At 62.6% G+C, this 55,973-nt stretch carries 60 protein-coding genes, 4 tRNA genes and 1 rRNA gene (1 of these 65 running past the window's edge); 5 read left to right on the top strand and 60 right to left on the bottom strand.

The window, feature by feature from the left end:
* The 4 genes in view from pilQ to FOZ70_RS32990 are tightly spaced (each overlapping or abutting the next) and all read right to left on the bottom strand, a layout consistent with a single transcriptional unit that may run on beyond the window.
* A protein-coding gene (pilQ, locus tag FOZ70_RS33005) for a type IV pilus secretin PilQ (protein ID WP_219707590.1) crosses the window boundary here: on the bottom strand, positions 1-1,480 show its 5' portion. Its footprint begins 164 nt before the window's first position; only the first 1,480 of its 1,644 coding nucleotides appear in the window; the start codon lies at positions 1,478-1,480; the stop codon falls past the left edge of the window.
* Entirely contained in the window at positions 1,477-2,343 is an 867-nt protein-coding gene (locus FOZ70_RS33000) for a pilus assembly protein (RefSeq protein WP_219707589.1), read from the bottom strand. Before FOZ70_RS33000 ends, pilQ begins: the two co-directional genes overlap by 4 nt.
* Positions 2,340-2,948, bottom strand: a complete 609-nt coding sequence (locus FOZ70_RS32995; protein WP_219707588.1) for a fimbrial protein — start codon at positions 2,946-2,948, stop codon at positions 2,340-2,342. Before FOZ70_RS32995 ends, FOZ70_RS33000 begins: the two co-directional genes overlap by 4 nt.
* The gene (locus FOZ70_RS32990; protein ID WP_219707592.1) at positions 2,945-3,865 is read right to left on the bottom strand and encodes a competence protein ComA; all 921 of its coding nucleotides are present in this window, start codon (positions 3,863-3,865) and stop codon (positions 2,945-2,947) included. Before FOZ70_RS32990 ends, FOZ70_RS32995 begins: the two co-directional genes overlap by 4 nt.
* Before the next feature lie 219 nt (positions 3,866-4,084).
* Here FOZ70_RS32990 and FOZ70_RS32985 point away from each other — a divergent pair, with 219 nt between their 5' ends.
* Positions 4,085-6,478 (top strand): penicillin-binding protein 1A, encoded by a 2,394-nt coding sequence (locus FOZ70_RS32985; protein WP_048025740.1) that lies wholly within the window; start codon positions 4,085-4,087, stop codon positions 6,476-6,478.
* 78 nt (positions 6,479-6,556) lie between these two features.
* Here FOZ70_RS32985 and cyaY read toward each other — a convergent pair whose 3' ends face one another.
* On the bottom strand, positions 6,557-6,883 hold the full coding sequence (gene cyaY / locus FOZ70_RS32980; RefSeq protein WP_021161744.1) for an iron donor protein CyaY: 327 nt from the start codon (positions 6,881-6,883) through the stop codon (positions 6,557-6,559).
* Between the two features lie 36 nt (positions 6,884-6,919).
* Here cyaY and FOZ70_RS32975 point away from each other — a divergent pair, with 36 nt between their 5' ends.
* Positions 6,920-7,198, top strand: coding sequence for a lipoprotein (locus FOZ70_RS32975; protein WP_060130758.1), 279 nt, complete (start codon positions 6,920-6,922; stop codon positions 7,196-7,198).
* A gap of 76 nt (positions 7,199-7,274) precedes the next feature.
* On the opposite strand, the gene msrQ is transcribed toward FOZ70_RS32975, so the two are convergent.
* From msrQ to FOZ70_RS32950, 5 genes are all read right to left on the bottom strand, one after another.
* A complete protein-coding gene (msrQ, locus tag FOZ70_RS32970; RefSeq protein WP_059555033.1) occupies positions 7,275-7,961 on the bottom strand; it encodes a protein-methionine-sulfoxide reductase heme-binding subunit MsrQ in 687 nt (228 codons plus the stop codon).
* 20 nt (positions 7,962-7,981) lie between these two features.
* Positions 7,982-8,977 (bottom strand): protein-methionine-sulfoxide reductase catalytic subunit MsrP, encoded by a 996-nt coding sequence (gene msrP / locus FOZ70_RS32965; protein ID WP_219707587.1) that lies wholly within the window; start codon positions 8,975-8,977, stop codon positions 7,982-7,984.
* 158 nt (positions 8,978-9,135) lie between these two features.
* Positions 9,136-10,326, bottom strand: coding sequence for a c-type cytochrome biogenesis protein CcsB (ccsB, locus tag FOZ70_RS32960; protein WP_021161740.1), 1,191 nt, complete (start codon positions 10,324-10,326; stop codon positions 9,136-9,138).
* 4 nt (positions 10,327-10,330) lie between these two features.
* A complete protein-coding gene (locus FOZ70_RS32955) occupies positions 10,331-12,547 on the bottom strand; it encodes a cytochrome c biogenesis protein ResB (protein WP_021161739.1) in 2,217 nt (738 codons plus the stop codon).
* A 122-nt stretch (positions 12,548-12,669) separates the two neighbouring features.
* Positions 12,670-13,323 (bottom strand): c-type cytochrome, encoded by a 654-nt coding sequence (locus FOZ70_RS32950; protein WP_027788576.1) that lies wholly within the window; start codon positions 13,321-13,323, stop codon positions 12,670-12,672.
* Positions 13,324-13,537: 214 nt separating this feature from the next.
* Between FOZ70_RS32950 and yihA the strand changes: the two genes are divergently transcribed.
* Both yihA and hemB read left to right on the top strand, forming a co-directional pair.
* Positions 13,538-14,197: a ribosome biogenesis GTP-binding protein YihA/YsxC gene (gene yihA, locus FOZ70_RS32945; protein WP_021161737.1), complete on the top strand. Its 660-nt coding sequence runs from the start codon at positions 13,538-13,540 to the stop codon at positions 14,195-14,197.
* Between the two features lie 253 nt (positions 14,198-14,450).
* Complete coding sequence (hemB, locus tag FOZ70_RS32940; protein ID WP_021161736.1) at positions 14,451-15,449, top strand: porphobilinogen synthase; 999 nt, start codon at positions 14,451-14,453, stop codon at positions 15,447-15,449.
* 95 nt (positions 15,450-15,544) lie between these two features.
* Here the strand turns inward: hemB and dsbD are convergent, their stop codons facing one another.
* From dsbD to FOZ70_RS32695, 49 genes are all read right to left on the bottom strand, one after another.
* Positions 15,545-17,395: a protein-disulfide reductase DsbD gene (dsbD, locus tag FOZ70_RS32935; protein WP_219707586.1), complete on the bottom strand. Its 1,851-nt coding sequence runs from the start codon at positions 17,393-17,395 to the stop codon at positions 15,545-15,547.
* The gene (gene cutA, locus FOZ70_RS32930) at positions 17,388-17,714 is read right to left on the bottom strand and encodes a divalent-cation tolerance protein CutA (RefSeq protein WP_021161734.1); all 327 of its coding nucleotides are present in this window, start codon (positions 17,712-17,714) and stop codon (positions 17,388-17,390) included. The genes dsbD and cutA overlap by 8 nt, the downstream gene beginning before the upstream one ends.
* Before the next feature lie 208 nt (positions 17,715-17,922).
* Positions 17,923-18,318 carry a 50S ribosomal protein L17 gene (gene rplQ, locus FOZ70_RS32925; protein WP_006477175.1) on the bottom strand — a complete coding sequence of 132 codons (396 nt, stop codon included), beginning with the start codon at positions 18,316-18,318 and terminating at the stop codon, positions 17,923-17,925.
* 148 nt (positions 18,319-18,466) lie between these two features.
* Positions 18,467-19,444 (bottom strand): DNA-directed RNA polymerase subunit alpha, encoded by a 978-nt coding sequence (rpoA, locus tag FOZ70_RS32920; protein ID WP_006477176.1) that lies wholly within the window; start codon positions 19,442-19,444, stop codon positions 18,467-18,469.
* A gap of 124 nt (positions 19,445-19,568) precedes the next feature.
* On the bottom strand, positions 19,569-20,192 hold the full coding sequence (gene rpsD, locus FOZ70_RS32915) for a 30S ribosomal protein S4 (RefSeq protein WP_021161733.1): 624 nt from the start codon (positions 20,190-20,192) through the stop codon (positions 19,569-19,571).
* A gap of 154 nt (positions 20,193-20,346) precedes the next feature.
* Positions 20,347-20,748, bottom strand: a complete 402-nt coding sequence (gene rpsK / locus FOZ70_RS32910; RefSeq protein WP_004197937.1) for a 30S ribosomal protein S11 — start codon at positions 20,746-20,748, stop codon at positions 20,347-20,349.
* Positions 20,749-20,776: 28 nt separating this feature from the next.
* The gene (gene rpsM, locus FOZ70_RS32905) at positions 20,777-21,142 is read right to left on the bottom strand and encodes a 30S ribosomal protein S13 (protein WP_006400641.1); all 366 of its coding nucleotides are present in this window, start codon (positions 21,140-21,142) and stop codon (positions 20,777-20,779) included.
* Positions 21,143-21,180: 38 nt separating this feature from the next.
* Complete coding sequence (rpmJ, locus tag FOZ70_RS32900) at positions 21,181-21,297, bottom strand: 50S ribosomal protein L36 (RefSeq protein ID WP_004199844.1); 117 nt, start codon at positions 21,295-21,297, stop codon at positions 21,181-21,183.
* 20 nt (positions 21,298-21,317) lie between these two features.
* Positions 21,318-21,536 (bottom strand): translation initiation factor IF-1, encoded by a 219-nt coding sequence (infA, locus tag FOZ70_RS32895; RefSeq protein WP_004521905.1) that lies wholly within the window; start codon positions 21,534-21,536, stop codon positions 21,318-21,320.
* Between the two features lie 8 nt (positions 21,537-21,544).
* Positions 21,545-22,894 carry a preprotein translocase subunit SecY gene (gene secY, locus FOZ70_RS32890; RefSeq protein ID WP_006482915.1) on the bottom strand — a complete coding sequence of 450 codons (1,350 nt, stop codon included), beginning with the start codon at positions 22,892-22,894 and terminating at the stop codon, positions 21,545-21,547.
* 41 nt (positions 22,895-22,935) lie between these two features.
* Positions 22,936-23,370 (bottom strand): 50S ribosomal protein L15, encoded by a 435-nt coding sequence (rplO, locus tag FOZ70_RS32885; protein ID WP_006482880.1) that lies wholly within the window; start codon positions 23,368-23,370, stop codon positions 22,936-22,938.
* 26 nt (positions 23,371-23,396) lie between these two features.
* Complete coding sequence (rpmD, locus tag FOZ70_RS32880; RefSeq protein WP_006400644.1) at positions 23,397-23,579, bottom strand: 50S ribosomal protein L30; 183 nt, start codon at positions 23,577-23,579, stop codon at positions 23,397-23,399.
* A 15-nt stretch (positions 23,580-23,594) separates the two neighbouring features.
* The gene (rpsE, locus tag FOZ70_RS32875) at positions 23,595-24,113 is read right to left on the bottom strand and encodes a 30S ribosomal protein S5 (RefSeq protein ID WP_006482895.1); all 519 of its coding nucleotides are present in this window, start codon (positions 24,111-24,113) and stop codon (positions 23,595-23,597) included.
* A gap of 14 nt (positions 24,114-24,127) precedes the next feature.
* A complete protein-coding gene (gene rplR / locus FOZ70_RS32870; protein WP_006477183.1) occupies positions 24,128-24,493 on the bottom strand; it encodes a 50S ribosomal protein L18 in 366 nt (121 codons plus the stop codon).
* A 12-nt stretch (positions 24,494-24,505) separates the two neighbouring features.
* Positions 24,506-25,036, bottom strand: a complete 531-nt coding sequence (gene rplF / locus FOZ70_RS32865; RefSeq protein ID WP_006758786.1) for a 50S ribosomal protein L6 — start codon at positions 25,034-25,036, stop codon at positions 24,506-24,508.
* Positions 25,037-25,054: 18 nt separating this feature from the next.
* Positions 25,055-25,450 carry a 30S ribosomal protein S8 gene (gene rpsH / locus FOZ70_RS32860; protein ID WP_006477185.1) on the bottom strand — a complete coding sequence of 132 codons (396 nt, stop codon included), beginning with the start codon at positions 25,448-25,450 and terminating at the stop codon, positions 25,055-25,057.
* Positions 25,451-25,464: 14 nt separating this feature from the next.
* Complete coding sequence (rpsN, locus tag FOZ70_RS32855) at positions 25,465-25,770, bottom strand: 30S ribosomal protein S14 (RefSeq protein ID WP_011350676.1); 306 nt, start codon at positions 25,768-25,770, stop codon at positions 25,465-25,467.
* A gap of 7 nt (positions 25,771-25,777) precedes the next feature.
* Positions 25,778-26,317, bottom strand: a complete 540-nt coding sequence (gene rplE, locus FOZ70_RS32850) for a 50S ribosomal protein L5 (RefSeq protein WP_006482882.1) — start codon at positions 26,315-26,317, stop codon at positions 25,778-25,780.
* Between the two features lie 16 nt (positions 26,318-26,333).
* Complete coding sequence (gene rplX / locus FOZ70_RS32845; protein ID WP_006477187.1) at positions 26,334-26,642, bottom strand: 50S ribosomal protein L24; 309 nt, start codon at positions 26,640-26,642, stop codon at positions 26,334-26,336.
* Between the two features lie 9 nt (positions 26,643-26,651).
* A complete protein-coding gene (gene rplN / locus FOZ70_RS32840; protein ID WP_006482918.1) occupies positions 26,652-27,020 on the bottom strand; it encodes a 50S ribosomal protein L14 in 369 nt (122 codons plus the stop codon).
* Between the two features lie 309 nt (positions 27,021-27,329).
* The gene (gene rpsQ / locus FOZ70_RS32835; RefSeq protein WP_006477189.1) at positions 27,330-27,602 is read right to left on the bottom strand and encodes a 30S ribosomal protein S17; all 273 of its coding nucleotides are present in this window, start codon (positions 27,600-27,602) and stop codon (positions 27,330-27,332) included.
* Positions 27,599-27,793 (bottom strand): 50S ribosomal protein L29, encoded by a 195-nt coding sequence (rpmC, locus tag FOZ70_RS32830; protein ID WP_006400652.1) that lies wholly within the window; start codon positions 27,791-27,793, stop codon positions 27,599-27,601. Before rpmC ends, rpsQ begins: the two co-directional genes overlap by 4 nt.
* A 9-nt stretch (positions 27,794-27,802) precedes the next feature.
* Complete coding sequence (rplP, locus tag FOZ70_RS32825; RefSeq protein WP_006482873.1) at positions 27,803-28,219, bottom strand: 50S ribosomal protein L16; 417 nt, start codon at positions 28,217-28,219, stop codon at positions 27,803-27,805.
* 2 nt (positions 28,220-28,221) lie between these two features.
* Positions 28,222-29,022 (bottom strand): 30S ribosomal protein S3, encoded by an 801-nt coding sequence (gene rpsC / locus FOZ70_RS32820; RefSeq protein ID WP_006482899.1) that lies wholly within the window; start codon positions 29,020-29,022, stop codon positions 28,222-28,224.
* Positions 29,023-29,033: 11 nt separating this feature from the next.
* Entirely contained in the window at positions 29,034-29,363 is a 330-nt protein-coding gene (gene rplV, locus FOZ70_RS32815) for a 50S ribosomal protein L22 (protein ID WP_004199272.1), read from the bottom strand.
* Between the two features lie 12 nt (positions 29,364-29,375).
* On the bottom strand, positions 29,376-29,651 hold the full coding sequence (gene rpsS, locus FOZ70_RS32810) for a 30S ribosomal protein S19 (protein ID WP_004199273.1): 276 nt from the start codon (positions 29,649-29,651) through the stop codon (positions 29,376-29,378).
* A gap of 10 nt (positions 29,652-29,661) precedes the next feature.
* Positions 29,662-30,489 (bottom strand): 50S ribosomal protein L2, encoded by an 828-nt coding sequence (rplB, locus tag FOZ70_RS32805; protein ID WP_006482900.1) that lies wholly within the window; start codon positions 30,487-30,489, stop codon positions 29,662-29,664.
* Between the two features lie 2 nt (positions 30,490-30,491).
* On the bottom strand, positions 30,492-30,806 hold the full coding sequence (rplW, locus tag FOZ70_RS32800) for a 50S ribosomal protein L23 (RefSeq protein ID WP_004199275.1): 315 nt from the start codon (positions 30,804-30,806) through the stop codon (positions 30,492-30,494).
* Positions 30,803-31,423: a 50S ribosomal protein L4 gene (rplD, locus tag FOZ70_RS32795; RefSeq protein ID WP_006477192.1), complete on the bottom strand. Its 621-nt coding sequence runs from the start codon at positions 31,421-31,423 to the stop codon at positions 30,803-30,805. Before rplD ends, rplW begins: the two co-directional genes overlap by 4 nt.
* Complete coding sequence (rplC, locus tag FOZ70_RS32790; RefSeq protein ID WP_006482922.1) at positions 31,423-32,073, bottom strand: 50S ribosomal protein L3; 651 nt, start codon at positions 32,071-32,073, stop codon at positions 31,423-31,425. The genes rplD and rplC overlap by 1 nt, the downstream gene beginning before the upstream one ends.
* 178 nt (positions 32,074-32,251) lie before the next feature.
* Positions 32,252-32,563, bottom strand: coding sequence for a 30S ribosomal protein S10 (gene rpsJ, locus FOZ70_RS32785; RefSeq protein WP_004199280.1), 312 nt, complete (start codon positions 32,561-32,563; stop codon positions 32,252-32,254).
* A gap of 285 nt (positions 32,564-32,848) precedes the next feature.
* Positions 32,849-34,039 carry an elongation factor Tu gene (gene tuf, locus FOZ70_RS32780; RefSeq protein ID WP_057056448.1) on the bottom strand — a complete coding sequence of 397 codons (1,191 nt, stop codon included), beginning with the start codon at positions 34,037-34,039 and terminating at the stop codon, positions 32,849-32,851.
* 39 nt (positions 34,040-34,078) lie between these two features.
* A complete protein-coding gene (fusA, locus tag FOZ70_RS32775) occupies positions 34,079-36,181 on the bottom strand; it encodes an elongation factor G (RefSeq protein WP_021161762.1) in 2,103 nt (700 codons plus the stop codon).
* A gap of 123 nt (positions 36,182-36,304) precedes the next feature.
* A complete protein-coding gene (gene rpsG, locus FOZ70_RS32770) occupies positions 36,305-36,775 on the bottom strand; it encodes a 30S ribosomal protein S7 (protein WP_006477195.1) in 471 nt (156 codons plus the stop codon).
* Between the two features lie 172 nt (positions 36,776-36,947).
* Entirely contained in the window at positions 36,948-37,328 is a 381-nt protein-coding gene (gene rpsL / locus FOZ70_RS32765) for a 30S ribosomal protein S12 (RefSeq protein WP_006400662.1), read from the bottom strand.
* A gap of 227 nt (positions 37,329-37,555) precedes the next feature.
* A complete protein-coding gene (recQ, locus tag FOZ70_RS32760) occupies positions 37,556-39,403 on the bottom strand; it encodes a DNA helicase RecQ (RefSeq protein ID WP_021161761.1) in 1,848 nt (615 codons plus the stop codon).
* A 317-nt stretch (positions 39,404-39,720) separates the two neighbouring features.
* A complete protein-coding gene (gene rpoC / locus FOZ70_RS32755; RefSeq protein WP_021161759.1) occupies positions 39,721-43,968 on the bottom strand; it encodes a DNA-directed RNA polymerase subunit beta' in 4,248 nt (1,415 codons plus the stop codon).
* Positions 43,969-43,989: 21 nt separating this feature from the next.
* A complete protein-coding gene (gene rpoB / locus FOZ70_RS32750) occupies positions 43,990-48,096 on the bottom strand; it encodes a DNA-directed RNA polymerase subunit beta (protein WP_027788581.1) in 4,107 nt (1,368 codons plus the stop codon).
* Positions 48,097-48,473: 377 nt separating this feature from the next.
* The gene (gene rplL / locus FOZ70_RS32745; RefSeq protein WP_021161757.1) at positions 48,474-48,848 is read right to left on the bottom strand and encodes a 50S ribosomal protein L7/L12; all 375 of its coding nucleotides are present in this window, start codon (positions 48,846-48,848) and stop codon (positions 48,474-48,476) included.
* A 63-nt stretch (positions 48,849-48,911) separates the two neighbouring features.
* On the bottom strand, positions 48,912-49,409 hold the full coding sequence (gene rplJ / locus FOZ70_RS32740) for a 50S ribosomal protein L10 (RefSeq protein WP_021161756.1): 498 nt from the start codon (positions 49,407-49,409) through the stop codon (positions 48,912-48,914).
* 309 nt (positions 49,410-49,718) lie between these two features.
* Positions 49,719-50,417, bottom strand: coding sequence for a 50S ribosomal protein L1 (gene rplA, locus FOZ70_RS32735; protein WP_006482906.1), 699 nt, complete (start codon positions 50,415-50,417; stop codon positions 49,719-49,721).
* A complete protein-coding gene (gene rplK / locus FOZ70_RS32730; protein ID WP_006477201.1) occupies positions 50,418-50,849 on the bottom strand; it encodes a 50S ribosomal protein L11 in 432 nt (143 codons plus the stop codon).
* A 141-nt stretch (positions 50,850-50,990) separates the two neighbouring features.
* The gene (gene nusG, locus FOZ70_RS32725) at positions 50,991-51,548 is read right to left on the bottom strand and encodes a transcription termination/antitermination protein NusG (RefSeq protein ID WP_006400672.1); all 558 of its coding nucleotides are present in this window, start codon (positions 51,546-51,548) and stop codon (positions 50,991-50,993) included.
* 1 nt (position 51,549) lies between these two features.
* Positions 51,550-51,930 (bottom strand): preprotein translocase subunit SecE, encoded by a 381-nt coding sequence (gene secE, locus FOZ70_RS32720; protein ID WP_006482892.1) that lies wholly within the window; start codon positions 51,928-51,930, stop codon positions 51,550-51,552.
* A 43-nt stretch (positions 51,931-51,973) separates the two neighbouring features.
* Positions 51,974-52,049, bottom strand: a tRNA-Trp gene (locus FOZ70_RS32715).
* A 59-nt stretch (positions 52,050-52,108) separates the two neighbouring features.
* A complete protein-coding gene (gene tuf, locus FOZ70_RS32710) occupies positions 52,109-53,299 on the bottom strand; it encodes an elongation factor Tu (protein WP_006482910.1) in 1,191 nt (396 codons plus the stop codon).
* 69 nt (positions 53,300-53,368) lie between these two features.
* Positions 53,369-53,443 (bottom strand) — tRNA-Thr (locus FOZ70_RS32705).
* A gap of 24 nt (positions 53,444-53,467) precedes the next feature.
* Positions 53,468-53,541 (bottom strand) — tRNA-Gly (locus FOZ70_RS32700).
* 43 nt (positions 53,542-53,584) lie between these two features.
* Positions 53,585-53,670 (bottom strand) — tRNA-Tyr (locus FOZ70_RS32695).
* A gap of 687 nt (positions 53,671-54,357) precedes the next feature.
* On the opposite strand from FOZ70_RS32695, the gene FOZ70_RS32690 reads away from it, so the two are divergent.
* Positions 54,358-54,615, top strand: a complete 258-nt coding sequence (locus FOZ70_RS32690; RefSeq protein ID WP_111999004.1) for a hypothetical protein — start codon at positions 54,358-54,360, stop codon at positions 54,613-54,615.
* Between the two features lie 1,208 nt (positions 54,616-55,823).
* On the opposite strand, the gene rrf is transcribed toward FOZ70_RS32690, so the two are convergent.
* Positions 55,824-55,936 (bottom strand): 5S ribosomal RNA (gene rrf, locus FOZ70_RS32685).
* Positions 55,937-55,973 lie beyond the last annotated feature (37 nt).

Here is a 55,973-nt window from a genome sequence, read left to right as displayed (position 1 = left end):
GGAAAAGCGCGCCCAGAAACGGTATTTTGCCCAAGAGCGGCACGCGCGTCACATCGTTCCGGTTCAGTTGCTCGTAGATCCCGCCGATCGCGACCGTCCCGCCGTTCTCGACCTCGACGCGCGTCTGTACGTGCTTCGTATGAATCGCCGGGCCGGCCGCCGTCGGCTCGCCGACGCTGTCCTTCGTCACGTCCAGGTCGAGCACGACGCGCCCGTCCGGCGTGATCTGCGGCTCGACCTCGAGCTTGAGCGTCGCCCGGCGGAACTGCACGCCGCTCACGCCATTGCCCACCTTCGCCTGGTACGGCAGCTCCGAACCCTGTTCGACGATCGCCTTGACGCGATCGGCGGTCACCACGCGCGGGCTCGAAACGATCTGGCCCCGCCCCTGTGCCTCGAGCGCGCTCAGTTCGACGTCGAGCACACGGCTGAGCGGCGCGGCAAACAGCGTGAAGCCGGCGGTCGCCGCTTCGAAGCCGCCGAGCGGCCGCCCAGCAAGGTCGAGCCCGTTGCGCGCGCCGGTCGTGAACGAGGCGCTTTCGCTCGCACTCTCGCCCGACGGCGGCCGCGCCTGCGCCCTCAGCGCGACACGTGCGCCCAGATTGCGCGAAAAGCCTTGCTCGCCCTCGACGATGCGGGCCTCGATCCGGACCTGCCGCGACGGCCGGTCGATCGCCTCGATCAGGCTCGCGACCTGGTCGAGGCGCGGCGCGAGATCGGTGACGAACAGCAGGTTCGTCCGCGGATCCGCCGCCGCGGCGCCGCGCTTCGACAGCAGGCGCTGGCCGGTCGCGCCGGCCAGCAGCCGTTGCACGTCCTGCGCGCGTGGATAGCGCAGCGCGAACGTCCGGCTCGCAAGCGGCTCCAGATCCGCGGCCCGCGCGTGCATTTCGAAGCGCTCGCGTTCGCGCGCCGCCAGCTCGGCCGCCGGCGTGACCCATATCACGTTACCCCGCCGCGACATCGCGAGCCCGTGCGTGTCGAGCAGCGTGTCGAAGGCGTCGCGCCAGCGGACATTGTTCAGACGTAACGTGACGGTGCCGCGCACCTGCTCGCCGACGACGATATTGAGCCCGGTGAACCGCGCGAACGCGTCGAATGCGGCCGCAAGCCCCGCTCCCTGCAGATTCAGCGAAATCCGCCGTGCGTCGTCCGCATCGCCTGGTTGCCGCGCCGCGGCGTCGCCCATCCGGGCCGGCGGCGCCAACGGGATCGGCGGCCCCTCCAGCCCGGGTGCCGGGGCGGCGGCCTCCGCCTGAAGCGCCGTGCGAGCCGCCTGGTCGAACGGCGGCAGGCCGGCCTCCGCAGATGCTGGGCCGTCCGCCCCGTCCACCGCGCGTTGGGGCAACGGCAAGCCCGGCACCTGCATCTCCGTCGAAGGTACAGGCCAGACGGCCGGCAGCGGCGGCAACGAGGCGCTTGCACCGGCCGCCGTCAATCCGGCCCAGACGGCGAGCACCCGACATCCCTGCTTCATCATGGGCGCCTCCCGTCGTCCAGGGCGACTCGGTACGCGCCATCCGCCGTCGCGAGCGTCACGGCGACGGGATCGACTCGCACCACCCGCGCGGCCCCGAGGGCTTCGCCGGGCACCAAGGCCGCGAATGCGCCGTCACCGTCGTCGAACAACGCGAGACCGGCATGCCTGTCGCGAATCGTGCCGGCCAGGCGGGCAGCCGCCCCCTCCGTTTCAGGCGAGCCGGCCTCGCCGAACGGATCGGCGCCGGGCGCGTCGGCCAGAACCGGCGTCTCCCCGCCCTTGGACGTCGTCGCCGGTAACCCCGGAAACACGTCGACCGCCATTTCCACACGCGCGGCCTCCCTTCCTCGTTCGACACGCAGCGTGGTCGGCACCGCCAGCACCGGGAAACGCGCCAGCCATCCGACCGTCTGCAGCAACGCGCGAAACCCGCCGTCCGCGACGATGCGCACCGAGCGCTGCCCTTCCGGCACCGCCCCCTCGGCGCGCAGCGGTTCGATCGATACGCCGCGCAGCCCGCTCGACGCGGCGCGATCGGCCAGCTCCAGCATCAACGCGGCCCATTCCGGCTCACGCGATGAGCGATCGCCGTCGGCCGCCGCCGGATGCGCGTCGTGTTGCCGTGCAGCGGCCACGAGAACACGCTGCGCGTCGGCCTCTCGTTTCTGCGCCGCCGCCAGCAACGCGCGGCTGTGCGCGAGCCCGCTCCAGTCCGCGGCATTCGCCAGATGAATGCCGCCCGTCAGCACGGCCGCGAACGCGAGCACGCAGCCTGCGACATGCGCAGTCGCCGGCGACACGCGCCGCACGCCGCTTCGCCATCCGCCGCGATGCGGTGCGGGCCGATCCGCGAGCGCCGTCATGCGCCGCCTCCCGATGCTTTCCGGGACGGCATCGCGTCGTGCCAGCGCAACTGGACCGAGAACCGGAACGGAATCCCGCCGGCGGCGACCGGTGCATCCGGGGCTGGCTTCAATGCATCGATATCGATCCGCCAGCCACGCTGCTCGCGCGCCATACCCGCGAGCCATCGTGCGGCCGCCCGATAGCTCACGGCGCGGACATCGAGCACGGCACCCGCCGACGTCGTGCGCAGCGCATCGAGCCGAACCGTGCCGTCGTGCACCTGCGCCAGGGTCGCCAGCAGCCCCGCGACGTGCCGGTAAGGTGCGGCACGCGCGGCCGCCTGCGCGTCACGCTGCGCGACGACGGCCGCCGCATTGGCGGCGCGCGTCGCGGCACCCACCTGTGGCTGCAACTGCAGCAGCCGCGCCTCCACGATTGCGCGCTCCGCATCCACACGCCACCGCGCCCCGCTGGCGGCGCCCGTCCACAGGCCGGCGCCGAGTACGCCGAGCAGAATCGCCGTACCGCACTGCGCGGCCCGACGACGTCGCAACGCCCGAGCCAGCCGCTCACGGTACGGCAACAGGTTGAAGCCGCCCGGCTCCGCACGGAGGGCCGTCATTCCCACACTCCGCGCAATGCCAGCCCGAATGCAACAGCCAATGCCGGGCCGCCCGACATGCCGGTGGACAGGCACGATTGCGCGCTCCAGCCCGTGCAGTCGAACGGCACCGCAACCGCGCCGACCACGTCGCCGATCTCGGCGACGGACGTATCGAAGCGGGCAATACAGCGCTCGTCCCCGGCCACGAGGACACAGCACACGGCCCCGAGCGCGCGCCGGCGCAATGCATCGGAAAACGCCCCCGGCGCCGCGCCGGACAGCGTCAGCACCGGTACGGCCGACGAACCGTCGATTCGCCAGCCTCGCACGCCCGAGTCATGGAACCAGAGCGCCGCGCAGGGGCCCGCCTGCGCGTCGAGTTCGCATTGCGCCGCATAGCGCAACGCACGCAGCGCCGCGGCCGACTCGCCGTCGACCACCGTCAGATCGACACCGGCCTGCGCGGCCACATCGACCCGCCGTTCGAGCAGCGCCAGCGAGGCCACGGCAACCTCGATCTCCCCCGCACCGCCGTCCTGCCGCCAGTCGAATGCGAGACTGTCCGGCGCAAGCCCCGAAATGCGTTCGGCCGCCTGCCGCGCGGCGTCCTCGACGTCGTCCCGCCCGGCCAGGTCCAGCATCGCGGTGCGCATCTCGTCATCGTGCAACGCCATCACGCCGCGCGCGCCGCACCGCACGTCGGCCGCCGACAGTCTCGACACGGCCGCGGCCAGCGCCCGCGCGACCGCCGCCCAACGCGCATCCTCCGGCCCGCCCGCCAACCCGACCGGCTCCCGCTCCAGCCCCTCGACGCACACCTCGGCGCCCCGGCCACGCCGGCTCAGCACGACCACCCTCACCTCGTCCGCACCGACGTCGATTCCCGTCGACCGGTGCCCACCCTGCGCAAACCGCGCCCGCCATCTTCCCGCCATCCCAGCCTCCCGAGCTCGTCGCGGCCCACGCCGCGTTTCCGAGACTGATTCTGCAAAACGGCGCGTCGGGCCGACAGTCGGCCTAACGGCCAGCATCCGCTCGCGACGGCCGCGCGCGGGCTATGCTGGAAGTGCGCCGGCCAGCGGCTTCAGGGCGGGCGGCCCCCGCGTCAGGACCGGTCTTACCGGGCAGCTATAATCGCGGGACTGTTTTCCGGTATGCCTATGCAATCCACGACTCCTACGTCCCCGCCTCCCGCCCCGGAGCCGAAGAAGCGGCCCTGGTGGCAAAAAGTCCTGCTCGGATTCGCCACGATGTGCGTGGCGCTCGTCGTGGCCGGCGGCCTCGTGCTCGGCTACGCGCTCGTCGTCGCGTGGCCGAACATGCCGTCGCTCGACGCGCTGACCGACTATCGCCCGAAGGTGCCGCTGCGCATCTATACGTCCGATCACGTGCTGATCGGCGAATTCGGCGAAGAACGCCGCGACGTCGTCCATTTCAAGGACGTGCCCGACTCGCTGAAGAAGGCGATCCTCGCGATCGAGGACGCGCGGTTCTACGATCACGGCGGGGTCGACCTCACCGGCATCGTGCGCGCCGGCTTCGTCGCGCTGACGAACGGCCATGCGTCGCAGGGGGCGAGCACGATCACGATGCAGGTTGCGCGCAACTTCTTCCTGTCGAGCGAGAAGACCTACACGCGCAAGATCTACGAGATGCTGCTCGCGTACCGGATCGAGCGTGCGCTGACGAAGGATCAGATTCTCGAGGTCTACATGAATCAGATCTATCTCGGCCAGCGCGCATACGGCTTCGCGAGCGCCGCGCGGGTCTACTTCGGCAAGGACCTGAAGGACATCACGCTCGCGGAAGCGGCGATGCTCGCGGGGCTGCCGAAGGCGCCGTCCGCGTACAACCCGGTCGTGAACCCGAAGCGCGCGAAGGTGCGCCAGGAATACATCCTGCAACGGATGCTCGAGCTGAACTTCATCTCGCGCGAGCAGTACGACGAGGCCGTCGCACAGCCGCTCGTCGTCAAGGGTCCGGGCCGCGATTTCAGCGTGCACGCCGAGTACGTCGCGGAAATGGTCCGACAAATGATGTACGCGCAATACCACGAGGAAACCTACACGCGCGGCTTCAATGTCGTCACGACGATCGACTCCGCGGATCAGCAGGTCGCCTATACCGCGCTGCGCAAGGGCATCATGGATTACGAACGCCGGCACGGCTATCGGGGGCCGGAAGGCTTCATCGAGCTGCCGGCCGGCGCCGACGACCGCGAACAGGCGATCGACGATGCGCTGCTCGAACACCCCGACAACGGCGAACTGATTGCAGCGGTCGTCACGGCCGCAAACCCGCGCCAGATCACGGTCGCGTTCATCGACGGCAGCAACGCGACGATCGAAGGCGACAACCTGCGCTTCGCGTCGGGCGCGCTGTCGGCCAACGCGCAGCCGAATCGCCGTATCCGCCCGGGCGCGATCGTCCGCGTCGTGAAGAACGACGCCGGCAAATGGTCGATCACGCAGTTGCCGCAGGTCGAGGGGGCGTTCCTGTCGATCGTCCCGCAGGACGGCGCGATCCGCTCGCTCGTCGGCGGCTTCGACTACAACAAGAACAAGTTCAACCACGTCACGCAGGCGTGGCGGCAGCCGGGTTCGTCGTTCAAGCCGTTCATCTATTCGGCGTCGCTCGACAAGGGCCTCGGGCCGGCGACGGTGATCAACGACGGTCCGCTGTATTTCAGCGCGGCCGAAACGGGCGGCCAGCCGTGGGAGCCGAAGAACTACGGCGGCGGCTTCGAAGGCCCGATGTCGATGCGCACCGCGCTGCAGCGTTCGCGCAACCTCGTGTCGATCCGGATCCTGAACCACATCGGCACGAAGTACGCGCAGCAGTACATCACGCGCTTCGGCTTCGACGCGGAACGCCATCCGGCGTACCTGCCGATGGCACTCGGCGCGGGCCAGGTCACGCCGCTGCAGATGGCGGGCGCGTATTCGGTATTCGCGAACGGCGGCTACCGCGTCAATCCGTACCTGATCGCCGAAGTCACTGATCCGAGCGGCGCGATCGTCGTGCGCGCGCAGCCGCTCGTCGCCGAACAGAATGCGCCGCGCGCCATCGACGCGCGTAACGCGTACGTGATGAACAGCCTGCTGCAGAGCGTCGCGCAACGCGGCACGGGTGCACGGACCAACGTGCTGAAGCGCACCGACCTCGCGGGCAAGACCGGCACGACGAACGACTCGCACGACGCGTGGTTCGCCGGCTACCAGCACACGCTCGCCGCGATCGCGTGGATCGGCTACGACAATCCGCGCAGCCTCGGCGATCGCGAAACGGGCGGCGGCCTCTCGCTGCCCGTCTGGATCGACTACATGGGTGCCGCGCTGAAGGGTGTGCCCGAGTTCAAGCCGACGATGCCGGACGGCGTCGAATCGCTCGGCGGCGAGCTGTACTTCACCGAGTTCGCACCGGGTCACGGCTTCGTGTCGACGGTCGGCGTGCCGCAGGCACCGGCCGCGCAAAACGTCGACGCGACCGTGCCGCACGTCGACGAGCAGGAAAAGCAGGACATCATGAACCTGTTCCAGGCGCACTGACCGTCGGCCCGGACATGAAAAAAGCGCCCCGCGGGGCGCTTTTTTCGTTGGGTCACGCGTCGGGGCGGGCCCCGATCGTCATGCACTGAACGTGATCGGCAGGCCGGCCTGCTGCGTCGCGTATTCGGTGAGCGCCGAGAAGAACTCGGTGCCCGTGCGCGTATCGCGCCATGCGCCGTCGATGAACCGGTAATGGAAACCGCCGGCCTTCGCGGCAATCCACACCTCCTTCATCGGCGGCTGCAGGTTGACGATGATCTTCGAGCCGTTCTCGAACGTCAGCGTCAGGACGCTGCCGTTGCGCTCCAGATCGATGTCGTGATCGCCGTCGTTGGCGTCGTCGACGGTACGCTCGACGGCCGCCAGCACGGCCTCGGCACGGGTCAGGTATTCGGTATCGGACATGCTAAACTCTATCGGTTCAATTGTTCAGGGACGATCATGCGAGTCGTTTTCCGGATGAGCGCGATTGTAGCGGCTTTGGCGATTCTTGCCGGCTGCGGTCAAAGCGGCGCGCTCTATCTGCCCACCGTGCCTCCGCTGCCCAAGCCACTCCAGCAGCAGGACACACCGCCGTCGGACGTGAAGCCGACCGATGAAAACGCGTCGTCCGACAGTGTGCCCGATTCGTCCGGCACGCCGCTCATGCTGTCGCCCGAATTGTCGAGCGGGACATCCGCCACGGCTGCACCGGCATCGAGCCCGGCTGTCGCGAAGTAACGACGCGCCGCCTGCGCAGGCTCGCGAAACGAGGCGATGACTTCCCGGTCATCGCCTTTTGTTTTTGGCTGCGCCATCACGCGCGCACGCGCCGCCATCCCCATGCAACCAGCCGCCAGCCGAGCAGCGCGACGACGATCGCCGCATACAGCTTCGGCTGCGCGAGATCGTGCTTGCCGGCCCTCATCCACCAGAAGTGCAGCACACCGAACAGCGCGATCGCGTAGATCGCGCTGTGCAGCGTCGCCCAGTGGCGGCCGAGCCGGCGCACCATCGCGCGCGGCGACGTTGCCGCGAGGGGAATCAGCAGCACGAACGCGGCGAAACCGACCGTGATGAACGGGCGCTTGCCGACGTCCTTCAGGATCGCGACGACGTCGAACCACTTGTCGAACCACAGGTAAGTCGTGAAGTGCAGCGTCGCGTAGAAGAACGCGAACAGCCCGATCATCCGGCGAAAGCGCAGCAGCGTGGCGAACCCCGTCATGCGCCGAAGCGGCGTGACGGCGAGCGTGACGCACAGCATCACGAGCGTCCAGAGGCCCGTCGAGCGCGTGATGAACTCGATCGGATTCGCGCCGAGCCGGTCGGTCAGCCCGAACAGCACGAGACGCGTGAGCGGATAAAGGCCCGCCGCGAATACCAGCACCTTGGCCGGTGCGAGCCAGCGCGGCGCGGCAGGGCGAGTCGCACCGGCCCGCACGGCACGTGCAGCCGGGCCGGCGCCCGCTGCACGCGCGGGCGTCAGCGTCGAAGGAGGCATGTCGTTTCTCACCTTCGCCCTCAGAAATTCTTCTTCAGGTCCATGCCCTGATACATCGACGCGACCAGGTCGCCGTAGCCGTTGAACATCAGCGTCTTGCGCTTCGGCGTGAAAAAGCCGTCCTCGCCGATGCGCCGCTCGGTCGCCTGGCTCCAGCGTGGATGATCGACGTTCGGGTTCACGTTCGAATAAAAACCGTACTCGTTCGACGCATACGTGTTCCAGCTCGTCTTCGGCTGCTTGTCGACGAAGCGAATCTTCACAAGCGACTTCGCACTCTTGAAGCCGTACTTCCACGGCACGACGATACGCACCGGCGCGCCGTTCTGGTTCGGCAGCACCTGTCCGTAGACGCCCATCGTCAGCAGCGTCAGCGGATTCATCGCCTCGTCCATCCGCAGCCCTTCCGAGTATGGCCAGTCGAGCACGGGTGTCGACAGGCCGGGCATCTGCGACGGGTCGGCCAGTGTGATGAACTGCACGTATTTCGCATTGCCGGTCGGCTGCACCCGCTTGATCAGCTCGGACAGCGGCACGCCGATCCACGGGATCACCATCGACCATCCCTCGACGCAGCGCAACCGGTACACGCGCTCCTCGAGCGGCGCGAGCTTCAGCAGTTCGTCGAGATCGAACACCTTCGGATGCAACACCTCGCCCTCGACGCTCACACGCCACGGGCGCGGCCGCAGCGTGCCCGCATTCTGCGCGGGGTCGCTCTTGTCGGTGCCGAATTCGTAGAAGTTGTTGTAGGACGTGATGTCCTTGAACGGCGTCACCTTGTCGGCCGCGACGAACTTCGGGTTCGTTTTCGCCGCGAGCTTCGCCGCCCGCGCGTCGGGCGACGCATAGGCGGCAAATGCCGCGCCGCTGCCGCCGAGCAGCCCGCCCGCCGCCGCGAGGCCGGCCGCCTGCAACACGCGCCGCCGGTTCTCGAAGAGCGCGCGCGGCGTGATTTCGCCGGGCGCGATATCGCCACCGGTCAGTACGTTCAGCAAAGGGCGTTTGATCCACATCGTGCTGCTCCTCCTGCCTGCGCCGCGCGCAGCTTCATGGGCGTTCGACCGGCCTCATCTTGCGCCGTTCGATGGCCGGACCGCCCGTCCGTTACAAAAGAAAACCGCCGGGCACGCAGTGCACCGGCGGTCTCATAGTCGGACGAGCAGCGGGAATCTTACAGCTTGCCGTAGCTGTGCAGCCCGGACAGGAACATGTTGACGCCGAGGAACGCGAAGGTCGTCACGAGCAGGCCCGTCAGCGCCCACCATGCGGCCACCGTCCCGCGCAGGCCCTTCATCAGGCGCATGTGCAGCCACGCCGCATAGTTGAGCCACACGATCAGCGCCCAGGTTTCCTTCGGGTCCCAGCTCCAGTAGCCGCCCCATGCCTCGGCCGCCCACAGCGCGCCGAGGATCGTCGCGATCGTGAAGAACGCGAAACCGACCGCGATCGACTTGTACATCACGTCGTCGAGCACGTCGAGCGTCGGCAGGCGATCGGCGAGCACACCGCGCTCCTTCATCAGGTACGCGACCGACACCATCGCCGACAGCGCGAAGCTGCCGTAGCCGATGAAGTTCGCCGGCACGTGGATCTTCATCCACCAGCTCTGCAGCGCCGGCACGAGCGGCTGGATCTGCTGCGCATCGCGCGCGACCGAATACCACATCAGGAAGCCCACCGCCGCGCTGATCACCAGCAGCACGAACGCGCCGAGCGAACGCGTCCCGTAGTGGCCTTCGTAATACAGATAGAGCAGCGCGGTGATCAGGCTGAACAGCACGAACACTTCATAGAGGTTCGACACCGGAATGTGCCCGACATCCGCACCGATCAGGTAGGACTCGTACCAGCGCACCATCAGGCCGGTGAAGCCCATCAGCACGGCAACCCACGTGAGCTTCTGGCCGATCGCGGAGCCCGATTCCGAACGCGCGAGCAGGCCGATCCAGTAGAAGATCGTCGCGAGCACGAACAGCGCGCTCATCCACAGGATGGCCGACTGGCTCGACAGGAAGTACTTGAGGAGGAACGCCGAATCGGCGCGCGCGAGATCGCCCTGGTAGATCTGGATCGACAGCAGCGCCAGCACGGCGATCGACGCCATCATCAGCCGCGCGGGCTTCCAGCGCCAGCCGAGCGCGATGAGCGCCGGCACGGTGCCGATCATCACCGCCTTGTCGTAGTAATCCATGTGCGCGTTGTAGTGCACGAGCGCATAGCCCGCGCCCACCACGAGCGCCAGTGCGAACAGCCAGTCGAGCAACGACAGGCGCGCGAGGAACGGACGATCGTCGAACAGCGGTGCCGTGACCGGCGCCTGGGCCGACGCCCGATGGGAAGAGGAAACTTGCGTGAGATCCATGATGTTACCGGGTGGAATTCTCGGAATCGGAACCGCCGCCGGCAGGCGAGCGGGCCGTCGATGCCGCACCGGCCGGCGCGGCATCGCGAGGTGCGGCGTGCAAGGCGGCACCGGCCGCGTCGCGCGTCTGCACGTATTCTTTCTCGAAATCGAAGGTCTTGCGGGCCGTGGACATTGCCATCACCACATCGACGCCCGAACCGGCGTCCTTCAGCCAGAACCAGAGGCGCCGCTCGCGCACGTAGAACATCGAGAAGATGCCGGCGACCAGCAGCAGGCTGCCAAGATACACCAGATTCTTGCCGGGTGCGCGCGTCAACTGAAATACCGAAGCTTGCACCTGCTTGAATGAGTCAAGCTGCAAATAGACCGGCGATCCATACAAAAAGCTGTCGGATAGCGCGTTGATCGCGTTCTGTACGAAACGGATCGTGTCGGTGCCCTGCTGTGCCGCCGGCTCCCCCGCACGCTCGCGCGCGATCTGCCAGACCTCCCACATCGAGCCTTCGAGCATCCGCAGCAGCAGGCTCGCGGCCTTCTCCTGCTCGGCCTTGGGCACCGAGCGATCGATGAACGTCGCCACGGCCTGGAAGCCGCCGATCGGCTGGCCGTCGGCGCCGCGGCCGACGCTGTCGTCGCTCGCCGCAAACAGGGTCAGCACCTTCAACGCACTGTCCTGCAGGCGGCCGCGCAGCGATGCGTCGGTGCCCGGCAGCGAACGCTGCGCGAAGCGCGCGGCGGCTTCGGCGCGCACGGAGGGATCCTCGAGCGCGGCGCGCAGGTGCATCCATTCGCCGATCGAATCCTGGCTGTCGGCCGGAATCCGCATGTAGCGGAACGGGTCGTTCGGGCTCGTGCGCACGCCGGCGAGGAACACGCGCTCGCCGTTCATGTCGACGGGCAGCATGTAGTTGTTGAATTCGCGCGCCTGGCCGTCCTTGCCGCGAATCTTGTACTGCACGGACGGGCCGATGTTGTGGAGCTGCGTCGGCTTCGACGTCTTCGCGCCGGAGCCGAGCCGTTCGTCGAACACTTCCTTCAGCGAGCTCGTCGTCGCCACACCACGCACGTCCGGCTTGCCGTTCGCGTCGGCCATGTTCTCGACGTTGATCGCGCGGAAATCGGCGAACTCGATCGTGTCGCCGTCGGCGCCCGGCATCTGCAGCGGCGCCGAACTGCCGATCGTGCCCTGCACGGGGAAGGTCTTCGCGTTGCCGCCCGTCATCGGATAGGCCGTCATCTGCATCTGCGAGCCGCCGTCCTGGAAGCTCGACTGGTAGATCGACACACCCTTGTACGTGAACGGCTTGTTGACCTCGACGCGCGCCGGGATTTTCCGGCCGGTCTCGCGATCGATCACGACGATGTCGCTCGCGAACAGTTTCGGCATGCCCGTCGTGTAGTAGTCGACGATGAACTTGTTGAGCTGGATCGAGAACGGCAGGTCCTGGATCAGCGAGCCGCTCGGCTGGTTCAGGATCGCGGTCGACACGAACTGGCCCTCGGGCACCCACGCGTAGCCGCGGAACGTCGGGTTCGACGCGGACAGGCGGTGGTCGGGCGAGATTTCGCTGATCGTCGCGCTCGTGTTGACCGGGCTCTTGCCGAACATCCACATCTGGAATTTGATCGGCAGATTGCTGTCGAGCAGGCCGCCGATACAGATCACGACGATCGCGAGGTGCGCGGAAATGTAGCCCCACTTGGTCATCGCGCCGCGCTTCGCGGAGATCAGCGTCGCGCCGTCGTTTTCACGCACGACGTGCTTGTAGCCGGCCTTGGTGACGAAGGTGGCGAGCGTTGCCGCGACGGTCGCGCGCGTGCCGGACGCCGTGTACTCGGCCTTGTGGTGGAAAGCCCGCAGGCTGCCTTCGCGAACCTTGTCCTTCCAGCTCTTTGCATCGGCGAGCATCTTCGGTGCGTTGCGGATCACGCACAGCGAGATCGACACGACGAGGAAGATCAGGATCAGCATGAACCACCACGCGCTGTACACGTTGTACAGGCCGAGCGAGCGGAAGATGTCCGCCCAGAACGGCCCGAACTGGTTCACGTAATTCGGATACGGATCGTCCTGGGTCAGGACCGTGCCGATGATGCTCGCAATCGACAGCACCACCAGCAACGCAATCGCGAAGCGCATCGAGCTCAGCAGCTCGACCGCGCGCTTCGACGCACCCTGACCCGACTTCGACTGCAACCCCGACGTGGTAACGCTCATTCAAACTCCGACTGACAACAAAAAAGGGCAAGGCGGCCGCGACTGCGCGGCGCCCCACCCTTTTCTTGTTCTGACTCCGGCCGCCCTTCGGGCGCCCGGTCATTTCATTCGCGGCTGACCGCTCAACGCAGGCCCGCGATGTAATCCGCGACGGCCTTGATCTCGTTGTCCGACAGCCGCGTCGCGATCTGATGCATCGCCTCGTTGTTGTTGCGCGCGCCGGCACCCTGCTGGAACGCGGTCAACTGCGCGACCGTGTAATCGGCCCACTGCCCCGACAGACGCGGATACTGGACCGGGAGACCCTGCCCTGTCGGCCCGTGGCAGCTCGCGCAGGCGGGTACGCCCTTCTCCGCGATGCCGCCGCGATAGATCTTCTGGCCGATCGGCACAGTCGCCGCATCGCGTGCGGTGCCGAGCTTCGTCGTCTGCGACCCGTAGTACGCGGCGACGTTGCGCATGTCGTCCGCGCTCAGCGCGCTCGCGAATCCGACCATCACCGCGTTGGTCCGCACCGGCCCCTTCGCGCCCGGCTGCGTCTTGAAGTCGTTCAACTGCTTGACCAGATATTCGGGATGCTGGCCGGCAAGCTTCGGGAAACTGCCCGACGCGCTATTGCCATCGGCACCGTGACACGATGCGCACACCTGCCCGGCAATCGCCTTGCCGCGGTCGAGATCCGGCTTTGCCGCCTCCGCCGCGTTTGCCTCCGCCACGAAACCTACGAACCCTGCTGCAACCTGAAGCACCATCAGAGACTTGCACAGTCGATTCATTCGCACACCCTGTTTCGTCTTGTGGGAATTTGAGGTTCTGCAAAAAACGACGGCGTTCAGTCTACCGCAGAAGCCACATAAAAGCGCGAGGCAGGCGCCCGGTGGCCTTCGGCAAAACCGCCGTATTGTACAATATCGCGTTGAAAGCTCCCGCGCCTATCGGGGCTACCCCGCCTCCACCAAGCGGCTCGCGCCGCCCGTCCTTCCGGTTCCCATGGCCTTTCTGCTCCATCAAGCCCGCTTCTACACGACCGTCAACCATCTGCGCGACCTGCCGCCGACGGTCCAGCCGGAAATCGCGTTCGCGGGCCGCTCGAATGCCGGCAAGTCGACGGCGATCAACGTGCTGTGCAACCAGAAGCGGCTGGCCTTCGCGTCGAAGACGCCCGGCCGCACGCAGCATATCAACTACTTCTCCGTCGGCCCGGCCGCCGAGCCCGTCGCGAATCTCGTCGACCTGCCCGGCTACGGCTACGCGGAAGTGCCCGGCGCCGCCAAGGCCCACTGGGAAATGCTGCTGTCGTCCTACCTGGCAACCCGCTCGCAGCTTTGCGGCCTGATTCTGATGATGGATTCGCGCCGCCCGCTCACCGACCTCGATCGCCGCATGATCGAGTGGTTCGTACCGACCGGCAAGCCGATCCACACGCTGCTGACGAAGTGCGACAAATTGACGCGGCAAGAAAGCATCAATGCGCTGCGGACCACGCAAAAGGGGCTCGATGCGTATCGTGACCAGGGCGTCCAGGGCAAGCTGACGGTCCAGCTGTTCTCTGCGATGAAGCGCACGGGGCTCGACGAGGCGCACGAACTGATTGAGAGCTGGGTGCGGCCGTCCGCCGCCGACGAAAAAAGCGAGCCTGTAGCACAATGATCGGGCAACGCGCGGCCGGGATCGGCGGCGCGCACCTGACGGCGCCTGCGGATTCGGCCGGCTCATAAAAAAACCCGCCGTTGAACGGCGGGTCAAACAGCCTAATCGAAAAACGACAGGCACCCGCTCAGGGAGGAGAAGCGGGGAGCTGCACGCGACGCGTGCCGCTCGATCGCTATCATATACCAACGCTCCCGAAAATGACCGAAGGGTTCCGTAAGGTCCTTCTTGCCCTGATTTCTACCCAATCGCCATGAGCTTTCATCCGCTTCATCGTCCGCGCCGGATGCGCCGCGACGACTTCTCCCGGCGCCTGATGCGCGAAAACCGCCTGACCACCGACGACCTGATCTATCCGGTATTCGTCGTCGAAGGCACCAACGAACGGCAGCCGGTGCCGTCGATGCCCGGCGTCGAACGCGTGTCCGTCGATCTGCTGATGCATGTCGCCGAGCAATGCGTCGAACTCGGCGTGCCTGTGCTGTCGCTGTTCCCGGCCATCGAGCCGTCGGTGAAAACGCCTGACGGCCGCGAGGCAGCCAACCCGGAAGGCCTGATCCCGCGCGCGGTGCGCGAGCTGAAGAAGCGCTTCCCCGAACTCGGCGTGCTGACCGACGTCGCACTCGATCCGTACACGAGCCACGGCCAGGACGGCGTGCTCGACGAGAACGGCTACGTGATCAACGACGACACGATCGAGATCCTGATCGATCAGGCACGCGCACAGGCGGAAGCCGGCGTCGACATCGTCGCGCCGTCGGACATGATGGACGGCCGCATCGGCGCAATCCGCGAGATGCTGGAAAGCGACGGCCATATCCATACGCGCATCATGGCCTATTCGGCCAAGTTCGCATCGGCGTTCTATGGCCCGTTCCGCGACGCGGTCGGCTCGGCGTCCAACCTGGGCAAGGGCAACAAGATGACCTACCAGATGGATCCGGCGAACAGCGACGAAGCGTTGCGCGAAGTGCGCCTCGACATCGACGAAGGCGCCGACATGGTGATGGTCAAGCCCGGCATGCCGTATCTCGACATCGTGCGCCGGGTGAAGGACGAGTTCCGCTTCCCGACCTACGTGTACCAGGTGAGCGGCGAATACGCGATGCTGAAGGCCGCCGCGATGAACGGGTGGCTCGACCACGACAAGGTCGTGCTCGAATCGCTGCTCGCGTTCAAGCGTGCGGGCGCCGACGGCGTGCTCACGTACTTCGCACTCGACGCCGCACGCCTCCTGAAAGCGCAGCGCTGAGCCACGCGCCGGCAGCGCCACGAAAAACGGCGGGACACTTCGGTGTCCCGCCGTTTTCGTTTGCAGTCGGTGTACAAGCCACCGACAAGCGTGCGCTACACCGTTGGTACCGCCGCGCGATCGAGACTGCGCAGAAACGTCTCGGCCGCCTGATAGCCGACCACACGGCCGATTTCGTTGCCGTTGCGATCGAAGAAGATGATGCCCGGCGGCCCGAACAGGTTGAAGCGCTTGAGCAGCGCCTGGTCGTCCGGATTGTTCGCGGTGACGTCCGCACGTACCAGGTGAAGCTGCGCGAGCCGCGCCTGCACGCGTGAATCCGTGAACGTCAGATGCTCCATCTCCTTGCAGCTCACGCACCAGTCGGCGTAGAAGTCGAGCATCACGGGCTGGCCCGACGTCTTCAGCAGCGCGTCGAGTTCGCCGCTGGAGCGCACCGACGCGAACGCCGGCCCCTGCTGCCCGGCAGCCGCGCCGGCTGCCGACACATCGCCCGACGCGACCGTGCGCGCAGCAAGGACAGCCAGCGGTTTCACGGGGTCGTTGGAGCCCGCTGCAAGACCGACCAGCAGCGTCGCCGCCCAGATCGCGAGCGCGGCGCCGAGGCCACGGCCGAGGCGGCGCCAGATCGACGCGGCGCCGGCATGCGGCGTGAACAGGCCAAGTGCCGCAGCCGCGATGAGCAGCCACAACGCGGCGAGCACCATCTTCAGGCCGCCGGCCAGCACCGGCCACACGATCCACAGCGCGGCCGCGAGCAGCACGATGCCGAAGAACACCTTCACGCCGTCCATCCATGCACCTGCGCGCGGCAGCACCGTACCCGCACCGATGCCGACCACGAGCAACGGCACGCCGAGCCCCAACCCCATCGCGAACAGCGCGGCACCGCCGAGCAGTGCATTGCCCGTGTGTGCGATGAAAGCGAGCACCGCGAACAGCGGCGCCGTCATGCATGCGCCGACCACCAGCGCGGACAACGCGCCCATCGCGGCAACCGCAACGAAGTGACCGCCCTGTCGCGCGCTCGACACTTCGGCTGCACCGTTCTGCCAGCGCGCGGGCAGCGCGATGTCCTTGCCCGAAATCAGCGACACCGCGAACGCGGTGAGCAGCACGCCGAACGTGCCGAGCACCCACGGGTTCTGCAGCCACGCGCCGAGGCTCTGGCCGATCAGCGCCGCGGCGATGCCCAGCACCGTATAGACGAGCGCCATACCGACCACGTACGTCAGCGACAGCGCAAAGCCGCGCGCATGCGTCGCGCGCGTGCCCTGGCCGATGATGATCGCCGACACAATCGGGATCATCGGGTACGAACACGGCAGGAGGCTCAGCACGACGCCCGCGACGAAATACAGCGCGACGATCGTGAAGAAGCCGTGCCCCTCGAGCAGCGACTGCGCGAAATCGGCGCTCGTGACCTTGTCGAACCAACTGCCCTCGGCAGCCGCATCGCCGGAAGACGAGGCCGCACCCAGCGCGGAGCCGTCGACCTTCACGACGTGCTCGGCGGGCGGATAGCAGATCCCTTCGTCGGCGCAGCCCTGCGACGTCACCGCGAGCTCGAACGGCCCCTGCGCCTGCTTGACGGGCACGTGAACGACGACTTCGTCGCGGTAGGTCTCGACATTCTTCTGGAACGTCTGGTCGAACTTCACATGGCCGGCGGGGAACTGCGGCTCGCCGAGCGTCGCCTGCCCGCTCTTCACCGCGAACGCGAACCGCTCGCGGTACAGGTAATAGCCGTTGGCGACCTTGAAGCGGACGTCCACCTGCCCCGGCGATTCGCTCGCGCTGAACTTGAACGCCACCGACGGATCGAGGAAATCGTCGGCCGCGCGCGCGACCGACAGGCCGCCGCCCAGCACGAGCATGAACGACAACAGGACTGCGAGGAACCGCAGCGCGCGCACGCGCACGGAAAGCGCCATACCGTTAAACATGAAATAGACGTTGAGTTTCGCTGGTCACCCACTGGCCGTAAGCGGCCGAGGCCGTCGCCTGCCACGAGACGATTTCCGGCGTCTCGTATGGATGATGCGCGAGAATAAATCGCTCCAGTTCGAGCGCCCGCACGGGGCTCGTCTTGAACAGCAACTGGATCTCGTCGGCCGTTTCGACCTTGCCCTGCCAGTGATAGCGCGACCTGATCGCACCGAGCTCCGACACACACGCGGCAAGCCGCGCATCGAGCGCACCGGCGGAAAGCGCTTCGGCGGTCGCGGCATCGGGCACCGTCGTCAGCATCAGCACCACTATCATCCGCGCCCTCCTGGCTGGTCTATCGGCACCTGACTCCTGCCGACGCACATTGCCCACCCGGGAGCGCACCGGCTGCCCCGTATCGTAGCGCAGCCCGCGCAACGCTGCCGGCACCACCCTGCGACAATCGATCGCAGCCGCCGCTTCAAAAACAAAAAGGGCCAAGCAATTGCTCGGCCCCTTTCAGATACTGCTGCGTACCGGAAGCTTATTCAGCTTCTTGCACGTTTTCCGTTTCGTCGACTTCCGGACGATCGAGCAGTTCGACCAGTGCCATCGGTGCGTTGTCGCCCACGCGGAAGCCGAACTTCAGCACGCGCAGGTAGCCGCCCGGACGGTTCGCGAAACGCGGACCGAGCACGTCGAACAGCTTCGCCACCGAGTCACGATCGCGCAGGCGGTTGAACGCCAGGCGACGGTTTGCCAGCGACGGCTTCTTGCCGAGCGTGATCAGCGGCTCGACGACTTTACGGAGTTCCTTCGCCTTCGGCAGCGTCGTCTTGATGACTTCGTGCTCGATCAGCGAGTTGGACATGTTACGGAGCATAGCCAGACGGTGGCTGCTCGTGCGGTTCAGTTTCCGCAGACCATGACGATGGCGCATTTCAGTTTCCTTGATTCAAAGTTTTGATCCAGCTCTTCTATCGCACCTCGATGGGTGCACGGGCCGGTAACGAAAAAAGCAAGATGCGGATTTTAAAGGAAAATCCGCATCTTTGCCAACTACAGCAACAGCAGCGCTACAAGCGGGCTTACTTGTCGAGACCAGCCGGCGGCCAGTTTTCGAGCTTCATGCCCAGCGTGAGACCGCGCGAAGCGAGCACTTCCTTGATCTCGTTGAGCGACTTGCGACCGAGGTTCGGCGTCTTCAGCAGCTCGTTTTCCGTGCGCTGGATGAGATCGCCGATGTAGTAGATGTTCTCGGCCTTCAGGCAGTTCGCCGAACGAACCGTCAGCTCGAGATCGTCCACCGGACGCAGGAGGATCGGATCGATCTGCGGTGCACGCGACGGCGCTTCGGCTGCCGTTTCCGTGCCTTCCAGCGCCGCGAACACGGACAGCTGGTCGACCAGGATGCGGGCCGATTGACGGATCGCTTCTTCCGGCGTGATCACACCGCTCGTTTCGATGTTCATCACGAGCTTGTCGAGGTCGGTACGCTGCTCGACACGTGCGCTTTCGACCGCATAGCTCACGCGGCGAACCGGCGAGAACGATGCGTCGAGGACGATGCGGCCGATGATCTTGGCCGTGTCTTCGCCGTAGCGACGGACGTTGCCGGGCACATAGCCGCGACCCTTTTCGATCTTGATCTGAACGTCGAGCTTGCCACCCTTCGACAGGTGCGCAATCACGTGATTCGGGTTGATGACTTCGCAGTCATGAGCCAGCTCGATATCGCCGGCCGTGACAACGCCTTCACCTTCCTTGCGCAGCGTAACCGTCACTTCGTCACGGTTATGCAGCTTGAACACCACGCCCTTCAGGTTCAGCAGCAGGTTGACGACGTCTTCCTGCACGCCATCCAGCGTCGAGTACTCGTGCACCACGCCCGCGATCGTCACTTCGGTCGGCGCGTAGCCAACCATCGACGACAGCAGCACGCGGCGAAGCGCATTGCCCAAGGTATGGCCGTAACCGCGTTCGAACGGTTCCATGACCACCCTCGCGTGGTTCTCGCCCAGCGATTCCACGGCGATGATCTTGGGTTTCAGCAAACTGGTTTGCATGGGCTTTCCTTTTCAATACCCTCGGCTCGTTACACCGATAAGGCTGACCGGTAACAACCAGAAAATAAACAGCCGAGGCCCCTCCTTGCGCAACGCAATCGGGGTACCTCGGCCGTCAATCGGATTAACGCGAATACAATTCGACGATCAGGCTTTCGTTGATGTCGCCTGCGATTTCAGCGCGTTCCGGCATTTGCTTGAACGTGCCTTCGAACTTCTTCGCATCGACTGCAACCCAGCTCGGCATGCCGCCTTGCTCGGCCAGCGACAGCGCTTCGACGATACGCGCTTGCTTCTTCGCCTTTTCGCGGATCGCGACGATGTCACCCGCCTTCACTTGCTGCGACGGGACGTTTGCGACGACGCCGTTCACGGTGATCGACTTGTGGCTCACCAGCTGACGCGCTTCAGCGCGGGTCGAGCCGAAGCCCATGCGATACACGACGTTGTCGAGGCGCGACTCGAGCAGTTGCAGCAGGTTTTCACCCGTGTTGCCCTTGCGGCGGTCGGCTTCAGCGAAGTAGCGACGGAACTGACGCTCCAGCACGCCGTAAATGCGCTTGACCTTCTGCTTTTCACGCAGCTGCGTACCGTAGTCGGACGTACGTGCGCCCGAGGTACGGCCGTGCTGGCCCGGCTTGCTGTCGAGCTTGCACTTGTCGGCGAGCGAGCGGCGCGCGCTCTTCAGGAACAGGTCGGTGCCTTCACGGCGGGACAGCTTGGCCTTAGGGCCGATATAACGTGCCACTTTGCATTCCTTTATCAATCAGTCACGCGGATCGAAATCCGCGCTAGTTCGCTCCCTTTGGGGCGAACGGTGGGCTTAGTCAATCAAAAAAGCAACGCCCGTCGACGCTACGCGGCGACAGGCAATGTGCCAGCACGAACGTGCCAGCACATCTTTAGATACGACGACGCTTCGGCGGACGGCAGCCGTTGTGCGGAATCGGGGTGACATCCGAAATCGCGGTGATCTTGATGCCGAGGCCGTGCAGTGCGCGCACTGCCGACTCACGACCCGGGCCCGGGCCCTTGATCCGCACTTCCAGATTCTTCACGCCGTATTCCATCGCGACGCGGCCAGCCGACTCGGCTGCGACCTGGGCAGCGAACGGCGTCGATTTGCGCGAGCCCTTGAAGCCCTGACCGCCCGACGTCGCCCATGCCAGTGCGTTGCCTTGGCGATCGGTGATCGTGATGATCGTGTTGTTGAACGACGCGTGAACGTGAACCACGCCTTCAGCGACGTTCTTCTTAACCTTCTTGCGAACGCGTTGCGCCGCGGTGTTCGAAGCCTTAGCCATTACGTTTTCCTGTAACTGTCAGTTCCGCTTACTTCTTCAGCGCTTGCGCTGCACGACGCGGACCCTTGCGAGTACGTGCGTTCGTACGCGTACGCTGACCGCGCATCGGCAGGCCCTTGCGATGACGAACACCACGGTAGCAACCGAGGTCCATCAGGCGCTTGATGTTCATCGTCACTTCACGGCGCAGATCGCCTTCGACGACAAACTTGCCCACTTCTTCACGCAGCTTTTCCAAGTCTGCGTCGGTCAAGTCCTTGACCTTCTTCGAAAAATCGACGCCAGCTGCCACGCAGATGCTGCGCGAACGGGTGCGGCCGATACCGAAGATAGCCGTCAGGCCAATCTCGGTATGCTGGTGATTCGGGATGTTAACCCCTGCGATACGAGCCATTGTTTTTCCTCAAACAAAAAGCGCAAACAAACGCGCGGTCAGCCTTGGCGCTGCTTGTGGCGCGGATCCGAGCTGCAGATCACGCGAACGACGCCTTTGCGCTTGATGATCTTGCAATTGCGGCAAATGCGCTTAACCGATGCCATCACTTTCATGATAATACCCTTTTTTCAAATCACTTCGCCCGGAACACGATCCGCGCACGAGACAGATCGTAAGGCGTCAATTCAACCGTCACCTTGTCGCCCGGGAGAATGCGGATGTAGTGCATCCGCATCTTTCCGGAGATATGCCCCAACACGACATGGCCGTTTTCCAGCTTCACGCGGAAGGTCGCATTCGGGAGGTTTTCGATCACCTCGCCCTGCATCTGGATTACATCGTCTTTGGCCATAGTCCTTATTAACGCATTGGGATGTTGCCGCCCTTGAAGTTAGCCTTCTTGAGCAGTGACTCATACTGTTGCGACATAACGTACGACTGCACCTGCGCCATAAAGTCCATCGTGACGACGACAATGATCAGCAGCGACGTTCCACCAAAATAAAACGGCACGTTCCAGCGCAGCACCAGGAATTCCGGCAGCAGACACACGAAGACGATGTAGATCGCACCGGCCAGCGTCAGACGCGTGAGGATGCGGTCGATATATCGTGCGGTCTGATCGCCCGGACGGATACCCGGAACAAACGCGCCGCTCTTCTTCAGGTTGTCTGCGGTTTCCCTGCTGTTGAACACCAGTGCGGTGTAGAAGAAGCAGAAAAACACGATCGCCAGCGTGTACAGCAACACATAGACCGGCTGGCCCGGCTTCAGCGCTTCCGCAACGTTATGCAACGTGTTGGAAATCCAGCTTCCCGTCGGCTGACCGGTACTGAACCAGCCGAGAATCGTTGCCGGGAACAGAATGATCGACGATGCGAAGATCGGCGGAATCACACCCGACATGTTCAACTTCAGCGGCAGATGCGACGACTGCCCACCGTAGATCTTGTTGCCGACCTGGCGCTTCGCGTAGTTCACGAGGATCTTGCGCTGCCCGCGTTCGATGAACACGACCAGGTAAGTCACCGCGGCAATCAGGACGACGATGATGATCGCCGAAATGATGCTCATCGAACCCGTACGCACCAGCTCGAACAATCCACCGACGGCATTCGGGAACCCTGCTGCGATCCCGCCGAAGATGATGATCGAGATACCGTTGCCCAGACCACGCTCGGTAATCTGCTCGCCGAGCCACATCAGGAACATCGTGCCGGTAACCAGCGTCACGACCGTCGTCAGACGGAACAGCATGCCGGGATCGGTGACGAGGCCCGGCTGGTTTTCCAGCGCAGCCGCGATACCGAACGCCTGGAAGGTCGCGAGCACGACGGTGAAATACCGTGTGTACTGCGTGATCTTCCGTTGCCCTGCCTGCCCTTCCTTCTTCAGCGCCTCGAGCTGCGGCGATACGATCGCCAGCAACTGCATGATGATCGACGCCGAAATGTACGGCATGATCCCCAGCGCAAAGATCGTGAAGCGGGAAAGCGCGCCACCCGAGAACATGTTGAACATGCCCAGGATGCCGCCCGCCTGGCTCTGGAACAGCTTAGCCAGTTGATCCGGATCGATGCCCGGCACGGGAATGTGCGCGCCGATGCGATAGACGATCAGCGCCAGGAGCAGGAACATCGCTCGCCGGCGCAGATCGCCGAATTTCGCCGTGCTTCGACCGGGTTTTGCAAGACTCGGGCTGTTAGCCAAGTACCTTCTCCGATGAATGCAAATGACGACGCGCTAGCGTGTCACTCGGCGAACGAACCGCCAGCCGCTTCGATCGCAGCACGCGCACCCTTGGTGGCACCGAGACCCTTCACGACGATCTTGCGCTTCAGTTCGCCCGTCGCGATGATCTTTGCGCTCTTCGTCAGCTCGCCGACCAGGCCGGCTTGCTTCAGTGCGAGCAGATCGATCTCATCGACCGGCAGCTTCTCGAGGTCGCCCAGGCGCACTTCACCGACGAATTCCTTCGTCAGCGACGTGAAGCCGCGCTTCGGCAGACGACGTTGCAGCGGCATCTGACCGCCTTCGAAACCGACTTTGTGGAAGCCGCCCGAACGCGATTTCTGACCCTTGTGACCACGGCCAGCCGTCTTGCCGAGGCCCGAACCGATGCCACGGCCGACGCGACGCTTGGCGTGCTTGGCGCCAGCTGCCGGCTTCAGGTTATTCAATTCCATATCAACTCCTTGATCCGTAGGGCCGCTTACGCGATGACCTTAACGAGGTACGAGACCTTGTTGATCATGCCGCGGACCGCCGGCGTGTCCTGAAGCTCGCTGACCGAGTTGAGTCGGCGCAGGCCCAGGCCACGCACGGTCGCGCGGTGCGATTCGCGGGTCCCGATCAGGCTCTTAACGAGCTGAACCTTGACAGTTTTTTCAGACATGGTGACCACCCGGGCTTAGCCCAAAATTTCTTCGACGGACTTGCCGCGCTTCGCCGCGATGTCTGCCGGGGTGGACTGCTTGCGCAGACCGTCCAGCGTGGCGCGAACGAGGTTGTACGGGTTCGTCGAACCGTGGCTCTTTGCCACGACGTTCTGAACGCCCATCACGTCGAACACTGCGCGCATCGGGCCGCCGGCGATCACGCCCGTACCTGCCTTCGCCGGAGCGAGGAGGACAGCGGATGCGCCATGCTTGCCGTGCACTTCGTGTTGCAGCGTGCCGTTCTTGAGCGGCACCTTGAACATGTTGCGGCGAGCTTGTTCCATTGCCTTCTGGACAGCGACCGGCACTTCCTTCGCCTTGCCCTTGCCCATACCGATGCGGCCATCGCCGTCGCCAACCACGGTCAGTGCGGCGAAGCCGAGAATACGGCCACCCTTCACGACCTTGGTCACGCGGTTGACCGAAATCATCTTTTCGCGAAGGCCGTCGTCGCGCTCGTCAGCCTGAACTTTCGCTTGCATCTTTGCCATGACGAATTCCTTCCTTAGAACTTGAGCCCAGCTTCGCGAGCTGCCTCAGCCAGCGCCTTGACGCGGCCGTGGTAGCGGAAGCCCGAGCGGTCGAAGGCGACGGATTCGATGCCGGCAGCCTTTGCCTTCTCGGCAATACGCTTGCCGATCAGCGTCGCGGCATTAACGTTGCCGCCCTTGCCCGACTTGTCGGCCAGTTCAGCGCGCACTTCTGCTTCGAGCGTCGACGCGCTGGCGAGCACCTTGGTGCCGCAGGGCGAGAACACTTGAGCGTAGATGTGCGTGTTCGTGCGATGCACGGCGAGACGCGCGACCTGCAGCTCAGCGATCTTGATACGCGTCTGGCGAGCGCGGCGCAGGCGAGATTGAGTCTTATCCATGATTGCGCACCCTTACTTCTTCTTCGTTTCTTTGAGGATCACAACCTCGTCGGAATAGCGCACGCCCTTGCCCTTGTAGGGCTCCGGCGGACGGTAACCGCGAACTTCCGCAGCTACTTGACCGACTTGTTGCTTGTTGATCCCCTTGATCACGATTTCGGTTTGCGTCGGGGTTTCTGCCTTGACGCCTTCCGGCATCTGGTGCACCACCGGGTGCGAGAAACCCAGCGACAGGTTCAGCTTGTCGCCTTGCGCTTGCGCACGATAACCGACGCCAACCAGCGTCAGCTTGCGCTCGAAACCCTTGGTCACGCCGTGCACGGCATTCGCGATGATCGCGCGCATCGTGCCCGACAGTGCATTTGCTTCGCGGCTTTCATCCACCGGCGACAGGTTCAGCGTGCCGTCGTTGTTCGCCACGTTCACGAGCGGATTGATCGCTTGCGTGATGGTGCCCAGCGGGCCCTTGACGGTGATCGCACCGTCGGCCAGCTTGACTTCCGCGCCTTGCAGCGCGATCGGGCTCTTACCTACTCGAGACATGTTTCTCTCTCCTCGGCTTTAAGCGACGTAGCAGATGACTTCGCCGCCGACGCCGGTAGCGCGCGCCTTGCGGTCGGTCATCACGCCCTTCGGCGTCGACACGATTGCCACGCCCAGGCCGTTCATGACCTGCGGAATGTCGTTACGGCCGCGGTACACGCGCAGACCAGGCTTCGACACGCGCTCGAGGCGTTCGATGACCGGGCGACCTGCGTAGTACTTCAGCGCGATATTCAGTTCGGACTTCGCACCTTCCGCCTTGACGGCGAAATCGTCGATGTAACCTTCGTCCTTCAGGACTTGTGCGATTGCAACCTTGACCTTCGACGAGGGCATCGCAACCGATACCTTCTCGACCATCTGCGCGTTGCGGATGCGAGTCAGCATATCGGCGATAGGATCACTCATGCTCATTTACGTTTCTCCTATTACCAGCTCGCCTTGGTCAGGCCAGGAATCTCGCCACGGAATGCGATTTCACGAATCTTGTTACGCGCGAGGCCGAATTTACGGAACGTGCCACGCGGACGGCCCGTGATTGCGCAGCGGTTACGCTGGCGGGTCGGGTTTGCGTTGCGGGGCAATTGCTGCAGCTCAAGGCGTGCTTCGTAGCGCTCTTCTTCCGACTTGCTTTGGTCTTCGACGATCGCCTTCAGCGCATCGCGCTTTGCTGCGAACTTCGCGACCAGGCGGGCGCGCTTCTTTTCACGTTCGATCAGTGCCAGTTTAGCCACGGTAACCTCAGTTTCTGAACGGGAACTTGAAGCTGGCGAGCAGAGCCTTTGCTTCGTCGTCGGTCTTCGCAGTCGTCGTGATGCTGATGTTCAGCCCACGCAGTGCGTCGATCTTGTCGTAGTCGATTTCGGGGAAAATGATCTGCTCTTTCACACCGATGTTGTAGTTGCCACGGCCATCGAAAGCACGACCCGACACGCCGCGGAAGTCACGCACGCGGGGCAGGGCAACCGTCACGAAACGGTCGAGGAATTCGTACATTGCACGGCCACGCAGCGTCACCATCGCGCCGATCGGGTAACCCTGGCGGATCTTGAAGCCTGCGATTGCCTTGCGTGCCTTCGTCACGACCGGCTTCTGACCAGCGATCTTCGTGAGGTCGCCAACGGCGTTCTCGATGATCTTCTTGTCAGCGATCGCTTCGCCAAGACCCATGTTCAGCGTGATCTTGGTGATGCGCGGCACTTCCATGACCGACTTGTAACCGAACTTCTCGATCAGGCCGGGCACAACCTTTTCTTTGTAAAACTCTTGAAAACGAGCCATTTTTTACTCCGCTGCGTCAGGCGCTCAGTACGGCACCGGTCGTCTTCAGGAAGCGAACCTTCTTGCCTTCCTCGACCTTGATGCCAACACGCGACGCCTTGCCATTCGCGTCGACCAGTGCGACGTTCGAAATATGCAGGGGCATCGTCTTCGCTTCCACGCCACCCGTCGTACCCTTCATCGGGTTCGGCTTCACATGCTTCTTGACGAGGTTGATACCTTCAACCGTCACATGCTCTGCACCGACAGCCAGCACGACGCCGCGCTTGCCCTTGTCCTTGCCAGTGACGACGATGACTTCGTCACCTTTGCGAATCTTGTTCATCGCGACTCCTTACAGCACTTCCGGCGCCAGCGAAACGATCTTCATGAATCGTTCGCTACGCAGCTCACGCGTCACCGGCCCGAAGATACGGGTGCCGATCGGCTCGAGCTTGTTATTCAAAAGCACAGCGGCGTTGCCGTCGAACTTGATCAGCGAGCCGTCTTGACGGCGCACGCCCTTGGCGGTGCGGACCACCACGGCGTTGTAAATTTCGCCTTTCTTCACGCGCCCGCGCGGCGTTGCCTCTTTGACGCTCACCTTGATGATGTCGCCAATGCCGGCATAACGACGCTTCGAGCCGCCGAGCACCTTGATGCACAGGACTTCACGTGCACCCGTGTTGTCGGCTACTTCGAGCCGAGATTCGGTCTGGATCATGGTTTGTCTTTCCCAACTTAATCCGGATGCACCACCATGATGCATTCGGTCAGTCTTGGTCCCGTCAGCCAATCGGCTGCTTGGGTTGGAACAGCAGCGACGGCAAACGAAACCCGCCATCGCAATTCGGTGAATCTTTCGGACAGGCAGGCGCCAGTCCGCTTCCCCCACCAACTTCGCCCGCGACGGGGCTCCCATAAAGAGGGAAGACCAGGATTATAACAAATAACCCTGGTCACGCAAGCAAAAACTTTGCGATTTCAAGCACTTCGTGGAGAAGTGCCCGTTACTGCCTACTGCGCTGCCCGCTTAGATGACGCGAGCTGCTTCGACGAGGCGCGACACCGTCCAGGCCTTCGTCTTCGAAACAGGACGAGTTTCCTGGATTTCGACGAGATCGCCTTCGTTGTAGGTGTTCGCTTCATCGTGCGCGTGGTACTTCTTCGAGCGCACGACATACTTGCCGTAGATCGGATGCTTGACGCGGTGCTCGATCAGCACGGTGACGGTCTTGTCCATCTTGTTGCTGACGACCCGACCGACCAGCGTCCGCTTCAGCGAGGTTTTCACGCTATCGTTCATTTCTGGTTCGCCTTCTGAGTCATGACGGTCCGCACACGTGCGATGTCGCGACGAACCTTCTTCAGCTGGCTCGTGTTCGTGAGCTGCTGGGTCGCGAGTTGCATGCGCAGGCCGAATTGCGCCTTCAGCAGGTCCGCCAGCTCCTTGTTGAGCGCGGCCTGGTCTTTCTGGAGAAGTTCGGAAGCCTTCATGTTTTCTCCTTAGGCGCCGAGCTGGCGCACGATGAATGCCGTCTTCAGCGGCAGCTTGGCTGCAGCCAGACGGAACGCTTCGCGTGCCAGTTCTTCGGTTACGCCGTCCATTTCATAGAGCATCTTGCCCGGCTGAATCTCGGCGACGTAGTACTCCGGGTTACCCTTACCGTTACCCATACGCACTTCGGCCGGCTTCTGCGAAATCGGCTTGTCCGGGAAGATCCGGATCCAGATGCGGCCGCCACGCTTGATGTGACGCGTCATTGCACGACGCGCCGCTTCAATCTGACGTGCGGTCAAACGACCGCGACCGATCGCCTTCAGGCCGAATTCACCGAACGACACTGCGTTGCCGCGCGTCGCCTTGCCGGTGTTACGACCCTTCTGCTCTTTACGATACTTTCTGCGTTTCGGTTGCAGCATCGTTATTCTCCAGTCTTGCCGTCTTCGGGCTTGCCGGCGCCGCGGCGCGGTGCGCCACGACGAGCACCCGGAGCGCCGCCTTCGCCGTCACGGCGCGGACGACGGTCGCCCGGACGCGCATTGCGACGCGGACGCTTGTCTTCGGCTACTTCTTCCACCACCGGTGCGTCGTTGCGGCCGAGCGTATCGCCCTTGTAGACCCACACCTTGACGCCGATGATCCCGTAAGTCGTCTTCGCTTCCGAAGTCGCGTAGTCGATATCAGCACGCAGCGTGTGAAGCGGCACGCGACCTTCGCGATACCACTCCGTACGAGCGATTTCGATACCGTTCAGACGGCCCGCGCTCATGATCTTGATGCCTTGGGCACCCAGACGCATCGCGTTCTGCATCGCACGCTTCATCGCGCGACGGAACATGATCCGGCGCTCGAGCTGTTGCGTGATCGAGTCAGCGATCAGCTGAGCATCGGTTTCCGGCTTGCGGATTTCTTCGATGTTGACGTGAACCGGAACGCCCATGCGGCGTTGCAGTTCCGTCTTCAGCTGTTCGATATCCTCGCCCTTCTTGCCGATGACCACGCCCGGACGCGAGCTGTAAATCGTGATGCGCGCGTTCTTCGCCGGACGCTCGATGACCACCCGACCGACCGAAGCGTTCTTCAGCTTCTTCTTCAGGTATTCACGAACACCGATGTCTTCCTGCAGCATCGCCGCGAAATTGTTGTTGTTCGCGTACCAACGCGAAGCCCAATTGCGGCTGACAGCCAGGCGGAAGCCAGTCGGATGAATTTTCTGTCCCATCGTATGGCTCCTTAATTCCCGACCGTCACAGTGATGTGACAGGATTGCTTCTCGATGCGGTTACCGCGGCCCTTGGCGCGCGCGGTGAAACGCTTGAGCGATGCAGCCTTGTCGACGTAGATGCTCTTGATCTTGAGCTCGTCGATATCAGCGCCTTCGTTGTGCTCCGCATTCGCGATTGCCGACAGCACAACCTTCTTCACGATGCCAGCCGCCTTCTTCGGCGAGAACGTCAGAACGTTCAGCGCCTTGTCGACCGGCAAACCGCGGATCTGGTCAGCCACAAGGCGCGTTTTCTGCGCCGAGATGCGGGCACCGCGATGAATTGCTTTCACTTCCATCTTGATTGCCCCTTATTTCTTGGCCTTCTTGTCGGCTGCGTGACCCTTGAACGTACGGGTCAGTGCGAACTCGCCAAGCTTGTGGCCGACCATGTTTTCCGAGATGTACACCGGAACGTGTTGACGGCCGTTGTGAACAGCGATCGTCAGGCCGATGAAATCCGGCAGAATCGTCGAGCGACGCGACCAAGTCTTGATCGGCTTTTTGTCGCGCGAAGCTGCAGCCGCCTCAACTTTCTTCAGCAAATGGGCGTCGCAGAACGGACCTTTTTTAACAGAACGTGCCATTGCCTACTCCTTAACGCTTGTGACGGCGCTGGACGATCATCGTCGTCGTGCGCTTGTTGCTGCGGGTGCGGTAACCCTTAGCCGGCGTACCCCACGGGCTCACCGGGTCGCGACCTGCAGCCGTCTTGCCCTCACCACCACCGTGCGGGTGATCAACCGGGTTCATCGCAACGCCACGCACCGTCGGGCGGATACCGCGCCAGCGGTTCGCGCCAGCCTTGCCGATCTGGCGCAGGCTATGCTCTTCGTTGCCGACTTCACCGATCGTTGCACGGCACTCGATGTGCACGCGGCGGATTTCGCCCGAACGCAGACGAACCTGCGCGTAGACGCCTTCACGTGCGAGCAGCATGGCCGACGTACCAGCCGAACGCGCCATTTGCGCGCCCTTGCCCGGCAGCATCTCGATGCAGTGGATCGTCGTACCGACCGGAATGTTGCGGATCGGCAGCGTGTTGCCTGCGCGGATCGGCGCTTCCGAACCCGACATCAGCTGTTGGCCGACGGTCAGGCCCTTCGGGGCGATGATGTAGCGACGTTCGCCGTCTGCGTAGAGCACCAGCGCGATGTTCGCGCTACGGTTCGGGTCGTACTCGAGACGCTCGACCTTTGCCGGGATGCCATCCTTCGTGCGACGGAAATCGACGATACGATAGTGTTGCTTGTGACCACCACCCTTGTGACGCGTGGTGATACGGCCATTGTTGTTACGGCCGGCGGTCGAGCTCTGCGAGTCGAGCAGTGCCGCGAACGGCTTGCCCTGGTGCAGGTTCTTGTTGACCACCTTGACCATCGCGCGGCGACCCGGCGATGTCGGCTTAACTTTAACGATTGCCATGATTACTTGGCCTCCGCTTCAAAGTTGATTTCCTGGCCGGGCTTCAGGCAAACGTACGCCTTCTTCACGTCCTTGCGGCGGCCCATCGAACGGCCGAAGCGCTTTTGCTTGCCCTTCTGAACCAGCACGTTGACCGAATCAACTTCAACCTTGAACAGCAGCTCGACAGCCGCCTTCACTTCCTGCTTCGTGGCATCCGGTGCGACTTCGAACACGACTTGCTCGTTCTTGTCGGCAACCAGCGTCGCCTTTTCCGAGATCACCGGTGCGAGCAGGACCTGCATCAAACGATGATCGTTCTTGCGAATCTCGCTCATGACAGCAACTCCTCGATCTGGGCGACCGCAGCCTTCGTGACCAGCACTTTCTTGAAGTAGATCAGCGACAGCGGGTCAGCGTAGCGCGGCTCGACAATCGCCACGTGCGGCAGGTTGCGCGAAGCCAGGTACAGGTTCTCGTCGACCGTGTCGGTGATGATCAGCACGGAGTCGAGACCCATGGTCTTGAATTTGTCGGCCAGCAGCTTGGTCTTCGGCGCTTCGAGGATGATGTCCTCGACGACCGACAGACGGCCTTCACGGGCCAGCTGCGAGAAGATCGAGCAGAGACCTGCGCGATGCATCTTCTTGTTGACCTTGTGCGAGAAGTTTTCTTCCGGCGAATTCGGGAAGATACGACCACCGCCACGCCACAGCGGGCTCGACGACATACCGGCACGAGCACGGCCCGTACCCTTCTGGCGCCACGGCTTCTTGGTCGTGTGCTTGACTTGCTCACGGTCCTTCTGTGCGCGGTTACCCTGGCGAGCATTCGCCTGGTAAGCGACGACGACCTGGTGGATCAGCGCTTCGTTGTAGTCACGACCGAACACGACGTCCGATGCGTTGACCACTGCACCTTCCTGACCATTTTCGTTCAGGAGCTTGAGTTCCATTATTTCGCCCCCTTGGTCTTGACGGCCGGCGTCACGAAGACCTTGCCGCCCTTCGCGCCCGGAATCGCACCCTTCACGAGCAGCAGCTTGCGCTCTGCGTCGATACGAGCGATTTCGAGGTTCTGCACCGTCACCGTCACGTCACCCATGTGACCCGTCATGCGTTTACCCGGGAAAACACGACCCGGATCCTGCGCCATACCGATCGAGCCCGGCACGTTGTGCGAGCGCGAGTTACCGTGCGTCGCACGGCCGGAGGAGAAGTTGTAACGCTTGATCGTACCGGCGTAGCCCTTACCGATCGACACGCCTTGCACGTCGACCTTCTGGCCCACTTCGAAAAGATCAGCACCGACCACGGCGCCATTCGACAGCTCAGCTGCCTTGGCCGCGTCAATGCGGAATTCCTTGAGGATTTCACCGGCTTCGACACCGGCTTTGGCGAGATGACCTGCCAGCGGCTTCGTCACGCGCGATGCACGACGGGAGCCGAATGCAACCTGCACGGCCGTGTAGCCGTCGGTTTCAACAGTCTTGATCTGCGTCACGCGGTTGTCCGACACGTCCAGCACGGTGACGGGAATCGAATCCCCTTCAGCCGTGAAGATACGGGTCATGCCAACCTTGCGACCTACGAGTCCAAGGCTCATCATTTTCTCCATTCCCGACTGCGATTGGTCGGGGCTGATTTACAAAATGCCGGGCACGCAAGGCCCAACTTTTTTACGCGAATACGCGAAAAGCCAAGCAGTATAGCCCGACTTCTCGATTTCCGCAAGCAATACAAAGACTTAGCGCCACCCGGCAAGCCGGAAGGCGCCGAAAGCCTTACTGCAGCTTGATTTCCACGTCGACGCCAGCCGGCAGGTCGAGCTTCATCAGCGCGTCAACCGTCTTGTCGGTCGGATCGACGATGTCCATCAGGCGCTGGTGTGTACGGATTTCGAGCTGATCGCGCGACGTCTTGTTGACGTGCGGCGAACGCAGGATGTCAAAACGCTGAATGCGCGTCGGCAGCGGCACCGGGCCACGGACGATTGCGCCAGTCCGCTTCGCGGTATCGACGATTTCGGCAGCCGATTGATCGATCAGACGATAGTCGAAAGCCTTCAGGCGAATGCGGATTTTCTGTTGCTGCATGACGATTCCTTGAAAAGAGCGAGGCGATGTTGCACCGCCGGACACTAAAAGAACGCGAAACCTGCTGCCTGCGGGGAGCGAAGCGACAGGTTCCGAACGGCACTTCCACTGCTAAGCCCGCGATTCTACACGAAAAATCGGAGAGGTGGTGCGGGTTTGTCAATGTGTGTGGCAGCACCCCATAAAGAAAAACCGGGTGCCAGCGCAAGCTGAACACCCGGTTTCGACGGTACAACTGCATACCGCGGGATCGCGGATCCCGGAAGGACCCGCGGATCGTCGATCTTAGTCGAGGATCTTGGCGACGACGCCAGCGCCGACCGTACGGCCGCCTTCACGGATTGCGAAGCGCAGACCTTCTTCCATCGCGATCGGAGCAATCAGCTTCACCGTGATCGACACGTTGTCGCCCGGCATCACCATTTCCTTGTCCTTCGGCAGCTCGATCGAGCCCGTCACGTCCGTCGTACGGAAGTAGAACTGCGGACGGTAGTTGTTGAAGAACGGCGTGTGACGGCCGCCTTCGTCCTTGCTCAGCACGTACACTTCAGCCGTGAAGTGCGTGTGCGGCGTGATCGAACCCGGCTTCGCCAGAACCTGGCCACGCTCCACGTCTTCACGCTTCGTGCCGCGCAGCAGGATACCGACGTTGTCGCCTGCCTGACCTTGGTCCAGCAGCTTGCGGAACATTTCAACGCCCGTGCAGGTCGTCTTCACCGTCGGCTTGATACCGACGATTTCGATTTCTTCGCCGACCTTCACGATGCCGCGCTCGACACGACCCGTCACCACCGTACCACGGCCCGAGATCGAGAACACGTCTTCCACCGGCATCAGGAACGCGCCGTCAACTGCACGCTCCGGCGTCGGGATGTACGTGTCCAGCGCGTCTGCCAGGCTCATGATCGCCACTTCGCCCAGCTCGCCCGTGTCGCCTTCCAGCGCCAGCTTGGCCGAACCCTTCACGATCGGCGTGTCGTCGCCCGGGAAGTCGTACTTCGACAGGAGTTCGCGAACTTCCATCTCGACCAGCTCGAGCAGTTCAGCGTCGTCCACCATGTCGCACTTGTTCAGGAACACGATGATGTACGGAACACCAACCTGACGCGCCAGCAGGATGTGCTCACGCGTTTGCGGCATCGGGCCGTCTGCTGCCGAGCAAACCAGGATCGCGCCGTCCATCTGCGCTGCGCCCGTGATCATGTTCTTCACATAGTCAGCGTGGCCCGGGCAGTCGACGTGTGCGTAGTGGCGGTTAGCCGTTTCGTACTCGACGTGTGCCGTGTTGATCGTGATGCCGCGTGCCTTTTCTTCCGGTGCCGCGTCGATCTGGTCGTACGCCTTCGCTTCGCCGCCGAACTTCTTCGTCAGAACCGTCGTGATCGCTGCCGTCAGCGTCGTCTTGCCGTGGTCAACGTGACCAATCGTACCAACGTTCACGTGCGGCTTGGTCCGCTCGAATTTACCTTTTGCCATGATTCTCTTCTTTCAAAAATTATCGATTGAGATAGCGAATTACTTCGACTTCGCGCTGATGATCGCATCAGCAACGTTGCGCGGAGCTTCAGCGTAGTGCTTGAACTCCATCGTGTACGTTGCACGACCTTGCGTCAGCGAGCGCAGCGACGTCGAATAGCCGAACATTTCCGACAGCGGCACTTCGGCGCGCACGATCTTGCCGCCGCCAACCATGTCTTCCATGCCCTGGACGATACCGCGACGGCCCGACAGGTCGCCCATCACGTTGCCCATGTAGTCTTCCGGCGTCTCGACTTCGACAGCCATCATCGGCTCGAGGACGACCGGGTTCGCCTTCCGCATTGCTTCCTTGAACGCCATCGAACCGGCCATGCGGAACGCGTTTTCGTTCGAGTCAACGTCGTGGTACGAACCGAACGTCAGGTGAACCTTCACGTCAACGACCGGGAAGCCGGCGAGCACGCCCGACTTCAGCGTGTCCTGGATACCCTTGTCGACCGCCGGGATGTATTCACGCGGAATCACACCACCCTTGATCTCGTCGAAGAACTCGTAGCCCTTGCCTTGTTCGTTCGGCTCGAGCGTGATGACCGCGTGACCGTACTGGCCGCGACCACCCGACTGCTTGACGAACTTGCCGTCGACGTCCTTCGCCGTCGAACGGATCGTTTCGCGGTATGCAACCTGCGGCTTGCCGACGGTCGCTTCCACGCCGAATTCACGCTTCATCCGGTCGACCAGAATTTCGAGGTGGAGCTCGCCCATGCCCGAAATGATGGTCTGGCCCGACTCTTCGTCGGTCTGCACGCGGAACGACGGATCTTCCTGTGCCAGACGGTTCAGCGCCAGGCCCATCTTTTCCTGGTCAGCCTTGGTCTTCGGTTCGACAGCCTGCGAAATCACCGGCTCCGGGAACACCATGCGCTCGAGCACGATCGGGTTTGCCGGATCGCACAGCGTGTCGCCAGTGGTCGCTTCCTTCAGGCCGACCGCAGCAGCGATGTCGCCTGCACGGACTTCCTTGATTTCTTCACGCTGGTTCGCGTGCATCTGCAGAATACGGCCGAGGCGTTCCTTCTTGCCCTTGGTCGAGTTCAGCAGCGTGTCGCCCGAGTTGACGACGCCCGAGTACACACGGAAGAAGATCAGCTGGCCGACGAACGGGTCGGTCATGATCTTGAACGCGAGCGACGAGAACTTCTCGTCGTCCGACGCCTTGCGCTCAGCTTCTTCACCGTTTTCGAGCTCGCCCTTGACCGGCGGGATGTCGACCGGCGACGGCAGGAAGTCGATCACGGCGTCGAGCATACGCTGCACGCCCTTGTTCTTGAACGCGGTACCGCACAGCATCGGCTGGATTTCGCACGCGATCGTACGATCACGCAGCGCCTTGACGATGTCGGCTTCCGGCAGATCGCCTTCTTCCAGGTACTTGTTCATCAGGTCTTCGCTGGCTTCAGCAGCCACTTCGACCATCTTTTCGCGCCATTCCTTGCAGGTCTCTGCGAGCTCGGCCGGGATGTCGACGTAGTCGAACTTCGTGCCTTGCGACGCTTCGTCCCAAATGATCGCCTTCATCTTGATCAGGTCGACGACGCCCTTGAAGTTTTCTTCCGCGCCGATCGGCACCACGACCGGAACCGGGTTCGCCTTCAGGCGCAGACGGAGCTGGTCGTAGACCTTGAAGAAGTTCGCGCCGGTACGGTCCATCTTGTTGACGAACGCAAGACGCGGCACCTTGTACTTGTTAGCCTGGCGCCACACCGTTTCCGACTGCGGCTGCACGCCGCCCACTGCGCAGTACACCATGCACGCGCCGTCGAGCACGCGCATCGAACGCTCCACTTCGATCGTGAAGTCGACGTGGCCCGGGGTGTCGATGATGTTGATGCGGTGTTCCGGATAGTTGCCGCCCATGCCCTTCCAGAAGGCCGTGGTAGCAGCGGACGTGATCGTGATGCCACGCTCCTGTTCCTGCTCCATCCAGTCCATCGTGGCTGCGCCGTCGTGGACTTCACCGATCTTGTGGTTCACACCGGTGTAAAACAGAATGCGCTCGGTCGTCGTCGTTTTGCCGGCGTCGATGTGAGCGCTAATACCGATATTGCGGTAGCGCTCGATAGGAGTCTTGCGAGCCACTTTGATCCTCTACTGGGATGACACGATGCAGCCCTGCTGCATCATGCTTCAACACAAACGGGCGAGGCGCCTGAAAAGCGCACCCGCCCGGAATTTATTTCCGCAAACAGCCCAGCCAGGCGCTTAGAAACGGAAATGCGAGAACGCGCGGTTGGCTTCTGCCATGCGGTGAACTTCATCGCGCTTCTTCATCGCGCCGCCACGGCCTTCGGCCGCTTCGGAGAGTTCACCTGCCAGACGCAGAGCCATCGACTTCTCGCTGCGCTTCTTCGCAGCCTCACGCAGCCAGCGCATCGCCAATGCCATACGACGCGACGGGCGCACTTCGACCGGAACTTGATAGTTGGCACCACCAACGCGACGGCTCTTCACTTCGACCACCGGCTTGACGTTGTTGAGCGCAACCGTGAACACTTCCAGCGGGTCCTTGCCACCCTTGGTCTGGATCTGTTCGAATGCGCCATAAACGATGCGCTCTGCGACCGACTTCTTGCCGGACAGCATCAGCATGTTCATGAACTTGGCTACATCAACGTTACCGAACTTCGGATCCGGCAACACTTCCCGCTTGGGGACTTCGCGACGACGCGGCATGATTCTTCCTTTACTTGTTCAGTTGGAGCTGGTTCCAGCTCCGCGGCCACCAACAAACCCGATCACATCTTCACGACTAACCAGCTTGGCCGGGTGACCACTTACTCGACAGCACCGGCAATCCGGCACTCCCGCCTTGACCGCCCTGCGGCGATCCCTGATCAAAAACTGCTTACTTGGCAGCCTTTGCACGCTTCGCGCCGTACTTCGAGCGCGCTTGCTTACGGTCCTTGACGCCCTGGGTATCCAGCGAGCCGCGAACCATGTGGTAACGCACACCCGGCAAGTCCTTCACACGGCCGCCGCGGATCAGCACAACCGAGTGTTCCTGCAGGTTGTGGCCTTCACCGCCGATGTACGAAATCACTTCGAAGCCGTTCGTCAGACGAACCTTGGCGACCTTACGGAGTGCCGAGTTCGGCTTCTTCGGCGTCGTCGTGTACACACGGGTGCACACGCCGCGACGCTGGGGGCAGTCCTGCAGGGCCGGGCTCTTGCTCTTCGTCGTTTCCGACTGACGGCCTTTGCGAACCAGTTGGTTGATGGTTGGCATTGTTTATTCCTGAAATTGAACAAAATCTGCACATCGATTTCGGGCAAAGCGAGAATCGGCGCACAGTTGACTTCCGAACCGGCGAAACGGGTGCGAGCTTTCGAACGCAACTCGGCCCACCGAATACCGGAACCCAGCATCATATTCCGGAAATACCAACTAAGTCAACGGCTTGCGTGATTCGTCGGCCGGACGCGTGGTTTACCGGAAGGGTCGGAACGCCTGTGTCAGGCAGACTCGACGACGTCGATGATCTCGTCGCCGAAGCGCTCCAGCTTGCGCACCCCCATGCCGGGGATATGGCGCAGGTCGTCGATCGTCTCCGGCGCGTTGCGTGCGATCTCGGCGAGCGTCGCGTCGTGGAAGATCACGTAGGCCGGCACGCCGTCTGTCTTCGCCGTTTCCGCGCGCCACGCGCGCAGCGCATCCCACCTTGCGCGCTCGCGCGTGCCCATGCCGGCGGTCGGGTCGACGCGCGTGCCGCTGCGGCCCGACGACTGGCGCGTGCGCTGCGGCTTCACATAGCGGCGCAGCGTGACCTTCTCCTCGTTCTTCAACACCGGCTTCGCTGCCTCGGTCAGCACGAGCGCACCGAAGCCGCCGTGATCGACCGCCAGGTAGCCGTACGCGACGAGCTGCCGAAATATCGCGCGCCACTCGGGCTCCGACAGCGACGCGCCGATCCCGAACGTCGTCAGCTGGTCGTGGCCCCGCTGCAACACCTTCTCGGTGCGCCCGCCGCGCAGGATCTCGATCAGGTGGCTCGAGCCGAAATTGAAGCCGCTCGCGCGCTGCGCGCGGAACACGCACGACAGCGCCATCTGCGCCTCACGCGTCGCGTCCCATGACGCGGGCGGCTCGAGGCACGTATCGCAGTTGCCGCACGGCTTGCTCTCCTCGCCGAAGTAGTTCAGCAGCCGCACGCGGCGGCACGAGATCGTCTCGCACAGCCCGAGCAGCGCGTCGAGCTTCGACGTCTGGACGCGCTTGTGTGCGTCGTCCGCATCCGATTCGTCGATCATCTTGCGCTGCTGGACGACGTCGCCGAGCCCATAGGCCATCCACGCATTCGCGGGCATCCCGTCGCGGCCGGCGCGGCCCGTTTCCTGGTAGTAGCCTTCGACGCTCTTCGGCAGATCGAGGTGCGCGACGAAGCGCACGTCCGGCTTGTCGATGCCCATGCCGAACGCGATCGTCGCGCACATCACGATGCCTTCCTCGCGCTGGAACATTTCCTGGTGCTTCTGCCGCACCTCGAACTCCATCCCCGCGTGATACGGCAGCGCACGCACGCCTTGCGCCTTCAGCCATTCGGCCGTTTCCTCGACCTTGCGACGCGACAGGCAATAGACGACACCCGCATCCGTCGTGCCGTCGGCATTCGTGTGTTCGGCTCGGATGAAATCGAGCAGCTGCGATCGCGCGTTGTCCTTTTCGACGATCCGGTAGCGGATGTTCGGGCGGTCGAAGCTCGACACGAACACGCGCGCGTCGTCGAGCGCGAGACGGTGGATGATCTCGTCGCGCGTGATCGCATCGGCCGTCGCGGTCAATGCGATGCGCGGCACCGACGGAAATCGCTCGTGCAGCACCGACAGCTGGATGTATTCCGGGCGGAAATCGTGCCCCCATTGCGACACGCAGTGCGCTTCGTCGATCGCGAACAGGCCGATCTTCGCGCGCTCGAGCAGGTCGAGGAAGCGCCCCGTCATCAGCCGTTCGGGCGCGACATACAGCAGGTCGATTTCGCCTTCACGCAGCGCCCGCTCGGTCGCCGCGGCCTCGGCGCCCGACAGTGTCGAGTTCAGGTACGCCGCGCGCACGCCCACTTCGCTCAGTGCGGCGACCTGGTCCTGCATCAGCGCGATCAGCGGCGACACGACGATACCGGCACCCTGCCCGGCCTCGCGACGCAGCAGCGCCGGAATCTGATAGCACAGCGACTTGCCGCCGCCGGTCGGCATCAGCACGAGACAATCGCCGCCGCCGGCGACGTGTTCGACGATTTCGCCCTGCTGGCCGCGAAAAGCGGGATAACCAAATACTTCGTCGAGGATTTCGAGGGCGCGGGACATGGAAGAGGACGGGGACGGCTGGACGATGACCGCAATTTTAACAACCCGCTCGCGGGACGCGGGGCGAATCGTGCGGTTTTGGCCATTCGGCCAGGGTTCGTTCGCGTGCATGACGAGCCTGCCACGACCGCGCCGCAAGTGATTGCGACGGCTTCGGCGGCGCTGGCAGTCAGGCCGCACGTCCGTCGCGAGCAAGCGAGGCCGGCACGGCACAGGCGCGTCATGCACGCGAACGACAGATGAAAAAAAACCGCCCGGCAAAACCGGGCGGTCTCGGTGACAGCGTGGTGAGGCAAAGCGGCTCGCGCCGCCCGCGCTTACTCGGCTGCCGGGTGCTGTTGCGGCTCTTCCGCAGCCGGCGTGCTCGGCGTGCCGAAATCGAACGCCTCTTCCGCTGCGATCTGGTCGAAACGCTCGCGATCCGACGATTCCTTCGCCTTGCGTGCCTTGTGGAACGCGAGACCCGTACCGGCCGGGATCAGGCGGCCGACGATCACGTTTTCCTTCAGGCCGCGCAGATCGTCGCGCTTGCCCATGATCGCCGCTTCGGTCAGCACGCGGGTCGTTTCCTGGAACGACGCCGCGGAGATGAACGAGTCGGTCGACAGCGATGCCTTCGTGATACCGAGCAGCACGTTGTCGTACGAAGCCGGACGCTTGTCCTCGGCGATCATGCGATCGTTCTCGTCCAGCATGTCGGAACGCTCGACCTGTTCGCCCGGGATGAAGCGCGTATCGCCGTTGTCGGTGATCTGCACACGACGCAGCATCTGGCGAACGATCACCTCGATGTGCTTGTCGTTGATCTTCACGCCCTGCAGACGATACACGTCCTGCACTTCGTCGACGATGTAGCGCGACAGCGCCTCGATACCCTGCAGACGCAGGATGTCGTGCGGATCGGCCGGACCGTCCACGATCATTTCGCCCTTGTTGACGACCTGTGCATCGTGAACCAGAACCTGCTTTTCCTTCGCGATCAGGAACTCGTGCTGGTTGCCCTCGAGATCCGTGATGACGAGACGCTGCTTGCCCTTCGTGTCCTTACCGAACGACGTCGTACCGGTGACTTCCGCGAGAATGCCGGCATCCTTCGGCGAACGCGCTTCGAACAGTTCCGCCACCCGCGGCAGACCGCCGGTAATGTCACGCGTCTTCTGCGCTTCCGTCGGGATACGTGCGAGCACTTCACCGACCTGCACCTGCTGACCATCCTTCACGGTGATCAGTGCGCCGACCTGGAAGCCGATCTGCACCGCGTGCTCCGTGCCCGGAATCTTCACTTCGTCGCCGTTCGCGTCGAGCAGCTTGACCTGCGGACGCACGCTCTTCGAAGCCTGCGAACCACGACGCTTCACGTCGATCACGACCAGCGTCGACAGGCCGGTCACGTCGTCGATCTGCTTCGCGACGGTCACGCCTTCCTCGACGTTCTCGAACTTCACCGTACCACCGTACTCGGTGATGATCGGACGCGTCAGCGGATCCCACGTGGCGAGCTGCGTGCCGGCCTTGATCGTCGCGCCGTCGAGCTGCAGCAGCGTCGCGCCGTACGGCACTTTGTGACGCTCGCGCTCGCGACCGAAATCGTCGGTGATCATCGCTTCGCCCGAACGGGAAATGACGATCTGCTCGCCCTTCGCGTTCGTGACGTAACGCATCGTCGCCGTGAAGCGGACGATACCGTTGCTCTTCGCTTCGACCGACGAAGCGACTGCCGCACGCGATGCCGCACCACCGATGTGGAACGTACGCATCGTCAGCTGCGTGCCCGGTTCACCGATCGACTGTGCCGCGATCACGCCGACTGCTTCGCCGACGTTCACGAGCGAGCCGCGGCCGAGGTCACGGCCGTAGCACGACGCACACAGACCGTAGCGCGTTTCGCAGGTCAGCGGCGTGCGCACGCGCACTTCGTCGATGCCGAGGCGTTCGATTTCCTCGACCGCCGTTTCGTCGAGCAGCGTGCCCGATTCGTACACCGTTTCCTGCGTTTCCGGGTTCACGACGTCCGCAACCGCAACGCGGCCGAGGATACGGTCGCGCAGCGCCTCGACGACTTCACCGCCTTCGACGAGTGCCTTCATCGCTACGCCGTTCGACGTGCCGCAATCGTCTTCCACGACGACCAGATCCTGCGTGACGTCGACGAGACGACGCGTCAGGTAACCCGAGTTCGCGGTCTTCAGTGCCGTGTCAGCCAGACCCTTACGTGCACCGTGGGTCGAGATGAAGTACTGCAACACGTTCAGACCTTCGCGGAAGTTCGCGGTAATCGGCGTCTCGATAATCGAGCCGTCCGGCTTCGCCATCAGGCCACGCATACCGGCCAGCTGACGAATCTGAACCGCCGAACCCCGGGCGCCCGAGTCGGCCATCATGTAGATCGAGTTGAACGACTCCTGGCGCGTCTCGTTGCCGTCGCGGTCCGTCACCGGCTCCGTCGACAGCTGCTCCATCATCGCCTTGCCGACCGCTTCCGACGTTGCCGACCAGATGTCGACCACGTTGTTGTAGCGTTCCTGGGCGGTGACGAGACCCGACATGTACTGGCGGTCGTACTCCTTCACCTTCTTCGCGGCGTCGCCGACGATCGTTTCCTTCTGCGGCGGCACGAGCATGTCGTCCACGCAGATCGAAATGCCGGCACGCGTCGCGAGACGGAAACCCGACTGCATCAGCTGGTCGGCAAACACCACCGTCGCGCGCAGACCGCACTTGCGGAACGCCGTGTTGATCAGGCGCGAGATTTCCTTCTTCTTCAGCGGCTTGTTCAGCACCGAGAACGGCAGGCCGTGCGGCAGGATCTCCGACAGGATCGCGCGGCCGACGGTCGTCGCGTACAGCGAGATCTTCGGCACGAACGGCGGCGCGCCTTCCGACGTGTCTTCGTTGTGGACCATTTCGGTGATCCGCACGTTGACGCGCGATGCGAGCTCGACTTCCTTGTTCTCGTACGCGCGGATCACTTCCGACACGCCCGTGAACGACAGGCCTTCGCCCTTGCCGTTGACCGCTTCGCGGGTCGCGTAGTACAGACCCAGCACGATATCCTGCGACGGCACGATCGACGGATCGCCGTTGGCCGGGAACAGCACGTTGTTCGACGCCAGCATCAGCGTACGCGCTTCCATCTGCGCTTCGAGCGACAGCGGCACGTGAACGGCCATCTGGTCACCGTCGAAGTCGGCGTTGAACGCCGCGCAGACGAGCGGGTGCAGCTGAATTGCCTTGCCTTCGATCAGCACCGGCTCGAACGCCTGGATACCGAGACGGTGCAGCGTCGGCGCACGGTTCAGCATCACCGGGTGCTCGCGGATCACCTCTTCGAGGATGTCCCACACCACCGGCGTCTGGTTCTCGACTTCCTTCTTCGCAGCCTTGATGGTCGTCGCGACGCCCATCACTTCCAGCTTGTTGAAGATGAACGGCTTGAACAGCTCGAGCGCCATCAGCTTCGGCAGACCGCACTGGTGCAGCTTCAGCGTCGGGCCGACCACGATGACCGAACGGCCCGAGTAGTCGACGCGCTTGCCCAGCAGGTTCTGACGGAAACGGCCGCCCTTGCCCTTGATCATGTCGGCGAGCGACTTCAGCGGACGCTTGTTCGCGCCGGTCATCGCCTTGCCGCGACGACCGTTGTCGAGCAGCGAGTCGACGGCTTCCTGCAGCATCCGCTTTTCGTTGCGGACGATGATTTCAGGTGCCTTCAGCTCGAGCAGGCGCTTCAACCGGTTGTTACGGTTGATCACGCGGCGGTACAGGTCGTTCAGGTCCGACGTCGCGAAACGGCCGCCGTCCAGCGGCACGAGCGGACGCAGTTCCGGCGGCAGCACCGGCAGCACTTCGAGGATCATCCACTCGGGCTTGATGCCCGAGCGCTGGAATGCCTCGAGGACCTTCAGGCGCTTCGCGTACTTCTTGATCTTCGCTTCCGAGCCGGTGTTCTTCAGCTCGGTGCGCAGCGTCTCGACCTGCTCGTCGATGTTGATCGCGCGCAGCAGTTCACGCACGCCTTCCGCGCCCATTTCGGCGCGGAATTCGTCGCCGTATTCCTCGACCTTGTTGTAGTAATCCTCTTCGGTCATGATCTGCCGCGCCTTCAGCGGCGTCATGCCCGGTTCGATCACCACGTACGCTTCGAAGTACAGCACGCGTTCGATGTCGCGCAGCGTCATGTCGAGCACCATGCCCAGACGCGACGGCAGCGACTTCAGGAACCAGATGTGCGCGACCGGCGAGGCCAGCTCGATGTGGCCCATCCGTTCGCGACGCACCTTCGCCAGCGTCACTTCGACGCCGCACTTCTCGCAGATCACGCCGCGGTGCTTCAGGCGCTTGTACTTGCCGCACAGGCACTCGTAGTCCTTGATCGGCCCGAAGATCTTCGCGCAGAAGAGACCATCGCGTTCCGGCTTGAACGTACGGTAGTTGATGGTCTCCGGCTTCTTCACTTCGCCGAACGACCACGAACGGATCTTGTCAGGCGAAGCCAGACCGATCTTGATCGCGTCGAAAACTTCTTCCTGTTGGACTTGCTTGAATAGATCGAGCAGAGCTTTCATTGCTTTCTCTCCGTAGTCCGATTAATTGCGGTCGAGATCGATGTCGATACCGAGCGAGCGGATTTCCTTCACGAGCACGTTGAAGGATTCCGGCATGCCTGCATCGATCACGTGATCGCCCTTGACGAGGTTTTCGTACACCTTCGTCCGGCCGGTCACGTCATCCGACTTCACCGTCAGCATTTCCTGCAGCACGTAGGACGCGCCGTACGCTTCGAGTGCCCACACTTCCATTTCACCGAAACGCTGGCCACCGAACTGCGCCTTACCACCCAGCGGCTGCTGCGTGACGAGCGAGTACGGGCCGGTCGAACGCGCGTGCATCTTGTCGTCGACCAAGTGGTGCAGCTTCAGGTAGTGCATGTAGCCCAGCGTCACGCGACGCTCGAACATTTCACCCGTGCGGCCGTCGTACAGACGGACCTGGTTCTTCGACGGGTTCATGCCGAGCTGTTCGGCGATGTCGTCCGGGAACGCGAGGTCGAGCATCTTGCCCATTTCTTCCTCGGTCGCACCGTCGAACACCGGCGTCGCGAACGGCACGCCTTCGCGCAGGTTCTTCGCGAGTTCGAGGATCTCGTCGTCGGTGAAGCTTTCCAGGTCTTCCTGGCGGCCCGACTCGTTGTAGATCTTCGTCAGGAACACGCGCAGTTCCTCGATCTTCGCCTGACGCTGCAGCATTTCGCCGATACGCCAGCCGAGGCCCTTCGCGGCCCAGCCGAGGTGCACTTCCAGAACCTGACCCACGTTCATCCGCGACGGAACGCCCAGCGGGTTCAGCACGACGTCTGCCGGACGGCCGTCAGCCATGTACGGCATGTCTTCGATCGGGACGATCTTCGACACGACACCCTTGTTACCGTGACGGCCTGCCATCTTGTCGCCAGGCTGCAGACGGCGCTTCACCGCGAGGTACACCTTGACCATCTTCAGCACGCCCGGCGGCAGTTCGTCGCCTTGCGTGAGCTTCTTGCGCTTCTCTTCGAACGCGAGGTCGAACTGGTGACGCTTCTCTTCGATCGAGTTCTTGATCGCTTCGAGCGATGCCGCTGCTTCGTCGTCCGCGAGGCGGATGTCGAACCAGTGGTAGTGGTCGAGGTCTTCCAGGTAAGCCTGGTCGATCTTCGTGCCCTTCGCGAGCTTCTTCGGACCGCCGTTCGCGACCTTGCCCACGAGCATGCGCGCGAGACGCTGGAACGCGTCGCCTTCCACGATGCGCAGCTGGTCGTTCAGGTCGAGACGGTAGCGCTTCAGTTCGTCGTCGATGATCTGTTGCGCACGCTTGTCGCGCTGGATGCCTTCACGCGTGAACACCTGGACGTCGATCACGGTACCGCTCATGCCCGACGGCACGCGCAGCGACGTGTCCTTCACGTCCGAAGCCTTCTCGCCGAAGATCGCGCGCAGCAGCTTCTCTTCCGGCGTCAGCTGGGTCTCGCCCTTCGGCGTGACCTTGCCGACCAGCACGTCGCCTGCTTCGACTTCAGCACCGATGTACACGATGCCCGATTCGTCGAGACGGCCGAGCTGGACTTCCGCCAGGTTCGAGATGTCGCGCGTGATTTCTTCCGGCCCGAGCTTCGTGTCGCGTGCAACGACGTTCAGCTCTTCGATGTGGATCGACGTGTAGCGATCGTCCGCAACCACCTTCTCCGAGATCAGGATCGAGTCTTCGAAGTTGTAGCCGTTCCACGGCATGAACGCGATCAGCATGTTCTGGCCGAGCGCGAGCTCGCCCAGGTCCGTCGAGGCGCCGTCGGCCAGCACGTCGCCGCGCGAGACCTTGTCGCCCATCTTCACGATCGGACGCTGGTTGATGTTCGTGTTCTGGTTCGAACGCGTGTACTTGATCAGGTTGTAGATGTCGACACCGACTTCACCCGCGACCGCTTCGTCGTCGTTCACGCGAATCACGATACGGCCTGCGTCGACGTAGTCGACCACACCGCCGCGGAACGCCTGAACCGTCGTACCCGAGTCGACCGCGCAGGTGCGCTCGATGCCCGTCCCGACGACCGGCTTTTCCGGACGCAGACACGGCACGGCCTGACGCTGCATGTTCGAACCCATCAGTGCACGGTTCGCATCGTCGTGCTCGAGGAACGGAATCAGCGAGGCTGCCACCGACACGATCTGCGACGGCGCGACGTCCATGTACTGGATACGGTCCGGCGTAACCATCATCGTTTCGCCGGCTTCACGCGACGACACGAGTTCGTCGATCAGCGTGCCGTTCTCGTCGATCGCGGCGTTCGCCTGAGCGATCATGTAACGGCCTTCCTCGATCGCCGACAGGTAGTCGATCTGGTCGGTCACCTTGCTGTCCACGACCTTGCGGTACGGCGTCTCGAGGAAGCCGTACTCGTTCAGGTGCGCGTACAGTGCGAGCGAGTTGATCAGGCCGATGTTCGGACCTTCCGGCGTTTCGATCGGGCACACGCGGCCATAGTGGGTCGGGTGCACGTCACGAACTTCGAAGCCTGCGCGTTCGCGCGTCAGACCGCCCGGGCCCAGTGCGGAAACACGGCGCTTGTGCGTGATTTCCGACAGCGGGTTGGTCTGGTCCATGAACTGCGACAGCTGCGACGAACCGAAGAACTCGCGGATCGCCGACGAAATCGGCTTCGAGTTGATCAGGTCGTGCGGCATCAGGTTTTCGCTTTCGGCCTGGCCGAGGCGTTCCTTGACCGCGCGCTCGACACGCACGAGACCAGCGCGGAACTGGTTTTCCGCCAGTTCGCCGACGCAACGCACGCGACGGTTGCCGAGGTGGTCGATGTCGTCCACTTCGCCCTTGCCGTTGCGCAGCTCGACGAGGATCTTGATCGTCGCGAGGATGTCGTCGTCCTGCAGCGTCATCGGGCCGGTGATCTCGTCACGGCTGACGCGGCGGTTGAACTTCATGCGGCCGACCTTCGACAGGTCGTACGCTTCTTCGCTGTAGAACAGACGGTTGAACAGCGCCTCGACCGCTTCTTCGGTCGGCGGCTCGCCCGGACGCATCATGCGGTAGATCGCGATGCGCGCGGCCGTCTTGTCGGTCGTTTCGTCGACACGCAGCGTCGACGAGATGTACGGGCCCTGGTCCAGGTCGTTCGTGTAGAGCGTCTGGATGTCCTTGATGCCCGCTTCGCGCAGCTTCTCGAGCACGCTTTCCGTGACTTCGTCGTTCGCGCTCGCGATCACTTCGCCGGTGTCGCCGTCGACGACGTTCTTCGCCAGCACGCGGCCGAGCAGATAGTCTTCCGGCACCGAGATGAACTTGGTCTTCGCGGCTTCGAGATCGCGAATGTGCTTCGCGTTGATCCGCTTGTCCTTCTGGACGATGACCTTGCCATCACGATCCGTGATGTCGAAACGCGCGACTTCACCACGCAGGCGCTCGGGCACGAACTCGAGTTGCGCGCCTTCGTCCATCAGCGTGAAGTTGTCGAACACGAAGAAGTTCGCGAGGATCTGTTCCGGCGTCAGGCCGATGGCCTTCAGCAGGATCGTGACCGGCATCTTGCGGCGACGGTCGACGCGGAAGTACAGGATGTCCTTCGGATCGAATTCGAAGTCGAGCCACGAGCCGCGGTACGGAATGATCCGTGCCGAGAACAGCAGCTTGCCCGAGCTGTGCGTCTTGCCCTTGTCGTGTTCGAAGAACACGCCCGGCGAACGGTGCAGCTGCGAGACGATGACACGCTCGGTGCCGTTGATGACGAACGAGCCCGTCGGCGTCATGAGCGGAATTTCGCCCATGTACACTTCCTGCTCTTTCACTTCCTTGACGACCGGCTTGTTCGGCGATTCCTTGTCGAGGATGACAAGGCGGACCTTCGCGCGCAGCGCGGAGCAGTACGTCAGGCCGCGCTGCTGGCATTCCTTGATGTTGAATGCCGGCGCGGACAACGCGTAGCTCACGAACTCGAGGCGCGCAAAGCCGTTGTGCGAAACAATGGGAAATACCGATGTGAACGCGGCCTGCAAACCTTCAGGCTTGCGTTGCGTGGCCGGCACATCGGCTTGCAGAAACGTGCTGAATGATTCAAGCTGGGTAGCCAGCAAGAAAGGAACTTGGTGAACGATGGGGCGCTTCGCGAAACTCTTGCGAATGCGCTTCTTCTCGGTGAAGGAATATTGCATACGATCTCCGAATCACGGCGGGTGCTATCGAGGCGGAATACCTGGACGTTTCAAACCCGAGTGTTCACCGACTGAGACCCGATGGCCGTCCGACGGCTTGAACGAGCCGAGAAGCTTGGTGGTTGGCCGCTACCAACCGCTGGCTGACGGCAGCGGATGCCTGTGTTGCCCGCTACCCGACCAAACTTGCCTTCTGCAGTCGCTTCAGAAGACAAAGAGAACCGCCATTCGTGACCAATCACAACGATCAGGCGGTTTTCTTTGGCTTCTGGGGCCGATTATTCGGGCTCCCGAATGAGTGCCAGAATAACGTCCCCACAAAGCACAAAAAGGCCGGCGGTGAAAATACCGCCAGCCTTCGCACAGCGCGCCGAAACTTACTTGACTTCGACCTTCGCGCCAGCTTCTTCCAGCTTCTTCTTGGCTTCTTCAGCAGCAGCCTTGTCGACGCCTTCCTTGACAGCCTTCGGTGCGCCGTCAACGACGTCCTTCGCTTCCTTCAGGCCCAGGCCCGTCAGTTCGCGAACTGCCTTGATGACTGCAACCTTGTTGCTGCCTGCTTCAGCCAGAACGACCGTGAATTCGGTCTTCTCTTCTGCAGCAGCAGCAGCGCCGCCGCCTGCCGGGCCAGCGACTGCCACTGCAGCTGCCGACACGCCAAACTTCTCTTCGAACGCCTTGACCAGTTCGTTCAGTTCCAGAACGGTCATCCCTTCGACTGCTGCCAGGATGTCTTCTTTTGCGATTGCCATTTGAAATACTCCTAAATTGAATTCGGATACAGCCAGCGATCAATGACGCTGATGCACGTTCGATTACGCAGCTTCCGCTTGCTTCTTCTCTGCCAGCGCGGCCAGGGCACGCGCGAAGCCCGAAACAGGCGATTGCATAACGAACAGCAGCTTCGAGAGCAGTTCTTCGCGGCTCGGGATGCTTGCCAGCGCTTGCACGCCAGCCTTGTCCATCACCTTGCCATCGAACGAACCAGCCTTGATGACCAACTTGTCATTGCTCTTGCTGAAGTCGTTGACGACCTTAGCAGCAGCAATTGCATCTTCCGAGATGCCGTAGATCAACGGGCCAGTCATCTGCTCTGCCAGCGGAGCAAACGGCGTACCTTCAACGGCGCGGCGCGCCAGCGTGTTCTTCAACACGCGCAGGTAAACCTGTTGCTCGCGCGCTTTCGCGCGCAGCTTGGTCAGATCGCCAACCGCAATTCCACGATACTCAGCCAGCACAACGGTCTGGGCCTTCGCGACTTGCGCGGAAACCTCAGCGACGACGGCTTGCTTGTCTTCTCTATTAAGCGGCACGGTTAGCCTCCAGAAACGATACGTTCGGCGTGGCCGGCATGGCCGAAACCTCACGTACCTCGTTCAACAACGGCGTCCGACCTCGTTAGGAGTATTTCCACCTCATGCCGCGAATCGCTTCACGGCCTGGGGCTTCACCACTGCAAAACTTTTTCGGGTTCGCCATCTGCGTTGGCTTGAATTAAGGGATCACCTGACTGCTGCGCCCCACCAACGGTCTTTGATAACCGGTTGCCCGCCTTGCCTGCACGAACAACCGCCCAAAGCCCATGTAGGCCGCTTCGCGAACGAAGCGGCCCGAATACTTGCTTACTGTGCTGCCAGCGTAGCCTGGTCGACACGCACGCCGACGCCCATCGTGCTCGACAGTGCGATCTTGCGCAGGTAGACGCCCTTGCTCGTTGCCGGCTTTGCCTTCTGCAGCGCTTCGATCAGCGCCGACAGGTTCGAACGCAGTGCGGTCGGCTCGAACGATGCGCGGCCGATGGTCGCGTGGATGATACCGGCCTTGTCGACACGGAATTGCACCTGACCAGCCTTCGCGTTCTTGACGGCGGTTGCGACGTCCGGCGTGACCGTACCGACCTTCGGGTTCGGCATCAGGCCGCGCGGGCCGAGGATCTGACCCAGCGTACCGACGATACGCATCGTGTCCGGCGAAGCGATCACGATGTCGAAGTCCATCTGGCCAGCCTTGATCTGCTCGGCCAGGTCTTCCATACCGACGATTTCCGCACCTGCTGCACGAGCTTGCTCGGCCTTCTCGCCTTGTGCGAACACGGCAACGCGAACCGACTTGCCCGTACCTGCCGGCAGAACGACCGAACCACGAACGACCTGGTCCGACTTCTTCGCATCGATGCCGAGCTGGACTGCGACGTCGATCGACTCGTCGAACTTCGCGCTCGCGCATTCCTTCACGAGGCTCAGTGCGTCTTCGATCGCGTACAGCTTCTGACGATCGACCTTGGCGGCAAATGCCTGACGGCGCTTGGAGATCTTAGCCATTTACACGCCCTCCACAGTGATGCCCATCGAGCGTGCGCTACCAGCGATGGTGCGAACGGCTGCGTCCAGATCAGCTGCCGTAAGGTCCGGCATCTTGGTCTTCGCGATTTCTTCGGCTTGAGCGCGCGTGATCGAACCGACCTTGTCGGTGTGCGGCTTGCTCGAGCCCTTGTCCACCTTCGCCGCCTTCTTGATCAGGACGGTCGCCGGCGGCGTCTTCATCACGAACGTGAAGCTCTTGTCAGCGAATGCCGTGATGACCACCGGCACCGGCAGACCCGGCTCCATGCCTTGAGTCTGCGCGTTGAACGCCTTGCAGAACTCCATGATGTTCAGGCCGCGCTGGCCCAGTGCCGGACCGACCGGCGGCGACGGGTTGGCTTTACCTGCAGGGATCTGCAGCTTGATAAAGCCGATAATCTTCTTTGCCATTTGTGAACCTCATTGGAACGCCGGAAGGGCGTTCGGTGAGTGATAACGCGCTTTCGCCTCTGGCTACTGACGCTCCTCAACGGCCATGACGCGGGCCGTAAGCGCGAAGGTGGGCAGCCGAGGCTGCCCACCGAATCGGGATCAAACTTTTTCAACCTGGCCGAACTCGAGTTCGACCGGGGTGGATCGGCCAAAGATGGTGACCGACACACGCACGCGCGATTTTTCGTAGTTGACTTCTTCGACGGTACCGTTGAAGTCCGTGAACGGGCCTTCCTTCACACGCACCATCTCGCCGACTTCGAACAGGGTCTTCGGGCGCGGCTTCTCGACGCCTTCCTGCATCTGCGACATGATCTTCTCGACTTCCTTCGGGGAAATCGGGGTCGGGCGGTTACGTGCACCGCCAACGAAACCGGTAACCTTCGCGGTGTTCTTCACGAGGTGCCACGTTTCGTCCGTCATTTCCATCTCCACCAGCACGTAGCCGGGGAAGAATCGACGCTCGGTTACCGCCTTGTGACCGCCTTTGACTTCGACCACTTCTTCGGTCGGAACCAGGATCTGACCGAATTTGTCCTGCATGCCTGCACGTTCGATGCGCTCCTGAAGCGCACGTTGCACGCTCTTCTCCATACCGGAGTAGGCGTGCACGACGTACCAACGCTTTCCGCTCGGGGATGCCGGAGTATCGCTCATATCATTTCCAACCCAGAATCGCCGAGAAAATCACCCATTCGATCGATTTGTCACTCAACCAGAGGAAAATCGCCATCACAAGCACGAAACCGAACACGACGAGTGTGGTTTGCGTTGCTTCTTTGCGGGTGGGCCAAACGACCTTCCGGACTTCCTTGTACGAATCCTTGGCAAAGGCGATGAGGCTCTTGCCAGGGGCGGACATCAGCCCGACGGCCACGCCGGCGATGATCCCTACCGCCAACGCGGCACCGCGGACATACCACTGCTGATTGGCCAGCCAGAAGAAGCCCACGAATCCGGCCAAGACCAGCAATACGCCCAGGGCCAGCATCAGCTTATCGCCGGAGGTATTTACAGTTTCGACGGATGGATTCGCCATAACACCTTAAAACAAATGCCACGTAGGACACGTGGCTATTTTTTGGCAGGGGCAGAGGGAATCGAACCCCCAACCTTCGGTTTTGGAGACCGACGCTCTGCCAGTTGAGCTATACCCCTAAACCATACTGGGGCTGGCTGTTGCCAGCCCCAAAACTGTCGACCAACGAATAACTGGCTTACTCGATGATCTTGGCGACGACGCCAGCGCCGACCGTACGGCCGCCTTCACGGATTGCGAAGCGCAGACCTTCTTCCATCGCGATCGGAGCAATCAGCTTCACCGTGATCGACACGTTGTCGCCCGGCATCACCATTTCCTTGTCCTTCGGCAGCTCGATCGAGCCCGTCACGTCCGTCGTACGGAAGTAGAACTGCGGACGGTAGTTGTTGAAGAACGGCGTGTGACGGCCGCCTTCGTCTTTGCTCAGCACGTACACTTCAGCCGTGAAGTGCGTGTGCGGCGTGATCGAACCCGGCTTCGCCAGAACCTGGCCACGCTCCACGTCTTCACGCTTCGTGCCGCGCAGCAGGATACCGACGTTGTCGCCTGCCTGACCTTGGTCCAGCAGCTTGCGGAACATTTCAACGCCCGTGCAGGTCGTCTTCACCGTCGGCTTGATACCGACGATTTCGATTTCCTCGCCGACCTTCACGATGCCGCGCTCGACACGACCCGTCACCACCGTACCACGGCCCGAGATCGAGAACACGTCTTCCACCGGCATCAGGAACGCGCCGTCAACTGCACGCTCCGGCGTCGGGATGTACGTGTCCAGCGCGTCTGCCAGGCTCATGATCGCCACTTCGCCCAGCTCGCCCGTGTCGCCTTCCAGCGCCAGCTTTGCCGAACCCTTCACGATCGGCGTGTCGTCGCCCGGGAAGTCGTACTTCGACAGGAGTTCGCGAACTTCCATCTCGACCAGCTCGAGCAGTTCAGCGTCGTCCACCATGTCGCACTTGTTCAGGAACACGATGATGTACGGAACGCCAACCTGACGCGCCAGCAGGATGTGCTCACGCGTTTGCGGCATCGGGCCGTCTGCTGCCGAGCAAACCAGGATCGCGCCGTCCATCTGCGCTGCGCCCGTGATCATGTTCTTCACATAGTCAGCGTGGCCCGGGCAGTCGACGTGTGCGTAGTGGCGGTTAGCCGTTTCGTACTCGACGTGTGCCGTGTTGATCGTGATGCCGCGCGCCTTTTCTTCCGGTGCCGCGTCGATCTGGTCGTACGCCTTCGCTTCGCCGCCGAACTTCTTCGTCAGAACCGTCGTGATCGCTGCCGTCAGCGTCGTCTTGCCGTGGTCAACGTGACCAATCGTACCAACGTTCACGTGCGGCTTGGTCCGCTCAAACTTTTCCTTGGCCATTTTCAACTCCCAAAAGGAATTTCACAGGTTGCGCCGCGCGCAAACAACAAGACACTGACTTTTTACTGCTGGTGCCCATGGGCAGGATCGAACTGCCGACCTCTCCCTTACCAAGGGAGTGCTCTACCACTGAGCCACATGGGCGCTTTACGCTTCAACTTCGCGGTCTGGAGCGGGTGAAGGGAATCGAACCCTCGTCGTAAGCTTGGAAGGCTTCTGCTCTACCATTGAGCTACACCCGCACGGGCCACAAACGATTCCTTACCGCTCACTGCGCTGATATCTTGGTGGAGGAGGTTGGATTCGAACCAACGTAGGCGTAAGCCAACAGATTTACAGTCTGCCCCCTTTAGCCACTCGGGCACCCCTCCGTAGAGAACTGACGATTATGGGGGTACATCGCACCCCTGTCAAGCACATCCGGAAGATTATTTTCATCCTCTTCCCGATACCTGCCTGACCACCGATCTCCCGCCCTTGCCCGGCTAAGGCAAGCATGGGTCCTACCGATCAGCGTCACATCTTCGCCAGACCCCGCTTTCAGCGTCGATCTGCATCTGCGCTGAAAACGAAAGACCGCCATCATACGATCTCTTGAGCACTCTGCCAAGCGGGTAGATGCAAAATTTCCGCAAATTTCGTGCCGGGCGGCTGCCATGATCTGTTTTTAGATGCCTCCCGGGAGTCCATTGCTGGTTTCTAGGGTTGTCTGGCCCGACCCGCCAGCGATTGACGTGACACGACTTTCGAACGCTTTCCAGCAATCGCATCATAAGTTTGAGCAACGCTGCCAACGAGAAATCGCGATGGCGGCGCTGGGCTTTGCCGGCTTCAGAGACAGGGGAACCGTACTATCCCGAGCCACCTGCCCGCCCTGGTTCGGATCCTCATGCGTCTGCGTGATCTTTTTCCGTCCTTCATGGTTTTGACCGCACACGCCGCCCGGCCGACAGACGCCAGTGTCGCCCAAGCACGATCGCCTGGACCCGTCAGGAGGCGCTGGCTGATAGCCACGCCCCGGGACACCCGGTAGCAGCCGCGCCGTCGCATATGAAAGATTGAAGCTCACGCGCAATGCCAAGGGCCTCGGTTCGGTACACGCCGGGGCGACCAAGGCACCCTCGTGGAGTCAGGATGCGGTCGCCTATGCATGGCTGATCAACGATGCCGCCATGTACTTCATTGCCGCCGGCGCCGGTGATGACGCGTCGACAGACGAATCCTGCTGCCCAGCCTTCATCGACAGCAACGACATACGGCCGTGCCGGGAGCTGCCGCGCAGATTTGCCGCGGCAATCTCGGCGCACGTTCTTTAGCGCGTGGGCGACTGCACTTCGCCCCCGCGCAAGCCGACCAACATCAGCGTCTGGCCGACCTATCGAGGCGATTCCGCCGCATATGCAAGACATCCCCCATGCCCGTACGACGCCCGCCTCGAGCAGCTGAACGCAGATACTTGTGCAAGATTCGACGCCTGCGCATTTTCCGCACAGCATCGATCCGAAGACGCGAGAAAGCAGGCCTGCAACTTCCGCTCTTCTACGACCGCTGCGAGCTGCCCCACTTTGCGCGCGCGGACCGGGGATCAAGGCCTGAATACGACGCGCCGGTTCGCGCCAGGCAATGGCTCCGCACTCTGCGATCTGGATACCCCAGGCAGGGCGCGATCTACTGGCGTCGATGCGGGGGCACGCCCTTCGCGTCGATAGGCGAAAGTCGGGACTGCTTTCGCGGCACCGGCTATTCGCTCATCGAAGAAGTCTGCGTGTTTCAAGACGGCCGGCCTGTGCCCATCAAAAGAAACGGCGCGAATTTTTGATGCCATCTGGTTGAGGAACTCGAGTATGTCCGGTTCGCGCTATGTATCAACGACTTCCATGTGGCACGCCGAAAGCGCCCCATCTTCTTTGCACGGATCGATTTGAGAGAAGATGCGACGAGTTGAGAAACAAACAAGCCTAGATCGCTACAAGATGCCGTCCTGAACAAAACCTGACTTCGTGCGCTCGATTGGCAGTAGTCGCCTGGAGCTTTTGACATATAAGGACGCCGAACGGCGGATTTTCGCCACTCGCTGCCCAGGTCACACTGATGGCTCATGGCGTAACGGGAACCGCCGGGCGTGCCCCTCGGATACGGCAACGGTGGTTTTGGGCGGAGAAGTGCTCAATACGCAGAGAAACTGCGCACAATAACGGGTATTCGTGCAACTGGCCATGCCACTCCTGGCCATGACGAGACGTGGTCAGAAATGCGGTGGAGTCGCGACTCGATCCGATCGTCGTCTTCGTGAACAGCAAGTGGATGGATGTTTGGATGGCGGGTCTTGGTCGGCGCCAGCGAGCGGTGCAAGGCCAACCCGATCGGTCTGATCTTCGTCAGTCTCGCAAAGGCATCCTGGAGAATCGGCACCCCGGCCCCAGCTCGAGCAGCAGCCATGCCACCGATCCCGATCACTCACGCATTTCCGCCGCCGAAATGCAAAAACCCCCGCCTTGTCGGGCGGGGGTTTCTGGCTTAGGGAGCCTGACGATTACCTACTTTCACACGGGAATCCGCACTATCATCGGCGTAGAGTCGTTTCACGGTCCTGTTCGGGATGGGAAGGGGTGGGACCGACTCGCTATGGTCATCAGGCAAAGAGGGTTGTTGCGCTGGCTTCGCAGCACAACCA

Origin of the sequence: Burkholderia sp. COPS (assembly GCF_019425585.1) — a bacterium.
In the GTDB taxonomy this organism is placed as follows: Bacteria; Pseudomonadota; Gammaproteobacteria; order Burkholderiales; family Burkholderiaceae; genus Burkholderia; species Burkholderia cepacia.
This window is presented reverse-complemented; position numbering and strand designations above follow the sequence as displayed.

Bases quoted from the DNA above. Each gene is read 5' to 3' on its own strand.
- FOZ70_RS33000 (WP_219707589.1), bottom strand. From the start codon at position 2,343: ATGACGGCGCTCGCGGATCGGCCCGCACCGCATCGCGGCGGATGGCGA.
- FOZ70_RS32995 (WP_219707588.1), bottom strand. From the start codon at position 2,948: ATGACGGCCCTCCGTGCGGAGCCGGGCGGCTTCAACCTGTTGCCGTAC.
- FOZ70_RS32990 (WP_219707592.1), bottom strand. From the start codon at position 3,865: ATGGCGGGAAGATGGCGGGCGCGGTTTGCGCAGGGTGGGCACCGGTCG.
- FOZ70_RS32985 (WP_048025740.1), top strand. From the start codon at position 4,085: ATGCCTATGCAATCCACGACTCCTACGTCCCCGCCTCCCGCCCCGGAG.
- cyaY (WP_021161744.1), bottom strand. From the start codon at position 6,883: ATGTCCGATACCGAATACCTGACCCGTGCCGAGGCCGTGCTGGCGGCC.
- FOZ70_RS32975 (WP_060130758.1), top strand. From the start codon at position 6,920: ATGCGAGTCGTTTTCCGGATGAGCGCGATTGTAGCGGCTTTGGCGATT.
- msrQ (WP_059555033.1), bottom strand. From the start codon at position 7,961: ATGCCTCCTTCGACGCTGACGCCCGCGCGTGCAGCGGGCGCCGGCCCG.
- msrP (WP_219707587.1), bottom strand. From the start codon at position 8,977: ATGTGGATCAAACGCCCTTTGCTGAACGTACTGACCGGTGGCGATATC.
- ccsB (WP_021161740.1), bottom strand. From the start codon at position 10,326: ATGGATCTCACGCAAGTTTCCTCTTCCCATCGGGCGTCGGCCCAGGCG.
- FOZ70_RS32955 (WP_021161739.1), bottom strand. From the start codon at position 12,547: ATGAGCGTTACCACGTCGGGGTTGCAGTCGAAGTCGGGTCAGGGTGCG.
- FOZ70_RS32950 (WP_027788576.1), bottom strand. From the start codon at position 13,323: ATGAATCGACTGTGCAAGTCTCTGATGGTGCTTCAGGTTGCAGCAGGG.
- yihA (WP_021161737.1), top strand. From the start codon at position 13,538: ATGGCCTTTCTGCTCCATCAAGCCCGCTTCTACACGACCGTCAACCAT.
- hemB (WP_021161736.1), top strand. From the start codon at position 14,451: ATGAGCTTTCATCCGCTTCATCGTCCGCGCCGGATGCGCCGCGACGAC.
- dsbD (WP_219707586.1), bottom strand. From the start codon at position 17,395: ATGTTTAACGGTATGGCGCTTTCCGTGCGCGTGCGCGCGCTGCGGTTC.
- cutA (WP_021161734.1), bottom strand. From the start codon at position 17,714: ATGATAGTGGTGCTGATGCTGACGACGGTGCCCGATGCCGCGACCGCC.
- rplQ (WP_006477175.1), bottom strand. From the start codon at position 18,318: ATGCGCCATCGTCATGGTCTGCGGAAACTGAACCGCACGAGCAGCCAC.
- rpoA (WP_006477176.1), bottom strand. From the start codon at position 19,444: ATGCAAACCAGTTTGCTGAAACCCAAGATCATCGCCGTGGAATCGCTG.
- rpsK (WP_004197937.1), bottom strand. From the start codon at position 20,748: ATGGCTAAGGCTTCGAACACCGCGGCGCAACGCGTTCGCAAGAAGGTT.
- rpsM (WP_006400641.1), bottom strand. From the start codon at position 21,142: ATGGCTCGTATCGCAGGGGTTAACATCCCGAATCACCAGCATACCGAG.
- rpmJ (WP_004199844.1), bottom strand. From the start codon at position 21,297: ATGAAAGTGATGGCATCGGTTAAGCGCATTTGCCGCAATTGCAAGATC.
- infA (WP_004521905.1), bottom strand. From the start codon at position 21,536: ATGGCCAAAGACGATGTAATCCAGATGCAGGGCGAGGTGATCGAAAAC.
- rplO (WP_006482880.1), bottom strand. From the start codon at position 23,370: ATGGAATTGAATAACCTGAAGCCGGCAGCTGGCGCCAAGCACGCCAAG.
- rpmD (WP_006400644.1), bottom strand. From the start codon at position 23,579: ATGTCTGAAAAAACTGTCAAGGTTCAGCTCGTTAAGAGCCTGATCGGG.
- rpsE (WP_006482895.1), bottom strand. From the start codon at position 24,113: ATGGCAAAGATGCAAGCGAAAGTTCAGGCTGACGAGCGCGACGACGGC.
- rplR (WP_006477183.1), bottom strand. From the start codon at position 24,493: ATGGATAAGACTCAATCTCGCCTGCGCCGCGCTCGCCAGACGCGTATC.
- rplF (WP_006758786.1), bottom strand. From the start codon at position 25,036: ATGTCTCGAGTAGGTAAGAGCCCGATCGCGCTGCAAGGCGCGGAAGTC.
- rpsH (WP_006477185.1), bottom strand. From the start codon at position 25,450: ATGAGCATGAGTGATCCTATCGCCGATATGCTGACTCGCATCCGCAAC.
- rplE (WP_006482882.1), bottom strand. From the start codon at position 26,317: ATGGCTCGTTTTCAAGAGTTTTACAAAGAAAAGGTTGTGCCCGGCCTG.
- rplX (WP_006477187.1), bottom strand. From the start codon at position 26,642: ATGAACAAGATTCGCAAAGGTGACGAAGTCATCGTCGTCACTGGCAAG.
- rplN (WP_006482918.1), bottom strand. From the start codon at position 27,020: ATGATCCAGACCGAATCTCGGCTCGAAGTAGCCGACAACACGGGTGCA.
- rpsQ (WP_006477189.1), bottom strand. From the start codon at position 27,602: ATGAACGATAGCGTGAAAACCTCGCTGAAGCGGACGCTGGTCGGTCGG.
- rpmC (WP_006400652.1), bottom strand. From the start codon at position 27,793: ATGAAGGCTTCCGAACTTCTCCAGAAAGACCAGGCCGCGCTCAACAAG.
- rplP (WP_006482873.1), bottom strand. From the start codon at position 28,219: ATGCTGCAACCGAAACGCAGAAAGTATCGTAAAGAGCAGAAGGGTCGT.
- rpsC (WP_006482899.1), bottom strand. From the start codon at position 29,022: ATGGGACAGAAAATTCATCCGACTGGCTTCCGCCTGGCTGTCAGCCGC.
- rplV (WP_004199272.1), bottom strand. From the start codon at position 29,363: ATGGAAGTGAAAGCAATTCATCGCGGTGCCCGCATCTCGGCGCAGAAA.
- rpsS (WP_004199273.1), bottom strand. From the start codon at position 29,651: ATGGCACGTTCTGTTAAAAAAGGTCCGTTCTGCGACGCCCATTTGCTG.
- rplB (WP_006482900.1), bottom strand. From the start codon at position 30,489: ATGGCAATCGTTAAAGTTAAGCCGACATCGCCGGGTCGCCGCGCGATG.
- rplW (WP_004199275.1), bottom strand. From the start codon at position 30,806: ATGAGCGAGATTCGCAAGAACGATCATCGTTTGATGCAGGTCCTGCTC.
- rplD (WP_006477192.1), bottom strand. From the start codon at position 31,423: ATGGAACTCAAGCTCCTGAACGAAAATGGTCAGGAAGGTGCAGTGGTC.
- rplC (WP_006482922.1), bottom strand. From the start codon at position 32,073: ATGAGCCTTGGACTCGTAGGTCGCAAGGTTGGCATGACCCGTATCTTC.
- rpsJ (WP_004199280.1), bottom strand. From the start codon at position 32,563: ATGCAGCAACAGAAAATCCGCATTCGCCTGAAGGCTTTCGACTATCGT.
- tuf (WP_057056448.1), bottom strand. From the start codon at position 34,039: ATGGCAAAAGGTAAATTCGAGCGGACCAAGCCGCACGTGAACGTTGGT.
- rpsG (WP_006477195.1), bottom strand. From the start codon at position 36,775: ATGCCGCGTCGTCGCGAAGTCCCCAAGCGGGAAGTGTTGCCGGATCCG.
- rpsL (WP_006400662.1), bottom strand. From the start codon at position 37,328: ATGCCAACCATCAACCAACTGGTTCGCAAAGGCCGTCAGTCGGAAACG.
- recQ (WP_021161761.1), bottom strand. From the start codon at position 39,403: ATGTCCCGCGCCCTCGAAATCCTCGACGAAGTATTTGGTTATCCCGCT.
- rpoC (WP_021161759.1), bottom strand. From the start codon at position 43,968: ATGAAAGCTCTGCTCGATCTATTCAAGCAAGTCCAACAGGAAGAAGTT.
- rpoB (WP_027788581.1), bottom strand. From the start codon at position 48,096: ATGCAATATTCCTTCACCGAGAAGAAGCGCATTCGCAAGAGTTTCGCG.
- rplL (WP_021161757.1), bottom strand. From the start codon at position 48,848: ATGGCAATCGCAAAAGAAGACATCCTGGCAGCAGTCGAAGGGATGACC.
- rplA (WP_006482906.1), bottom strand. From the start codon at position 50,417: ATGGCTAAGATCTCCAAGCGCCGTCAGGCATTTGCCGCCAAGGTCGAT.
- rplK (WP_006477201.1), bottom strand. From the start codon at position 50,849: ATGGCAAAGAAGATTATCGGCTTTATCAAGCTGCAGATCCCTGCAGGT.
- nusG (WP_006400672.1), bottom strand. From the start codon at position 51,548: ATGAGCGATACTCCGGCATCCCCGAGCGGAAAGCGTTGGTACGTCGTG.
- secE (WP_006482892.1), bottom strand. From the start codon at position 51,930: ATGGCGAATCCATCCGTCGAAACTGTAAATACCTCCGGCGATAAGCTG.
- tuf (WP_006482910.1), bottom strand. From the start codon at position 53,299: ATGGCCAAGGAAAAGTTTGAGCGGACCAAGCCGCACGTGAACGTTGGT.